Below are 55,771 nucleotides of genomic sequence, written 5' to 3' on the forward strand. Positions count from 1 at the left end.
GGGGGGGTCTGGCGCGGTACGCTCCTTCCGCGACGGGCTCTGTGCTACTATGTGCAGATCACCCCACTCTTTGCAGTTCAGAGTTGAGATAGAGTTATGTCTTCGCGAATTTTAACCTCCCATTTTAGCGGCCTGGAAGAGTTCCTCCAGCAGCACGCGGCGCTGCTGGCGAAATCGACTGACGGCACCGTCGCCGTTTTTGCCAACAACGCCCCGGCGTTCTATGCGCTGACCCCAGCCCGGCTGGCGCAGCTGCTGGAGCTGGAAGCCAGGCTGGCGCGCCCCGGCAGCGACATCGCGCTTGACCCGCAGTTTTTCGACGAGCCCGCCGCGGCGCCGGTTGCGGTGCCGATGGGCAAATTTGCCATGTATGCGGCCTGGCAGCCGGACGCCGACTTTCAGCGTCTGGCCGCGCTGTGGGGCATCGCGCTGAGCCAGCCGGTCACCCCGGAAGAGCTGGCCGCTTTCGTCGCTTACTGGCAGGCGGAAGGTAAAGTGTTTCACCACGTGCAGTGGCAGCAGAAACTGGCTCGCAGCGTGCAAATCAGCCGCGCCAGCAACGGCGGGCAGCCGAAGCGCGATGTGAACAGCGTTAGCGAACCCGACAGTCATATTCCGCGAGGTTTCCGAGGATGAGCATGAAAAACGTTGGCGATCTGATGAAGCGCCTGCAGAAAATGATGCCGGCTCATATCGAACCGGCGTTTAAAACCGGCGAAGAGCTGCTGGCCTGGCAAAAAGAGCAAGGCAAGCTGCGTTCCGAAGCGCTGGAGCGGGAGAACCGCGCGATGAAAATGCAGCGCACCTTTAACCGCTCGGGGATCCGCCCCCTTCATCAGAACTGCTCCTTTGATAACTATCGCGTCGAGTGCGAGGGGCAGATGAACGCCCTCGCCCGCGCGCGTCAGTACGTGGAGGAGTTCGATGGCAATATCGCCAGCTTTATCTTCTCCGGCAAACCGGGCACCGGCAAAAACCACCTCGCTGCGGCTATCTGCAACGAACTGCTGCTGCGCGGGAAGTCGGTCTTAATCATCACCGTGGCCGATATTATGTCGGCGATGAAAGATACTTTCGGCAACCGGGAGACGAGCGAAGAGCAGTTACTGAGCGACCTCAGCAAGGTCGATCTTCTGGTCATTGATGAAATTGGTATGCAGACAGAGTCTCGCTATGAAAAGGTCATTATCAATCAGATCGTTGACCGCCGATCTTCATCCAAACGGCCCACCGGTATGCTGACCAACAGTAATATGGAAGAGATGAATAAGCTGCTCGGCGAACGGGTGATGGACCGTATGCGCTTGGGCAACAGCCTGTGGGTTATCTTCAACTGGGAAAGTTACCGGCACCGCGTCACCGGCAAGGAGTATTAAGAGATATCCGGACGACGACGGCGTTATACTAAAGCGATTCTTCAGTCACGCTTATGAGTCCGTCTATGAAATCGTTAAAAAATGGCTTACTTGCCGCGCTTACCCTCAGCGCATTTACCCTCTCCGGCGCCCACGCCGCCTCCTGGCAGGATTCTCTCAACAGCGCCGCCAGCCAGCTCAGCGGCAGCAGCACCCAGGCCAGCGGCGGCGGAATGTCCATCTCCTCTCTGACCAGCCTGCTCAACGGCAGCAGCCAGTCGCTGACCGCCAGCAGCATGAATAACGCCGCCGGGATCATGTCATATTGCGCCAAACAGAAGCTCGCCTCGGCGACCAGCGCTGATAACGTCAAAAACCAGGTGCTGGATAAGCTGGGGCTCAGCACGCCGGAAAAACAAAAAAAGGACACCAGCTATCTTGATGGCCTACAGGGGCTGCTCAACAGCAATAATGGCCAGCAGCTTGACCTGAATACCCTCGGCAACAGTTCGCTGGCGAAACAGGTGAAAACCAAAGCCTGCGATCTGGTCTTAAAACAGGGCGTTAACTTTCTCTCTTGACGCAGAGGGCCAATGCCGCGTTTGTCGCCTTCGCGACGGCAGCGCGGCCTGAAACGGCTTTTTTCGCCTTTTTCTCCTTGCGCTTCCCCGCCCCGCCCGTTGCGACGCCGATCAAAAAAGGCAACTTCTAAACCAATTCTGAATAACTGCACACTTTCATGACGCTAGAATTGCAGCAAGATGGCGCTGCAATTACAGTGTGGCTTGAAAAGTAATCTGTTCTGCCAGCCGATAACTGGCGTTAATGAGGATGAGCTGTGTCAGAGTTGTTATCCATCGCCTTATTTTTAGCTTCGGTGGTGCTTTATGCCTGGAAAGCGGGTCGTAACACCTGGTGGTTTGCCGCCACGCTCACGGTGTTAGGTCTGTTCGTGGTGCTGAATATCACCCTCTACGCCAGCGACTACTTTACCGGCGACGGCATCAACGACGCGGTACTCTACACTCTGACCAACAGCCTGACCGGCGCCGGGATCGGCAAATACATTCTGCCGGGCGTCGGCGTGGCCGTCGCGCTGGTTGCCGTCTTTGGCGCCCTGGGGTGGGTGCTGCGCCGTCGTCGGCATCATCCTCATCACGTCGGCTACAGCCTGGCGGCGCTGCTGCTGGCGCTGGCCTCGGTCGACGCCAGCCCGGCCTTCCATCAAATCAGCGAGCTGGTGAAATCGCAGTCGCGGGAAGGAGACCCGGACTTTGCCGCGTACTACAAAGAACCGTCGAAGCGTATCGACAATCCGCAGCTGAATCTGGTCTATATCTATGGCGAAAGCCTTGAGCGCACCTATTTTGATAACGATGCTTTCCCCAACCTCACCCCTGAGCTTGGCAGAATAAAAGATGAGGGCATTGATTTCAGCAATACTATGCAGCTGCCGGGGACCGATTACACCATCGCCGGCATGGTCGCATCACAGTGTGGCATTCCGCTGTTTGCCCCGTTTGAAGGCAACGCTTCGGCCTCGGTCTCCAGCTTCTTTCCGCAGAATATCTGCCTTGGCGATATCCTGAAAAACTCCGGTTACGAAAACTATTTTGTGCAGGGAGCTAACCTGCGCTTTGCCGGCAAAGACGTGTTTCTCAAATCCCACGGCTTCGATCACCTGTTCGGGGCGGAAGAGCTCAAAACCACGGTAGCCGATCCAACCTACCGCAACGACTGGGGCTTCTATGACGACACGGTACTCGACGAGACGTGGAAAAAATTCGAAGAACTGTCGCAGTCCGGAAAACGCTTTTCACTGTTCGCCCTGACGGTGGACACTCACCATCCCGACGGTTTTATCTCGCGTACCTGCGAGCGTAAACGCTATGACGTGGACGGCAAGAAAAACCTCTCCTTCAGCGCCGTTAGCTGCAGCCAGGAACATATCGCCGCGCTGATCGAGAAGATCAAAGCCTCTCCCTATTTCAAAAACACGGTCATCGTGGTCTCTTCCGATCACCTGGCCATGAAGAACAGCGCCTGGGATTACCTCAACAAGCACGATCGCAGCAATTTGTTCTTTGTCCTGCGCGGCGATCGGCCGCAGCAGGAGACCCTGGCGGTGAAACGCAACACCATGGATAACGGCGCGACGGTGCTGGATATTCTCGGTGGCGATAACTATATCGGCCTCGGGCGCAGCAGTCTCTCTGGCCAGTCGCTCTCCGGTATTTTCATGAATATGAAAGAGAAGGTCCTGGCCTGGAAACCCGACGTGATCCGCCTGTGGAACTTCCCGAAAGAGATGAAAAACTTCACCATCGACTCGCAGAAGAACATGATCGCCTTCTCCGGCAGCCATTTCCGTCTGCCGCTGCTGCTCCGGGTGTCGAACCAGCGCGTTGAACCGCTGCCGGAGAGCGAATACTCGGCGCCGCTGCGCTTCCAGCTGGCCGATTTCGCGCCGCGGGATAATTTCGTGTGGGTCGATCGCTGCTATAAAATGGGCCAGCTGTGGTCTCCTGAGCTGGCGCTCTCCACCGACTGGTGCGTCTCGCAGGGACAACTGGGGGGTGAGCAGAAGGTCCAGCACGTTGATAAGCCACAGTGGCAAGGTAAGACCGCCTTCAGGGACACCCTTATCGATATGGAGCGCTATAAGGGCAACGTCGATACGCTGAAAGTTGTCGACAACGATATTCGCTATAAGGCCGACAGCTTCGTGTTTAACGTTGCCGGCGCGCCGGAAGAGGTGAAACAGTTTAGCGGCATTTCGCGGCCCGAGTCCTGGGGTCGGTGGTCCAATGCCCAGCTGGGCAGCGACGTGAAGATTGAATATAAAGAGCCGCTGCCGGAGAAATTTGATCTGGTGATCACCGCCAAAGCCTACGGTCCCAATGCCAATAAGCCGATCCCGGTGCGGGTTGGTCAAAGTGAGCAAGTGCTTACACTGGTCAATGATGTGACCACCACGACGCTGCATTTCGACAACCCAACGCGCAGCAATACGCTGACCATCACTCCGCCGGACCCGCAGTCCACCAACGAGGGCAATATCCTCGGCCACTCCCCGCGTCAGCTGGGGATCGGTATGGTGGAGATCAAAGTGGTGAAAAGCGAAGGTTAAAGCCACCTTGCCCGGCGGATATTGGCGCCGGGCAACAGTTTCCGTGGCAGGGTGTTAACAAAACAGCGGCTTGAGGTCGTCAGCCGACAGTCCGGTAATTTTCTGTACCGTCTCTTTGTCGAGGCCATTCTGTAACATGCTGCCGGCAATGCGCAGCGCCTCACGCCGGCTCCCTTCCTGTAAGCCCTCAAGGCGCCCTTCCAGGCGCCCCTCCTGTCGGCCCTCATGCCGACCTTCCTGTCGACCTTCCTGCTTAAGCTTTTGCGCGATAGACATCAATGTCTCCTCATACTGTGGCAGACGGCGGGCCAGCCGGCGGAGAAACACGCCCGGCTCGGCCGTGTTACCGTACTGCAGCATATAGTGAAACAGCATTCTCAACTGCCGGGGATTAGTGTATCCCAGCATCACCACGGCCGCCAACGACTCCGTTATGCCGCTGAGATCGCGCTGGCGAATATGCTTTTGCATCAGCTCCAGCAGGGCGACCCGCCGATGCTGCACGATTTCATCGTCCGGCATGACCGTGACGTCGATCAATGGAAACTGACTGCCGTACAGCCTCTTCGCCAGCTGCGGGTCGGCAAATTCATCCAGCCAGTTGAGGGAAAAAGGATACGGACTGGTTGCGCCATGATAAAAAAGCATCGGCACCACCAGCGGCAGCGTTTTGTGCCCGGCGTCGAGGTGTCGCTGCATCGCGGCAATCGAATAGCGCATTAGACGAAAAGCCATATGATTATCCGGCGAGCTCTGATGCTCTATCACCACGTAAATATATCCCGCCCCGCAGGTGGTTTGCACCGACCACAGCACGTCCGAATACCAGGCGCGTAGATCCTCATCGATAAAGCTCGCCGGTTGCAGCCTCAGAGTAGCGAAATCGCACCGCTGGCGGATCGCTTCGGGAAGATAGAGCATGAGAAAATCATTCGCCGTCTCCGGGTGGCGAAGAAATCGTTTAAACACCGCATCATGCGGCGTGGCGGTTATTCGTTTTTTCATGGCCATCCGCTTGCCTGAAAGAGAAGGAAAGCCGGACTCTACCACCGGTTTTTAACCGGTTGGTTTTGACGATGATTTTCTGGGAAGCGCCTCGGAGAATAGCGGAGCGGCCAGTCTGACTGGCCGCCATAGGCAAGATTTAGTAATCAAACTGCCGATAATAACGGCGGATATTCAGGTCGTGGCCGGTATGGTGCTCAAAGTGGGCCGCCAGCCGGTCCACCAGCAGAGTAGACACCACGCACGGCGCCATAATCCAGCGGAACGCATCATCAATGCCGTTCAGCGGATAGTCGCGCGGGTCGATCACCACCAGATGGTCAGTTATCTTTTCGGCAAAGCGTTCGACGCGCTCGTCCAGCGCCCGGCATTTCCCCTCGCCCTTCACCAGAAACAGCGGGACCTCTTTTTCCAGCAGCTCCAGAGTGCCGTGGAAAAATTCAGCCGAGCTTACCGACTTGGTCCGCTTCCACTGCATCTCTTCGAGAATACACATCGAGAACAGGTAGACCTCACCCCACATTTCCGCGCCGCCAATCCACATCATATAGTCGCTGTCATGGTATTGCGCGGCAATGCTGTCCGCCTGGGGATCGAACTGGCGTTTGGCCTGCAGAAGATTTTCCGGCAGCAACTCGAGCTGGCTGGCAAAACGCGCATAATCCGCAAACTCGCCGTGACGATAAATGACGCGGAAGAATAACCAGTACAGCAGCATATATTCATATTCCACGCCATTTTTGTGGCACATCGGAATATGCCAGCTGGCGGCGGCAGCCAATGGCGAATCGGCATGACGGGTAATGGCTACCACGCGTATCCCCTGCGCCTTGCACCATTCGGCAATGGCCACCGACTCTTTGGTATCGCCGGATTTGGATAACGTCACCACCACTGCATCTTTATTTAATTTTTTATGCCCGCGATGAATTAATTCCGCCGCCTGCTCAAGATAAACCGGCACGCTGGTTAATTCTTTGGCAAACTCATTAATTGCCATCATCGGAGCTAAAGAACCGCCTACCGAGGCGAAAAATAACGCGCTGCAGCCGCTGTCATAAATAGCGTCGGCCACGGTTTCAGCCTGTTTACGCGCAGCGATGATCTCGCGAGCACTGGTCAGGTACTCGTCCTGATTAAAACCCAACATAGTTTTCTCCTGAATAATCAGATTTTACTTTTTAATACGCGGTCAAAATCGTCGAAAATACGTATCGCCAGATCGATGCCTTTTAGCCCGGCGGTATGCCAGGCGAGCATCTGCACGGGGACAATCAGCAGCAGCGGCGCCAGGTGATGCTCGCACGGGCAGTTAAGCGCCAGCGTTTGTTCATCCTCTTCGTCCCCCAGCGTCAGCGTAAAGGCGCGGGCAATCGACGGCGCCATATAGTCGCGCAGCGCCCGGGTTCGCGCGTCCGACGAGTCCTCCATAAACAGCATCACATGGCGGGCATTGGCTTCCAGATAGGGGCCGTGCATATAGGCTTCCAGCTCAAAGCCGCTGGAAGGTACCCGCACCGTCTCGGTAAATTTGGTTTCGAACTCTTTCGCCACGCCAACCAGCGCGCCATAGCCGGTGGCGACAAAGCGCTCGCCGCTCCGCAGCGTTTCGCTATGCCGGTCGATAAAGCGCGAAGTGCGGGCGATGACCTCCGGGATCGCCGCCGCCAGTCGCTGGAATTCGGCAAGATAGTGCTGCTCCTCGGCTTCACTGGCCTTCCCCTGGCTGCGAGCAATCATCAGCGCTATCAGCAGCAGATTGAGCACTGTCGCGCTAAAGCCGCGGGTGACAAACCCTACGCTCTCGATCCCGGTATTGATATCCAGAACGCCATCGCAGGCCCGCCCGGTCGGGCTTTGCGGGTCGGAGGTCAGGGCAAATACCGGCAGTCCTGAGGCCTGTACCTTACGCATCGCCTCCAGCGTCGACGCGCTTTTTCCGCTCTGTGAAATCGCCACCACCAGATCGGTATGCGGGTCGATAGTTTCGTAATGGGTAAAGTTGTACGGCTCTTTAATGTCCACCAGCACGCCAAAGCGTTGTTCAAAGAAATAGCGCGCGCAAAGCGCGGCATTCAGCGACGATCCGGTCGCCAGCAGCAAAATACGCCGCACCGGCTGCTGGCGGGCGAAGGTCTCAATCGCCGCCAGCTTGTGCCGGTAGTCGCGCAGGATCTGCGCCAGACAGGCCGGCTCTTCGCTGATATAGGTCATCATTGTTGGTCGCATAGCTCACTCCCGTTAAAACAATCCGATCCACGAACCCAGAATGCCCACCAGCGCCATTCCGCCGATAATAGAGAGCGGTTTAACCTTCCGCCCCAGCAGCCAGTAGACGATGCCGAAACTCACCAGCGGCAGCATGCAGGGCAGAATGTCGTTGATGATGTCCTGCACCTGAGTTTTGGCCTCCCCGGCCCCGAAGGAGACAGGGATGGTGATATCGATCATTGAGGCGGTCATCGCCCCGACCACCATCAGGCCGATAATCGACGCCCCGTAGGTCAGGCTCTCCATCATTCCGCTCTTCTGGATCCGCTGCAGCACCCCGGTGCCCAGCACGTAGCCCCAGCGGGTAAAGCACCAGCGCACCAGAATGTGCGGCACGTTAAACACCAGCAGAAACAGGATCGGCCCGAGAATATTGCCCTTTAGCGCCAGGCTGGTGCCGATGCCGGTGGCGATCAGGCGCAGCGTTCCCCAGAAGAAGGAGTCTCCCAGCCCGGCCAGCGGCCCCATCAGCGAGGCTTTGACGTTATCAATCGCGTTGGCATCCATATTTTTCTGCTGGCTGTTTTTCTCCTCCATCGCCGTCGTGATCCCCAGCAGCAGGGTGACGATATGCGGCGTGGTATTGAAGAACACCAGATGGCGTTTCAGCGCCCCGGCCAGCTCCTCTTTGCGCGGATAGAGCTTCTTCAGCACCGGGATCAGCGCGTAAACAAAGGCGAGATTCATCTGTCGCTCATAGTTCCACGAGAACTCCATCTGGAAGGAGCGCCAGAACACCCGGCGTAAATCTCGCGGCGTAATTCGCGCTTCTTCCTGCTCCTGCGGCTGCAGGGTCTCTTCAGAAATCATCTTCGTCGTCATCGCTGACTCCTTGTTCTGTCGTGGTACGAGGTGCGCTCAATGCGGTGACGTTAACCATCACCACCGCCACGATGGCGCCGAGAATGGCGATACCGGTAACCGGGATTTTCAAATAGGCCATCAGTACAAAGCCGAGGAAAAAGTACGGCGCCACCTTCTTGTTAATCAGCAACCTGGCGAGCATCGCGAAGCCGAGAGCCGGAATGATCCCGGTGGCCACGCTGAGTCCGTGTTTAATAAATTCCGGGATCGTATCGAGCAGGGATTTCACCGCGTTGCTGCCCACCAGGAATGAGACGGTCACCACCGTGGCAAGCATCAGCGACAGGCCGAATCCGGCAATCAGATGCATCCGCTCAATGCCGCGCGTATCCGCCCGTTCCGCATAGCCGTCCGCTTTCTGGCTGAGCAGCGGTATAAACATCCCCAGATAAACGTTTTTCAGGATCAGGGTCAGGGTGGCGATAGGCAGGCCGAGTAACAGCGCCGTTTCCGTGCCCGCGCCGGAGGTGATGGCGAACGCCACGCCGAGAATACCGCCGGTCACCACGTCGGGCGGGATCGAGGCGCCAACGGAGAACGAACCGATAAACGCCAGCTCCAGCGTCGCGCCCATAATGACGCCGGTCTGCACATCCCCCAGCACCAGACCGGTCAGTAGCCCGGTGACGATAGGCCGGGAAATCAGCGACGTCCCTAAGGCATATTCCGATTGCGCGATAAACGCCACCAGACCCAGTAAGAGAGCCTCTACCATAATCTGTCCTCCGGAATCACACGCATTCCGTAAAAAGCTGTTTGCGATCGTTCGGGACCTGGCGAATCTCCACCTCGACGCCTTTGCCCACCAGTTGTTGCAACTGCTCTATTTCCTCCGGCAATAAATTAATCGCCTTAGAGATATTTTTACTGCCCTCTTTGGCTTTAATCCCGCCGAGATTAATACTTTTTATGTCCCCAACGGCGCTGGCAATACGCCAGGCGTCATTGACCGATTCCACAACAATAAATAAATTATATTTATCGGTAACCCCGCTTTTTATCGCCTCAATAGAATCATTTATATTTTTAATCACCAGCTTCACCGAGGGTGGTTTAGCTAGCTTAATGGTGGTTTTCCGCAGTTCATCCTCAGGGACACTGTCGTTGGCGATTAAAATACAATCGGCGCCGACATATTGGGTCCAGGAAAAGGCTACCTGGCCGTGAAGTAATCGATGGTCAACCCTTAATAACGTAATCATCATGCATCCTCATTTCAGAAGTCTTTATCCATAGTCATCGCCCCGGCAATAGTCTGATTGCAGTACTGAATGCTCTCTTTGGCGTTGATTAATGCTTCAGAAATTAATTTTTCGGTATTATCTTCCGCTGCAGAAATAAGCAGATCAATAATTAATGGTAGATTTAACCCGGACAATAAATGGAAGTGCGGGCGCGATAAAAAACGCACAAACTCATTATTCACGCTACCGGCGAAAATATCCGTAATCACTATCAGCTCATCCTGCGCCGGGAAACGCGCCAGCAGCGCCTCCACCTGCTGCGTCAGATCGACCTCCTCTTCTACATAGGCGCACAGAGTATGAATATCCGGCTGTTTACCGAGGATCAGCTCCACAGAGTTCAACAAACCGTTAGCAAAGGTGCCGTGGCTGGCAAAAATATAGTGTCGTTTCATCCTTACCTCGAAAGCGCATTCCACTGCTTTCTTAATTGCAACCGACGTGCCAGAAACAGTGGCGCGTCGGCTAACGTAAGGACAAAAGGGAGAGAAGCGTTAAAACTCTTGATCTTCCTGAATAAATTCCGTTTCGCGCGTCAGAATATCGTGAATGTAGTACAGTTCTACGGCGGGGATTTTGACACTATATCCGCTCTCTATGACACTAAAGGCCTCGCGCAGCGTCGCCAGCTCGCGCTCCGGACACTGCCTTCCCGCATAATGGGTTGGGGAAGCGTGGCGAATTAACCGCTCTATCAGACAGCTGATATGCACATACAGCGCCACCTTACGTTCGTTGGGCACCTCGTACCCGGCCAAATGCTCATAGCGCAGCAAAAACTGCTCAACCTGGTTGATCACCTTCGCGGTATCGAGGATCGTCACCGACTCGATCACCCGCCGCAGCGAGAAGTTTTTCAGGATCAGGTTGTTGATCTCGCTGACCTGCTCCGCTGTCGCCAGTTCGCCGAAGATACGCATTAGCGGGCGACTTCCCTCCCCCGAGATCAGCGAATCCAGCGAGATCCACGGGAGATCGGCAAGATGCGGATCGAGGGTGCCGACGATCGCCAGCACGTCGTAGCGGCTGAGCATCGGCTCCCGCCGCGCGGGGTCGGCCAGGGTCTCCACATCGCAGGCCACAATATCAACGCCGAGCGCTTCAGGGATGCTGGCTTTTAACAGCGCCGACAGGTTCGCCGCAGCGCCCAGGCCGGTGGCGCAGGTGGTCAAAATCGCCCGCGGTTTATCGGTCTGCGGGTAATAGAGCTGGTGCTCAACTGCCAGATCGTCGCCGATCTCGCGGACGATATCTTCCAGCATATCGCCGTGCAAAATCCGCTCCCCGACGTACATCGCCATGCCGGTGGAGACATTGTTAATAATCGCCACCGGCGTATTCAGGCGACGATTAAAATGGCTGTGAATAGCGTTCAGCGATCCCATATCGACCAGAATGATCAGCCCTGAAGCCAGCGCGTGGCGCTCAATATACGCCATCACCTGATTAGCGATAGCCTCCGGCGTCACGTCGAGCGGCATGTCGAATGACTCAAACAGCGGGCTTTTCAGCAAGCGGTTCGCCACGCTGGCGATGCTGCTGGCGGTGGCGTAACCGTGAGCGAGAATAATCGCGCGGGTCACCTGCTGCTGGCTGGTAGCGCCGTTTTTCTGGAACCACAGCACCAGCAACAGCAGGTCAATACGCTGGGGCTCAATATCCAGCTTCAGCGCCAGCGCGTCGAGGATCGCTTCGCAAAAGCGATACAGCAGCGGGAATTTGTTTGCCAGAAAATCCGCCAGCAGACGGATTTTCTCATTGCTCATCGTGGACGCCGCCTGACGGGAGCGATGGATCAGGTAGTGGCTCAGGGCGTAGAGACAGTTGCCGTTAAACTGGATATTGAAGCGTTTTTCCAGGCGATAATACTCCTCCCGCACCTGATGGGCGATCAGCAGCAACATCTGCGAGCTACTGGCATCCTGGTTATCAAAGATCAGCCGATCGAAGAGGGTTTCAATCTCCTCCCCCATGCTTCTTTGCGCCTCTTCCCAGACCGTTTTTTTATTTAGCACTGCTTCATACAGCGCCAGAATCCGACACTGAACGTCATGGATCAGCCCCTGAACCGGATCGCGCGCCCGCAGCAGCCAGACCAGGCTGGTCTGCGGCTCGATAAGCAGCGGCTCCTTCTGGCCCATGGCTTCACTGAGCGCCGGCGTCGCCGCCATGATATTTTCCGGCAGATCGTGCAGCGTCACGGTCAGCATCTCGCTGCCCGGAGACCTGGCCCAGGCCGATGCAACGGCGTACTTCACCACATTCTTCAGCTCGCCGACGTTGCCTCGATAAACGTACTGCGTCAGAACCTGCAAAAGCCGCGGCGTGAGCTGCAGCCTGGCGGCAAGCGTCCGCGCCTCCTGCCAGAAAAACTGCAGCGTTAGCGCCTCCTTCTCCTCGCGGCTGCGGTGTTGAAGATCGGGCAAGCTGACCAGGATCGGAATACGACGAAGAAAGGTGGTCAGAAACGTGCTGTGAATATCTTCGGTGGTGGCAAACACCAGCCGCAGGGAAATCGGCAGGCCATGGGCGGTCTCTCCCACCCGGTAGATCTCCTTGCGGTCCAGCCAGGTGAAGAGCTTCTCCTGCCCCTGAGCATCCAGTCGATGGACCTCGTCGAGAAACAGCATCCCGCCGTTTGCCGCCTCGAACGCCCCGGCTTTATCGCTCTGCGCGCCGGTAAACGCGCCTTTGACATAGCCAAACAGGTTGGCGGCCAGCAGCTCCGGGTTACTGGCATATTGCGCGCAGTTGAAGCTGACAAAGGGCGCATCGGGCGCCAGCAGGCCCTGGGCGATCGCGAACTCGTGCATCAGCTCCGCCATATAGCTTTTGCCGGTTCCGCTGTCGCCGACGATCAGTAGCGGCAGGCCGCCGTTGGGATAAAACAGCGCGGTTTTCATCTGCTCGATCGGTTTACGCAGGCTGCCGTCATGCCCGGTCAGCAACGAAAAATGGTCCGCCTGTTCCGGCTGGCGGTCACTCTCCGCGAGCAGCTCCGCCATGCTGGCGTACTCGCTGCGGGAAAGGGGGAAGAACTGCTGGCAGAAGGCTTTTTTATGCAGAAAATAGACCGGCCGGGTGTTGATCTTCACCAGCACGTCCTGGGCGACCAGCTGATTGAGATAGTGGCTGGCGGTATTTCTTTGCATCGCGAAACGCTGAGCCAGCCAGCTGGCGGTAAAAACGTCGCTCAGGTTATCCGGATCGAAAAAATCGGTCTGATTTTGCAAAAAAGCCAACAGTTCCGTTTTACGCATTACATCCCCCTCGTCGCCATTACGAAGAGATATGATGCGGCAAAAGAGAGGCTTATCGACGCCCCGTGCTGTTTTTTGCGGCCCAGCGCACACTCCCGCCTAAGCGGACTTCGCTGCGGCACACTCCATCGTCATTTCATACTGCTGCAGCGATAGCGGCGCATACCCCGCCGCGGCAAACAGCGGCGTAAAGGTTTCCGGGACCGTCACCGACGTGCCGATCCCCGGGAACTGCTGCGCCAGCGCCATCAGCAGCGCTTGCGCCAGCCCCTGGCGACGGGCGGCGGGTTCCACCCATAAAAACTGCAGTACAGGCCGTGAGCCCGAGGTGCTCAGTACCGCGAAGGCGCGCTGTTCCAGGGTCACGACGCGGCATGGCAGGGTGGCGAAGGTAAGCGGATCCATCAGCCAGGGGAGCTGACTGTTACTCTCCTCAACGGCGCGTCGAAGCAGTGCCAGGATCGGATAAGGCTGTAACACGCCAGGCGCCGCAGCCAGAGGCTCTGCGCTCAGGTAGCCGCAGAGCCCATAGCGCCGCGTAAAGCCTAACGACTGATACAGCGCGACGGCCGCGTGGTTATCGCGGATCACCTCCAGGGAAACCGTCTCGATCTCCTGCTGCTGCAGAAACGTCAGCAGCTCCTGCATCAATTTCCGCCCAAGACCTTTGCCGCGCCAGGCCGGGCGCAGGGCAAAGGCCGCCAGGCGAGCCATATTCCCCCGACGCGCGACGATCGCGATCGCCGCCGGTTCATCTCCGGCCAGCCAGACGCGGGAATCGATCAGGCTCATCCCCTCGGCGCTAAAGCGCTGAACAAATCCCTCCACCGACTGGGTCACCGGTACCATATAGGCTTCAAAACAGGCGTTAAGAATATCCGTTAACTGCACGCTGCTGAACTGCGTGGCGGGAACGGCGGTCAGCTCCATATTTTTCTCCCGAAGACTGCTATGCTCAGGTGATGAAAACTAACACTATAACTGCCGGCGCCGGATTACGCCTGACCGAGGAGAGTGATATCGCCCTTCTGCCGGCCATTGAACGTTCCGCCGCTCAGGCATTTCGTCAGATCCCCGCTCTCGCCTGGCTGGCGGACAGCGAGGTGATTAGCGTTGCGCGCCATCATGATTATCTGGAAACGGAACATAGTCTGCTGGCGGTAGCCGCCGGGCAGCCGGTTGGTTTTATTCTTACCGAACCGCTCGACGATGCCTTATTTATCGCCGAAATCGCCGTCCACCAGGCCTGGCAGCATAAGGGCATCGGGCGGATGCTGCTGGAGCAGGTTATCGAGCGCGCCCGGCAAATGGCTTACCCGGCGGTGACCCTCACCACCTTCCGCGAAGTGCCGTGGAATGCGCCGTTTTATACCCGCCTGGGATTCGCCATACTCGATGAGCTGACCCTGCCCGCCGGGCTGGCGGCGAAAAGAGAACAGGAGACCCGGCACGGACTGCCGCCGGAGACGCGCTGCGCCATGCGCCTGGCGTTGTAGACGCCAGCGCTGAATTTAGCGGCGATATATGGTACAAAGTACCAATCAAAACTTACCTGTTGCTACCCGTATGTCCTGGTCAATTGATATTATTTCCTGTATTACCGATCGCTTTGTGGAGCTCACGGCGACCGAAAAGCGCATCGCGCAGTTTATTCTCGATGATGTCGCGGCGGCGGCGGAGCTACCCATCGCCGAGATAGCGCGTCTGACTCAGACCAGCCAGGCGTCGGTCACCCGTTTTGCCCGGGCGCTCGGCTGTAAAGACGTCCGTGAGCTGAAGATGAAGCTTGCGCAATCCCTTGCGGTCGGCCAGCGGTTTATCCTCGATGTTCCGGACCTCGAAGGCGTACAGGGGATCTATGAGTCAATCATCAGCGTGCTGGAGACCAATCGCCGGGCGCTGGATATCGAGGCGTTGAAGCGTGCGGTGAGCTGGTTGAGTGCAGCGCGGCAGATCCTCGCCCTTGGAATGGGCGGCGGGTCAACCATCTGCGCTCAGGAGATTCAATATCGCCTGTTTCGTCTTGGTCTTCCGGTCGTCAGTCAGAGCGACGGTCTGCTGGTACGCATGATGAGCTCGGCGGTGACGCCGCAGGATGTGGTGATTGTGCTGTCTCTGGGCGGCTATACCCCGGAGATTATCGAGAGCGCGGCGATTGCCAGCCAGTACGGCGCGAAGGTCATTGCGATTACCCCCGCCGGGACGCCGCTGGCTGAGCAGGCGGATCTGGTGCTGCCGCTGCTGGTGCGGGAAAACGACTATATCTTCAAGCCCAGCACTTCGCGTTATGCGATGCTGGCGATGGTCGATGTGCTGGCCACCGAACTGGCGATGGCCAACAAAACTCAGGCAAAAGGCAAATTACGTCGTATTAAGCTGGCCCTCGACAGCCACCGCGGCGGCGTCGATCGACAGCCTCTTGGCGACTAGCCACCGGCAGCGGCGATAAACCTCTCCGCCTGCAGGCGGGTACGTTCCACGGCCTGTCCGGCGCGATACAGATCGCTGCCCAGACCGGCTCCGGCGCACCCAGCCCGCATCCAGGTTGCCAGATTTTCCGGCGTCACGCCGCCCACCGCCAGCACCGGCACCTCCGACGGCAGCACCGCTTTCAACGCCCGAATGTAGTCCGGACCGAAAGCAGAAGACGGAAATATCTTCAGCCACTGCGCCCCGGCATCCAGCGCGTTAAACGCCTCAGTCGCGGTGGCGCATCCGGCACAAACCTGCATTCCGTGCGCCACGGCCTGACGGATCACCGCAGGCTGGGTATTCGGCGTCACAATAAGCTTCGCCCCGGCCTCAGCGAGAAAATCGACCTGTTCCACGCGCAGTACCGTTCCCGCGCCTATCATCGCCTGCTCGCCAAACCGCGCAACCATCTGCGGAATACTCTGCTGCCAGTCTGGCGAATTGAGCGGGATTTCGATATAGCGAAAGCCTGCATTGATTAGCGTCTCAATATGATCTGCCGCCTCAGCGGGTTGAATGCCGCGTAAAATCGCCACCAGCTTAATCTTGTTCATGCATTATCCTCGCCATGCCAGCCAGCAATGCCTCATCGCCACTGCAGCTGTTAACCGTCATTCCGCGCGCCTTCATCGCCCGACCGTAGCGGGCATTCAGCGCCGGGTCGCCAACCAGCGTGACGGCAGAAGCACGGAAACGCTGCCCCAGGGTCGCCACCTCCGCGCCAATCAGCAGCCCGGAGAGATAATCGCTGACCGAGCTCGCCGCCAGACCGCCCAGCACCCGGGCGGCCCTGGCGACAAACAGTTCGCTAATCAGCGACGGCTGCGCCAGCCCTTTTTCCAGCCCCCGTTCAAACGCCGCCTCGTCCGGCTGCTGGGCAGGCAGCCCTTTGCCGATCAGCGATTGCGACATCAGCAGATGATGCAGTTCGCCGGTCATCGCCGTGGCAAAATAACGCACCGCGCCGCCCGCCACCTGGACCCATTTGCAGTGGGTGCCCGGCAGCACGTAACACTCCGCCGGCGCCAGCTGGCAGGCCCCCAGCAGCTGCGTCTCTTCGCCGCGCATCACGTTGAAATCCCGGTCCTGTTCAATCTTGAGGCCGGGAATAATCCACACGCCTTCAGCAACGGCGCATAACTGCCGCCCAGGCGCGTCGATCGCCGCCGGACAGTCCAGATACGGCACCGCCTGCCAGCCCGCGTCGCTGCCGATCATCCCGGCCATCAGCACCGGCAGCGCCTGTGCGCCGCGCCAGGGGGCCAAATGCTCCGCGAATACATCGGCAGGCGATCGTCCGTTCAGGCGGGTAATACCCAGCGGCAGCTGCTTCGTTTCGACGCACTTGCCGTTGCGAATCAGCCAGCCGCGCAGCTGGGTAGAGCCCCAGTCGACGGCAATATAATCCTTCATTGTGCTTCTCCTGAGATCTGCACCGCCGTCTTCGCCGGGATCGCCTCCCCTTCCCGCTCCTGGGTAATCATTTCCAGCGCCTGCTGACGGCTGATTTTGCTGGCTGGCGTCATGACGGTGACAAAAATAGCGGAAACAAAGCTGCCAACGACCGACGGAATGCACGGATTGCCCCAGTAAGCCAGCCAGTCGGCCTTAACCAGAACCACAATAGACACCAGCATGCCGCTCAGCAGCGCGGTGAGCGCCCCCTGCCAGTTAAAGCGCAGCCAGAAGCGGCCGAGAATGGAACAGACGAAGAGCCCGGACATCAGCATGGAGATCATTTTGGTGATATAGCTGATGATATCGTTCGAGGTCAGGGCGAAGATCATCGCCAGGCCGATGACGAACGCCAGCATCCAGCGAGAGAGCGTTATCGCCTTATGCGCCGGCGGCATTTTTCCGGTAACGAGGGTATAGACATCCCGCATCATGATGGCCACGGCGGCTATCGCATCGGAGCTGGCCGAAGACATGGTGGCGGAAAGTCCGGCAATCAGGACCACCAGCCCGAGGATCGCCGGTAAGAAGCTGGTGGCGAACAGGAAGGCGTAGTTACTGTTCTCAAGATTGGGGTTCATCGTCCAGGCCGCCATGCCGATGATCGCCGGCAGCACCGAGAAAAACAGATACAGCACGCCGGTATAGACAAACGAGCGCCGCACCGAAGAGACGTCTTTTCCCGAGTAAATACGCTGGCGATAGGAAGGGGTCGCCAGCACGCCGACGCCGATGACCATCGCCAGCGATAGCGCCGGAATGGTCCCCAACTTATCGACCGCAAACAGGCTCATCGCCTTGGGATCCATTGCCTGAACGATGGCATCCCATCCCCCGACGTGAACCACCGCCAGAATCGCCATCAGGATAAAACCGAAAAACAGAATTAATGCCTGAATGGTGTCTGTCCACACCACAGCAGAATAACCGCCGATAATGACGTAAATCGCAAACGCCATGGCAATAATAATTTTTGCCACCGTCAGATTAATTCCTGTCGCCCAGGCTAAATACATACTCCCGCCAAGAATATGCGCCCCCAGCCAGCCAATTGAGGCAATAAATATCATTATCCCGACGAGGTTTTTAATTAAATGGCTGCCCCCTGTGTAATAAGAAAGCTCTTCGCTCATGGTCATAAAGCGCAGCTTGCGCACTGGCGCAAACAGCCAGGCCACCAGTAAAATACCAATGGCGCCGCCCACGCCGTAGAGCATCCCGGCCCATCCATTGCTGTAGCCGAAGCCGACAGCGCCCATACTTGAACCGGTTCCCACCATGGTCGCCACGGTAGACCCCAGCGTCAGGAACAGCGGCAAAGAACGGCCGCCGAGTAAAAAATCCTCACCGCTTTTTTGATGACGGGACACGTACCAGCCAAGCCAAATCATGGCCAACGCGTAAATAATAAAGCCGACTAAAAAGACATGACTATTCATAATTCACATCCTGCCAGTTAATTTTGTAAAGGTAAAAGGCTACGAAGCGCTGAATTATTTCAGCGCTCAAAATGACTGTTTATATTTCTGGTTACTAACTTTTTATGCGCGAGAAGCGTTATAACAGGTCACATCCACTTCGACTTTACAATCCACCACCAGGTCCGCTACGCAGCAGATGCGGGCAGGCGGGTTGTCGCCAAAGAACTCGCGGAAGACTTTATTGAAAGACTGAAAATAGCGCGCATCGGTGAGGATCACTTTAACATGCACCACGTCGGCCAGGGTGTAGCCCGCTTCGGTCATGATATCTACGCAGTTCTGAATCGCCAGACGCGACTGGTCGACAATCCCGCCTTCCACCACTTCCCCGTCCTTCATCGGCGTCTGGCCGGAGACGTACAGCCAGCCTCCCGCTTCCACCGCCCGCGCGAACGGCAGGTGCTGCCCGCCGGTACCGGTACCGCCCTCTACGCCATAACGTTTAATACTCATTTTTCACTCCTCAGTTCATTCGGCGGCGCAGGAAACGCCCCGCGCGCCCGATAATCTTTTTGTCGCTGCCGTAGCTCATCACGCCGTTAACCATCACCGCCTCAATACCGTCCGCCGGACGTTTCGGGTCGGAGAAACTGGCGACATCGCGCACCGTCAGCGGGTCAAACAGCACCAGGTCGGCGTAGTAGCCCACTTTTACCAGCCCACGATCCGCCAGCTGGAAGCGCGCCGACGACAGCCCGGTCATTTTGTGGATCGCGGTAGTCAGCGGAAACAGGCGTTCATCGCGGCAGTAGTGGCCCAGGACCCGCGGAAACGCGCCCCACAGCCGCGGATGCGGCATCGGGTCGTTCGGCAGCCCGTCGGAGCCAATCATGGTCACCGGATAACCCAGCACCCGCCGTACGTCCTGCTCGTCCATGTTGTAATAAATAGCGCCTGCCGGCATCAGCCGCGCCGCGGCGTCGTGCAGGCTCACCTGCCATTCATCGGCGATCTGCTGCAGCGTTTTTCCGGCCTGCTCGGGCTGTGCTTCCGACCAGGTGATGACGATATCGAACTCATCGGTGACCTGCTTCATATCCAGCGTCGACGAGCTGGCGGAATAGGGGTAACAGTCACAGGCGATCTCCTGGCGCTGGCGCATCTCATCGAAGAAAGCCAGCGTCTCCTTCGTGCGACCCCAGTTTTTCGCGCCGGCGCACTTATGGTGCGAGACCACCACCGGCACGTTGCCGTGGCGACCAATGCGGAACGCCTCGTCGAGCGCCTCCAGAATCGGCTCGAACTCCGAACGCAGGTGGGTGGTGTAAATTCCCCCCTCTGCCGTCAACTCCTCAGCGAGCGCCATCACTTCTTCGGTGGTCGACTGGAAGGCGCTGGCGTAGGCAAGTCCCGTGCTCAATCCTAAAGCGCCCTGCCGTAGCGCATCGCGCAACTGTATGCGCATGCCGGCGATTTCCGTCTCGCTCGCCGGGCGGAACAGGTCATCCATATGGTTATTGCGCAGCGCGGTGTGCCCAATCAGCGTCCCGACGTTAAGCGAGGGTCGCGCGGCCTCTACCGCATGGGCATAGGCTTCGACGGTGGGATAGATAAAGTGCTGTCGTTCGCCGAGAAGATTCATCGGGTCTGGCACCTCGCCGCGCATGGTGGCGGTTGCCGCGCTGATCCCACAGTTGCCGACGATCACGGTTGTCACCCCCTGGCTGAGCTTAGGCAGATACTCCGGCATGCGGATGACGTTGATATCGTCATGGGTGTGAACATCGATAAAGCCAGGCGCCAGTACCCGCCCCTGGCCATCAATCACCTGCTCCGCCGCGACGTCAAGCGCCGGGGCGATAGCCATTATTCGGTCGCCCTTCACCGCCACATCAGCACGGTATTGCGGCCCGCCGCTCCCGTCGATCACCGTGACGTTTTTGAAAAGCCAGTCAACTTTCATAGCAATTACTCCCTTTCGACATACCGACAAGTTAACCATTTACAAGTGCAAAAAACAGTGGAAAACTACGCAAAACCCAGATCATTTTGTGATACTTTTATTCAAAATGAATAACATTTTTATATTAAAACTATATTTATCAAATAGTTATAAATGATACCAAGAGACTAACCGATTATAACCCCTGAAAGGATAGTGTTATGAAATACCATTCAGCACCGCTCATTCCGCATAAATCCGCCCTCATGTCCGCGCCGGCTAATCTGCTGGCGGAAGAGGGCTGTCTGCCTGCCGCGCTGCTAAAAAAGTCGGCGCTGGAAAATAATATTTCATGGATGCAGCGCTACGCCGATGCCCGCGGCGTATCGCTGGCGCCGCATGGTAAAACGACAATGACGCCATGGATATTTCAGGCGCAGCAGCGAGCGGGAGCGTGGGGGATCGGCGTGGGCAGCGCCTGGCAGGCCAGCGCGGCGATGGCCAGCGGCATCCAGCGCGTCCTGATGGTCAATCAGCTGGTCGGTAAGGCCAATATGCAGGTGGTCGCGCAGCTAAAAGCCCACTACCGGGCAGTGGATTTTATCTGCTGTGTCGATAGCGAGGCCAACGTGCGCGCCCTCTCCGCGTTCTTCGCCGCCCAGGGGCAAACGCTGGATGTGCTGATTGAACTTGGCGTGCCGGGCGGGCGCTGCGGCTGTCGTAGCGTGGATGACGCGCTGGCATTGGCGCAGCGGGTCAGCGACCTGCCGGGGCTACGGCTACGCGGTCTGGAATTGTATGAAGGGGTCCTGCACGGCGACGATCCGCAACCGCAGGTGGAAGCGCTATTACAACAGGCTGCAGCGCTAGCCTGCCGCATGGAGCCGCTGGTTGACGGCGAATTTATTCTCACCGGCGCGGGCACCGTCTGGTATGACGTGGTGTGCAACATCTGGCTGGCGGCGGCAAAACCGCGCCGCTGCCGTATCGTCATTCGCCCTGGCTGTTATATCACCCACGATCGCGGGATCTACGATCTCGCCCAACAAGCGCTGATCGCCCGCGATCCGATTGCCTGCGATCTCGCCGGCGATCTCACTTCAGCGCTGGAGCTGATGGCAATGGTGCAATCGGTGCCGGAGGCAGATCGTGCGGTGGTGAATTTCGGCAAGCGCGACTGCGCCTTCGACGCCGGGCTGCCGCAGCCGATCGCCCATTATCGTCACGGCAGGGAGTTAGCGCTGCGCGCTGAGTCGATCGTCAGCATCGGCATCATGGATCAGCACTGTATGCTGCGCCTGGCGCCGGGCAGCGATGTGCAGGTCGGCGATATTCTGCTGTTCGGCACCTCGCACCCGTGTCTGACCTTTGATAAGTGGAAGACGTTGCTGCTGGTCGATGACGACTACAACGTGCTGGACGAGCTCGAGACGCTGTTTTGACAGGCATCCCGGGTGACGGCGCTCCGCGCCTTACCCGGGCTACACAACCCGCGACGTTCAGTAGCCCGGCTAAACGTAGCGCAAGCCGGGGGATGCCCCGGTGGCGGCGCTTCGCGCCTTGCCCGGGCTACACAACCCGCGACGTTCGGTAGCCCGGCTAAGCGTAGCGCAAGCCGGGGGATGTCCCGGGGGACGGCGATTTGCGCCTTACCCGCCCTGGCGCAAGGCGCAAATCTCATCATGCAGTGAACCACTGATGACGACCCCCTGCTGCTCACTCTGCTGGCGACAGGCGAACCGCCGCTCTCCCGGTAACCGTGCCCCTTGCTCCTGCATCCCTCTGAACAGGGTTTCGGCGCGCGCCAGCTGCTCCTGTGCCTGCGCGCCGAGAAAGCGCTGCGGATCCAGCGCCAGGATAAGCTCGCCGCCGTAGGGGAGACCTCCCGCGCCGTTATCCCACGCCAGCGATTCGGCGCTGGTCATATCGCCAATAAGCGGCCCGGCCAGCAGCTCAACCATTGCCGCCAGCGCCGAGCCCTTATGGCCGCCGAAGGTTAACATCGCGCCGTTCAGTACCTCTGTGGCATCGGTAGTCGGCTGCCCCTGGCTGTCGATTCCCCACCCTTCCGGTAGCGCTTTGCCGGCGCGCTGATGCAGCTGGATCTCGCCGCGCGCCGCGGCGCTGGTCGCCATATCAACAATAAACGGCGGCTCCTCCCGCCGCGGCCAGCCAAAGGCGATAGGGTTGGTGCCGAACAGCGGACGGGTGCCGCCCGCCGGGGCGACCCAGGCATGGCTTGGCGTACAGGCCAGCCCCACCAGCCCTGCCTCAGTCAACGGCTCAATATCGGCAAACAACGCGGAAAAATGGACGCAGCGGTTAATCGCCAGCGCCGCAATACCGCTGTGCCGCGCTTTCTCCAGCAGCAGCGGCAGCGCGCGTTCGTAGGCCAGCAGCGAAAAGGCGCCCCCGGCATCCGCCCGCACAATCGCCGGCGCCTGGTCGTGGATCTGCGGCTCGGCATCAGGCGAAACCTTACCTTTACGCAAGGTATCGACAATGCCCAACAGCCGCCACAGGCCGTGGGAAGCGCAGCCGTCGCGCTCCCCGGCAGCCACGTTACGGGCGATGGCCGCCGCGTGGTCGGCGCTGAATCCATTGGCGCTGAGCACCGCCAGCGCCAGATCATAAGCTTCTGGTAACGATAGGGTTACCGACCCCATACTGTTCTCCTTTACTCTTCTTCGTCTCCGCTAAAATTAGCCTGCGGCAGACAGCTGCGCGCGCCCCAGTAATAAATCCCCAGCGACATCGCCGCCACCAGCACCGTATCCCAGGGGTGACCAATAACATTAAGCCCGCCGAAGCTGCCCAGCCAGGAAAAGAGGATAATCAACGCATAAAAAGCGATCAGCCACAGCGAAGACTTCACCTGCTGCGCCAGGCTCACGGTATGTTCCGGCACCTTGCCTTTGCACATCACATACACCACAAACATCACGATCTGCAGCCCCAGCAGCCACGAGAGCGTATTCCAGCCGGACCAGTAGACGATCAGCGCCGAGACCATAAACGACACCGGGCCGATGATGCCGAAGGCGCGCACGCGGAACGGCCGCGGCAGATCCGGGGCGTTGCGGCGCAGCCCGGCGGCGGTCACCGGGGCGATGGCGTAGCTCAGCACCAGGGCCGCCGACACCACGCTTATCAGCTGTTCCCAGGAGGGGAACGGCAGCGTCCAGAAAATCGACAGCCCAAAGGTCAGCCACAGCGCCGGGCGCGGAATACCGGACGCTTTATCAATATGGGTAAAGGCTTTAAAGAAAGTACCCGCCTTCGCCCAGCCGTAGATCACCCGCGGCGTCGCGTTCATATAGATATTGCCGGTGCCGCTCGGGGAGATGATCGCATCGCTTATCACCATAAAGGCCAGCCAGCCCATGCCGAGGGTAATGGCGATATCGCGATACGGCAGCGAGAACTGTTTGCTCACTTCGGCCCAACCGCCGTTCAGCATCTCGGTGGGGATACTGCCAAGGAACGCCAGCTGCAGCAGCACGTAGATAATCGTCGACAGCACCACTGATAAAATCAACGCGATAGGGATAGTCCGCTGTGGCTTTTGTACTTCGCTGGCCACCGAGATAATCGGCGTCAGTCCCAGATAGGCGAAGATAATTCCCCCGGCGCTGATCGCCGCTTCCACCCCGGACATACCAAACGGCGCAATGCCCTGAGCATGCAGGTTCTCAGGTTTAAAGAAGGCGAACAGCGTGACCACCACCAGCAGCGGCACCAGAAACTTGAGCACGCTGATGAAGTTGTTCGAGCGGGCGAAGGTCTTGACGCTGTAGTAGTTCAGCGCGAAGAAGAAACAGAGCAGCAGGAACTGCACCCCCCACCCCAGCAGCGTCGGCGAGCTGGAGCCCGGCTGGGTCAGCGCCGGAAACCAGGCCGCGGCATATTGCCGGGCGGCGACAATTTCTATCGAGATCAGGCTGGAGAAGGCGATCAGGGTGATGAACCCCAGCAGATAACCCATCAGCTCGCCGTGGGAAAAGACCGGGTAACGAATAATGCCGCCGGCGCGCGGCAGCGCCGCCCCCAGCTCGCAGTAGACAATCCCCAGCAGTAGCACCGCAAAGCCGCCGATCACCCACGACGCGATACCAGCCGGACCGGCAATGGATGCCACATGGCTGGCGGCGAATAACCATCCGGAGCCGAAGATCGCCCCCAGGCCGATAAAGGTGAGGTCGGTCAGGGTCAGCTGTTTTTTAAACTTACCCGACTCCGCAACGCGGGTTTGACTGTTATGCGTAGTGTGAATGGTCATGGTGATGCCCTTGCGTCAATGAGAGGAGGAAATCGCTTCCCGGGTCCACTGGCCGTTGACCAGGCGCAGCAGGTTTAAAGGGTTCGCATCCTGCAGCGCCGGCGGTAACAGGGCGGCCGGCGCATTCTGCAGGCAGACCGGGCGCAGAAAACGCTCAATCGCCCGGCTGCCGACCGACGTCCCGCGCGCATCGGTCGTCGCCGGCCATGGGCCGCCGTGGACCATCGCATCGCACACTTCCACGCCGGTGGGATAACCGTTAAACAGCACCCGTCCGGCCTTCTCGCACAGCAGCGGTAGCAGACTCGCCGCCAGCGGGCCGTCGTCCGCTTCCGCGTGCAGCGTCGCGGTGAGCTGTCCTTGCAGCGCTTTCACCACCGCCTGCAGTTGGGCCGCGTCGTCCACTTCCACCAGCAACGATAGCGGGCCGAAAACTTCGGTCTGGAGCAGCGTATCCTGCGCCAGCAGATCCTCGACCTGAGCCTGCCACAGCTGGGTTTGCGCCTGCCCGGCGCCGGCGGCGAGGCCGCTCGCCAGCCTCTCGATACGCGGATGCGCCGCCAGCGCCGCCACGCCCTGGCGGTAGTGCTGAAGGGTCGGCGCATTGAGCAACACCTGCGGCGCGCAGCCCGCTACCGCCGCGCACAGCGCCGACTTAAAGCGTTCCAGTCCGGCGCCGCGCAGCGCCAGAATCAGTCCCGGACGGGTACAGAACTGGCCGCCGCCGAGGGTAAATGACGCCACCAGCGCGTTCGCCAGCGCCTCGGCCCGCGTCTGCAGCGCCTGCGGCAGAATAATCAGCGGGTTAATCGCCGACATTTCAGCAAACAGCGGGATTGGCTGCGGGCGCTGCTGCGCCAGCTGATATAGCGCCTTACCGCCGGCCAGCGAGCCGGTAAAGCCAACGGCCTGAATCGCTGGATGGCGAACTAATTCGGCGCCGATATCCGTCCCGAAAATCATATTGAATACGCCGCCGGGTAACCCACACCGCGCGACCGCCCGGACGATCGCGTCAGCGGTCAGCTCGGCGGTGGCCATATGGCCCGCATGGGCTTTCACCACCACCGGGCAGCCAGCCGCCAGCGCCGAGGCGGTATCGCCGCCAGCGGTGGAAAAGGCCAACGGAAAGTTGCTGGCGCCAAACACCGCCACCGGCCCTAACGCCTGCTGATATTGACGCAGGTCCGGGCGCGGCAGCGGCTGACGGTCGGCTAAGGCGGTATCAATACGGGCGGCGAAGGTATCCCCGCGCAGGATCACGCCAGCAAACATCCGCAGCTGGCCGCTGGTTCGCGCCCGCTCGCCCTGCAGCCGCGCCAGCGGCAGCGCGGTCTCCTGTTCGGCGATAGCAAAAAACGCCTCCCCCAGCGCGTCCAGTTCATCGGCAATGGCGCAGAGAAAGTGCGCCCGCTGCTGCGGCGCGGTCTGTGAATAAACGGCAAACGCCTGCTGCGCCGCCTCCGCGGCCTGGGCAGCCTCCGCGCGGGAAGCCGGATAAAAGCGATGGCCGGTGGACTCGCCATCCACCGCCCGCAGGCTCAATAGCGTCGCTTCGCCGCTGGCAACGCGGCGTCCGGCGATAAACTGCCGTCCCGCCGTGGTTTGAGATGCATTCATACTGACTCCTGTGCTCAGAGGCCAACGTCCGGCAGGGCAGGACGAGTCGCCAGCGCCTGTTCCACGATCGCCACCACCTGCTGGCGCGTTTCGCCTTCCAGCGCCAGACGCGGCGGACGGGTCACAGCGCTGCCGCGTCCGAGTAGCTCTTCGCACAGTTTGATGCACTGCACCAAATCCGGACGTGCATCGAGATGCAGCAGCGGCATGAACCAGCGGTACAGCGCCATCGCTTCTTCGTAACGCTGTTGGCGGGCGAGACGGAATAACGTTTCCCCTTCGCGCGGGAAGGCGTTGGACATTCCGGAGATCCACCCTTCCGCGCCGACGGCGATGCTTTCCACCACCACGTCATCCAGCCCGGCAAACAGCACGAAGCGGTCGCCAACGGTGTTACGCAGGTCGATAAAGCGGCGGGTATCGCCGGAGGAGTCTTTAAAGCAGACGATGTTGTCGCAATCGGTCAGGGTGGCGAGAATGTCCGGCGTCACGTCGTTTTTGTAAATCGGCGGGTTGTTGTAGACCATGATCGGCAGGTCGGTGGCAGTGGCCACGCTGCGGAAGTGAGCGGCGGTTTCATGCGGTTTTGAGGAGTAGACCAGCGCCGGCATCACCATGATCCCGTCGACGCCGACGCGCTCCGCCTCTTTCGCCATCTTCTGGGCAAAGGCGGTGGTGAACTCGGCCACCCCGGCGATCACCGGAATTTTGCCGCCGGCGGCATCTTTCGCCACCTCGATAATCTGCAATTTTTCATCAGTGCTCAGGGAGGTGTTCTCCCCTACGCTGCCGCACACCACCAGCCCGGAAACGCCATCTTTGACCAGGTTTTTCATCACCGCGTGGGTGGCGTCTAAATCGAGGGAGTAATCGCTACGAAACTGCGTGCTCACCGCCGGGAATACGCCGCTCCAGTGAATCGCTTTATTGCTCATGCTCGGTTCCTTGTCGTCATTTTGTTAAGTCGATGTGAATGATTGGTGAATATTCACTGACAGATTGACGCGTCGCGGAACCGGCGGCTTGTCGGTTTTCCCTTAATCCGATGACGAAATTAGCACAGTCGACAAAAGTGTGAGCCAGCCGTTATCCCTGCAGCGTCAGGCGAAAATCGCGCGGCGTCGAACCGGTCATCGCTTTGAACTGGCGGCTGAAGGCGCTGTGATCGGTATAGCCGCACTGCAAGGCGATATCGGTAATCGGCGTGTCGCCGGCCAGCAATTCGGTGGCTTTTTCCAGACGCACTTTGTGGATCATCTGCCGCGGCGTGAGATGAAAGATCCGTTTGCAGTAGCGCTCGATCTGCGCAATCGACATCCCGCTCAAGGCGGTCAGCTCTTCCATGGCGATCGGCCGGTGATAGTGGCGGCGGATATGATCGTCGACGATCGCCAGCCGCTGCCACGCCGGATGGCGGGCGTGGGCCTCCTGCAGATCGTGAGAGATCCCGGCCATGCCGATCACCTGTCCGCGGACATCGCGCAGCGCCAGCTTCTGCGTCAGGCACCAGCCGCGTTCCCGGCCATTGTAGAGATGCATTTCCAGCTGGTCGCGCAGGGTCACGCCCTCCCGCAATACCCGAAGATCCTGTTCGGTGTAACCCTGACCCAGCGCGGAAGGAAAGACGTCGGCGGAGGTTTTCCCCAGCAGCGAGGAGACGGTTTTGAAACCGCAGCGGCGGGCCAGCGTCAGATTCGCCAGCAGATAACGCGCTTCGCTGTCTTTGATAAAAAAGACCACGTTGGGGATGGCATTGAGCAGAGGGGCGATCAGCGCCAGGGCATTGAGCAGCGCCGCCATATTCTCCGGCCGCTGGCGCGCCAGCCCTTCGCAGATCTGGCTCAGCTCATCGACCGCCAGCTCCGGTTGATTAACAGCGCGCGGCGGCGCCGCTTCAGACACACCGAACATAGGGCTTCCTCATGGTAAGTGACCGAAGGATATTTATTCACTTCCTGTTAACACCTCAAGCGGCAACCGCCGGTTTTGCGATCCTGGATCCGCTTTACGCCTTCCCCTGGTTTATCCACTGGCGCAATCGCCACTTTCGGTTTACCACGCCATTAACAGAATGATTAATAAGAAATAATTATGCACAAAATGAACATCCCCCCGGCGCTATTATGCCGATTTCGTCATTATCTCTGCCGAAAGCGTTCAAGCCGCCCGTCACGGGTTGCGCCAGCATGATGAAACATATTGTTAACTTCCGGAGAGCAGAATGACCGCGCCACGCCCCCCTGTTACGCTGAGAGCCATTGATTCACACACCGGCGGCGAACCCACCCGCCTGATCGTTGACGGCTTCCCCGACCTCGGCGGCGGCAGCATGGCGGAGCGTCGCGACCGTTTCGCCCGTGACTTCGATCGCTGGCGTCAGGCGGTGATTCTCGAACCGCGTGGCAGCGATGTGCTGGTCGGCGCGCTGCTTTGCAAACCGGTCTCGGCGGCGGCCACCGCTGGCGTCATTTTCTTCAACAACGCCGGTTTTCTGAATATGTGCGGCCACGGCACCATCGGGCTTATCGCCTCGCTGGCGTGGCTTGGCCGTATCCAGCCAGGCGTTCATCTGATTGAAACCCCGGTCGGCGACGTAAGCGCCACGTTGCACGACGATGGCAGCGTATCGGTGCAAAACGTCCCGGCCCGCCGCTGGAAAAAGCAGGTCCGCGTGGAGACCGCGCGGGGTCCCGTCATCGGCGATATTGCCTGGGGCGGCAACTGGTTTTTCCTGATTAACGATCACCCGTTCGCCATTACCCCGGCGCACATTCCACAGCTCACCGACTACGCCTGGGCGGTGCGCGAGGGGCTGGAGGCCGCGGGGATCCGCGGCGACGACGACGGCGTTATCGACCATATCGAGCTGTTCGCCGATGACGATGCCGCCGACAGCCGTAGCTTTGTACTCTGTCCGGGAAAGGCCTGGGATCGTTCGCCGTGCGGCACCGGCACCAGCGCCAAGCTGGCCTGCCTGGCGCAGGATGGCAAACTCCAGCCGGGAGCGATCTGGCGCCAGGCCAGCATCATCGGCAGCCAGTTTACCGCCAGCTACCAGCGCGCCGCCGCAGGCATCATTCCAACGATCCGCGGCGAAGCCTGGGTGTGCGGCGATAACCAGTTGATCCTCAACCCGGACGATCCCTTCTGCTGGGGGATCGCGCCGTGAAGCCGTGCGATGTCATCGTGATCGGCGCCGGGATCATCGGCGCCGCCTGCGCGTGGCAGCTGGCGAAGCGGGGGCAGAAAGTGACGCTTATCGATGACGGTCAACCCGGCGCCACGGCGGCGGGTATGGGCCATCTGGTGTGCATGGATGACGACCCCGCCGAACTGGCGCTGTCGGCGTGGTCGCTGGCGCGCTGGCGCGCCATCACCCCGCGGATGCCCGCCACTTGCGCCTGGCGCGGCTGCGGCACGCTGTGGCTGGCGGAAAGCGAAGAAGAGATGGCAGTCGCGGGTGAAAAACAGCGGCGGCTGGCTGGCTATCAGGTCCACAGCGAACTACAGACCCCACAGCAGATCGCCGGGCGCGAGCCGCTGCTGCGCAGCGGGCTGGCCGGCGGGCTATGGGTACCAGGCGACAGCATCGTCTACGCGCCAAACGTCGCCCGCTGGCTGATGGCCGATGCCGGAGACCATCTCACCTGCCTGCACGACAGCGCGCAGGCGATTACCGAACCGGAGGTGCTGCTCGCCAGCGGCAAACGGCTACAGGCGCGGGCCATCGTGGTGGCCTGCGGCCTGGAGGCCAATACGCTGTTGGCGGAAAACTGGCTGCGGCCCAGGAAGGGTCAGCTGGCAATTACCGATCGCTACGGGCCGCGGGTGCATCACCAGCTGGTTGAGCTGGGCTACGGCGCCAGCGCCCACGGCGGCGGTACCTCGGTAGCGTTTAACCTGCAGCCGCGGCCCACTGGCCAGCTGCTGATTGGCTCTTCGCGCCAGTTCGATAATCGCGAGCGCCAGCTGGATCTCCCCTTGCTGGGGCAGATGCTCGACCGCGCCCGCCATTTTGTGCCGGCGCTGGCGACGCTGAATATCATCCGCTGCTGGAGCGGCCTGCGCGCCGCCTCGCAGGATGGCAATCCGCTGATCGGCCCGCACCCCACGCGCCGCGGTGTATGGCTGGCGCTGGGCCATGAAGGACTGGGGGTCACCACCGCCCCGGCGACGGCTGAGCTGCTGGCGGCGCAGATCCTCGGCGAACGCTGCCCGCTGGCGCCTGAGGCCTGGCTCCCGGCCCGTCTGTACCATCAGGAGGCGATCGCATGAATAGCACGCTCAATATCACTGTCGATGGCGAAGCGCTGACGGTGCCGGAAGGTATCAGCGTGGCGGCAGCGCTGGCGTTGACCGGCGATCCCACCACCCGCCAGGCGGTTAACGGCGAGCCCCGCGCGCCGTTTTGCGGCATGGGGGTCTGCCAGGAGTGCCGGATCACCGTCGACGGCCGGCGGGTGCTGGCCTGCCAGACCCTGTGCCGGGCCGGTATGCAAATAGAAAGGAGCCGCTATGTACACGCTGCGCTGTGACATTTTAATACTCGGCGCCGGCCCCGCCGGCATGGCGGCAGCCCTCGCTGCCGCCGCCTGCGATAAACAGGTCATTATTCTCGACGATAACCCCGCCCCCGGAGGGCAAATCTGGCGCGCCGGCCCGCAGGCGACGCTGCCCGCCCTGGCCCGGCGCTACCGCGACGCCATCGCCGCGTCTGCCGCCATCCGGGTGGTGAACGGCGCGCGGCTGATTGCCCGCCCCTCCGCGCGCAGCGTGCTGTTTGAAACCGCCGACGGCGGTGGCGTGGTTTACTGGCAGAAACTGATCCTCTGCTGCGGCGCGCGCGAGCTGTCGCTGCCCTTTCCCGGCTGGACCTTACCCGGCGTGACCAGCGCGGGCGGCCTGCAGGCACAGATCAAACATGGCCTGTCGCTGAAAGGCGAAAAAGTGGTGATTGCCGGCAGCGGCCCGCTGCTGCTGGCGGTGGCGGATACGGTGAACAAGGCCGGAGGCCAGGTAACGAATATCGTTGAGCAAGCGCCGCTCCCGGCGCTGCTGCGCTTCGCCAGCGGGCTGTGGCGCTGGCCGCAGAAGCTGCGCCAGTTAGCGACGCTGGCTCCGAAAGGCTATCTTAGCGGCTCCCAGGCGATCCGCGCCCACGGCGCAACGCGGCTGGAAGCCGTGACGCTGCGCCAGCGCGGCGTCGAGCGGACTGTCGCCTGCGATCGGCTGGCTATCGGCTACGGGCTGGTGCCCAATATCGAGACGGGGCTGCTGTTCGGTTGCGCCACGGCGCAGGAGGCGATCCAGGTTAACCGCTGGCAGCAGACCAGCCTCGCGGATATTTACGCCGCCGGGGAGTGCACCGGTTTCGGCGGGAGCGAGCTGGCGCTGGCGGAGGGCGAAATCGCCGGGTATGCCGCCGCCGGGGCCAGCCAGCAGGCCCAGGCGTTATTTGCCCGTCGCGCCCGCTGGCAGCGCTTCGCCACGGCCATCAACCGCACCTTCCGGCTGGCGGAGTCGTTGAAAAACGCGGCGACGCCGGAGAGCCTGCTGTGCCGTTGCGAAGATGTGCGCTGCGGCGATGTGGCAGCCGCCGACGACTGGCTACAGGCCAAGCTTACCCAGCGCTGCGGAATGGGCGCCTGTCAGGGGCGCACCTGCGCCGCCAGCGCCCGCTGGTTGTACGGCTGGCCGCTGCCGCAGCCGAGAGAGCCGCTGTCCCCCGCCCGTGCGGAAACGCTTATTGCCCTCGCCAGGCTGAGCGCCGAGCCGTAACCGCTACTCTTCTTCATCACCGCGCCCGGCAGGGACGCCAAGCGCAATAAACTCCTCCAGCAGCGAGGTCAGTTGCTGCAGCTTTTCCGTAGTGAACTGAGCCTCCAGCAGGCGATAGGTTTCTTCCACCTCCGCCTGGGCGCTTTCGTACAGCGCGGTTCCGGCAGGCGTCAGCGAGACGTACAGCTTGCGCTGATCGTTAACCGGCTTCAGCCGCAGCACCAGTCCATCCCGCTCCATGCGCGTCAAAATCCCGGTCAGACTGGGGCGCAGAATACAGGCGCGAAAAGCCAGATCGTGAAAGTCCATTGACGGACGTTCGGCGAGGATACGCACGATCCGCCACTGCTGTTCGGTGAGATTGTGTCGTTTGACGATCGGTCGAAAGTAGGCCATCGCCGCTTCACGCGCCTGCAACAAGGCAATGGTTAATGAATCATGCATAGTATCCCCTCAACGGCCTCATCTAAAACTTATTAACAACTTAATAATTAGCTTTAATCCTGCCATGTACAACCGGTTTCTGCACCTGAAAAGTACCAGCCTTTCCCAGAAAAATATTCAACCATTTGATTAATAACGAATAAGTTATTGAAGTGTAAATATTGTGTTAATCCGATCACAAAACATTCACTTCCAGTTGCTAAACCTCATCGCAAAGCATAAAAGATGATCATTAATATATTAACGAAATCCCTTTGAACCGAAATCAGTCCCAGAGGAGTGGTGAATGAAAGGTACCATCTTCGCCGTTGCGCTCAATCATCGCAGCCAGCTCGACGCCTGGCGCGAGGCGTTTCAACAGGCCCCCTACAAAACGCCGCCGAAAACCGCGGTCTGGTTTATCAAGCCGCGCAATACCGTGATTGGCGATGGCGAGGCGATCCCCCATCCGCAGGGCGAAACCGTGCAAAGCGGCGCCACCGTGGCGCTGATTGTCGGCAAAACCGCGCGCAAGGTGGCGGCGGAAGAGGCAGCGAACTATATCGCCGGCTACGCGCTGGCGAACGACGTCAGCCTGCCGGAAGAGAGTTTTTATCGCCCGGCGATCAAGGCCAAGTGCCGCGATGGTTTCTGCCCCGTCGGCGCGCTGTCGCCGGTGCGCAACGTCGATAACCTGACCATCATCACCGAAATCAACGGCCGCGAAGCGGACAGCTGGCATACCGGCGATCTGCAGCGTAACGCCGCGCAGCTGCTGAGCGCCTTGAGCGAGTTCGCCACCCTCAATCCCGGCGACGCGATCCTCATCGGTACGCCCCACTCCCGCGTTACGCTGCGTCCCGGCGATCGCGTACGCATTCTCGCCGAGGGCTTCCCGGCGCTGGAAAACCCGGTTGTCGCAGAAGGAGAGCTGGCATGAAACAGGCACGTATTGAATGGCAGGGACAGGTACGCGATGCGGTGGTCGATGAACGTGACCAGGTGCGCCTGGACGATGGCACGGTATTGAAAGAAGGTGAATTCCGCTGGCTACCGCCCGCCGACGGCACGCTGTTCGCGCTGGGGCTGAACTACGCCGACCACGCCAGCGAGCTGGCGTTTAAGCCGCCAACCGAGCCGCTGGTATTTATCAAAGCGCCAAACACCTTTACTGGCCACCAGCAGCAGTCGGTACGCCCGGATAACGTGGAATACATGCACTACGAAGCTGAACTGGTGGTGGTGATCGGTAAAACCGCCCGCCGCGTCAGCGAAGCCGAGGCCATGGACTATGTCGCCGGCTATACCGTCTGCAACGACTACGCGATCCGCGACTATCTGGAAAACTACTACCGGCCAAACCTGCGGGTGAAAAGCCGCGACACCCTGACGCCGATCGGCCCGTGGATCGTCGGCAAAGAGGCGATCCCGGATCCGCATAATCTGGCCCTGCGCACCTGGGTCAACGGCGAGCTGCGCCAGCAGGGCACCACCGCCGATCTGATCTTCAGCATCCCGTTTCTCATCGCTTACTTAAGCGAATTTATGACCCTGCAACCGGGCGACATGATCGCCACCGGCACGCCGAAAGGGCTGTCCGACGTGGTGCCAGGCGACGAGGTGATCGTTGAAGTCGAGGGCGTGGGCCGCCTGGTCAACCATATCATCAGCCAGCAAGCGTATGAGGAGACACTGTCATGAAAAAGATTAACCATTGGATCAACGGTAAAAACGTTGCCGGCGCAGACTATTTTCATACCACCAACCCGGCCACCGGCGAAGTGCTGGCGGAAGTCGCCGCCGGCGGTGAAGCCGAAGTCCATCAGGCGGTAGCGGCGGCGAAAGAGGCCTTCCCGAAGTGGGCTAACCTGCCGATGAAAGAGCGCGCGCGTCTGATGCGCCGCCTCGGGGATCTGATCGACCAGAACGTCCCGGAGATCGCGGCGATGGAAACCGCCGATACCGGTCTGCCTATCCACCAGACCAAAAACGTGCTGATCCCGCGCGCCTCCCACAATTTCGAGTTTTTCGCCGAAGTGTGCCAGCAGATGAACGGTAAGACCTATCCGGTCGACGACAAGATGCTGAACTACACCCTGGTGCAGCCGGTGGGCGTCTGCGCGCTGGTGTCGCCGTGGAACGTGCCGTTTATGACCGCCACCTGGAAGGTGGCGCCGTGCCTGGCCTTGGGGAATACCGCGGTGCTGAAGATGTCCGAGCTGTCGCCGCTGACCGCCGACCGTCTGGGCGAACTGGCGCTGGAAGCGGGTATTCCGGCGGGGGTACTGAACGTGGTGCAGGGCTACGGCGCGACGGCGGGCGATGCGCTGGTACGCCACCATGACGTGCGCGCGGTATCGTTTACCGGCGGTACCGCCACCGGGCGCAACATCATGAAAAATGCCGGGCTGAAAAAGTACTCCATGGAGCTGGGCGGCAAATCGCCGGTGCTGATTTTCGAAGACGCCGATATTGAGCGCGCCCTCGACGCCGCGCTGTTCACCATCTTCTCGATCAACGGCGAACGCTGCACCGCCGGCTCGCGCATTTTCATTCAGCAGAGCATCTACCCCGAGTTCGTTAAACGCTTCGCCGAGCGCGCTAACCGCCTGCGCGTCGGCGATCCAACCGACCCGAACACCCAGGTCGGCGCGCTGATTAACCAGCAACATTGGGAGAAAGTCTCCGGCTATATCCGCCTCGGCATTGAAGAAGGAGCGACCCTGCTGGCCGGCGGCGCGGATAAACCGTCCGACCTGCCGGCGCATCTGAAAGCCGGCAATTTCCTGCGCCCGACGGTGCTGGCGGATGTCGACAACCGCATGCGCGTCGCGCAGGAAGAGATTTTTGGCCCGGTCGCCTGCCTGCTGCCGTTCAAAGACGAGGCGGAAGGGCTGCGCCTGGCGAACGATGTGGAATACGGCCTGGCGTCGTATATCTGGACCCAGGACGTCAGCAAAGTGCTGCGTCTGGCGCGCGGTATTGAAGCCGGGATGGTGTTCGTCAACACCCAGAACGTCCGCGACCTGCGTCAGCCGTTCGGCGGCGTGAAGGCCTCCGGCACCGGCCGCGAAGGCGGCGAGTACAGCTTTGAAGTGTTCGCCGAAATGAAAAACGTCTGCATCTCGATGGGCGACCATCCGATCCCGAAATGGGGAGTCTGATATGGGTAAGTTAGCGTTAGCAGCAAAAATCACTCACGTGCCGTCGATGTACCTGTCTGAGCTGCCGGGGAAAAACCACGGCTGCCGCCAGGGCGCTATCGACGGGCATAAAGAAATTGGCAAGCGCTGCCGGGAAATGGGCGTCGATACCATCATCGTGTTCGATACCCACTGGCTGGTCAACAGCGCCTACCACATCAACTGCGCCGACCATTTCCAGGGCGTCTACACCAGTAACGAACTGCCGCACTTTATTCGCGACATGACCTACGACTATGACGGCAACCCGGAGCTGGGTCAGCTCATCGCCGACGAGGCGGTGAAGCTCGGGGTACGCGCCAAAGCGCACAATATTCCGAGCCTGAAGCTGGAGTACGGCACCCTGGTGCCGATGCGCTACATGAACAGCGATAAGCACTTCAAGGTGGTGTCCATTTCCGCCTTCTGTACCGTTCACGACTTTGCCGACAGCCGCAGGCTGGGCGAAGCGATCCTCAAAGCCATTGAGAAATATGACGGCACCGTGGCGGTGCTGGCCAGCGGCTCGCTGTCGCACCGCTTTATCGACGATCAGCGTGCCGAAGAAGGCATGAACAGCTACACCCGCGAGTTCGATCATCAGATGGATGAGCGGGTGGTGAAGCTGTGGCGCGAGGGCAAATTTAAAGAGTTCTGCACCATGCTGCCGGAGTACGCCGACTACTGCTACGGCGAAGGCAACATGCACGACACGGTGATGCTGCTCGGTCTGCTGGGCTGGGATAAATACGACGGCAAGGTGGAGTTTATCACCGAGCTGTTCGCCAGCTCCGGCACCGGCCAGGTTAACGCCGTGTTCCCGCTGCCGGCGCAGGCGTAAGGAGGCCCTATGCCGCATTTTATCGCCGAATGTACCGACAACATCCGCGAGCAGGCCGATCTGCCTGGGCTGTTCGCCAAAGTCAACGAGGCGCTGGCCGCTACCGGCATCTTTCCGATCGGCGGGATCCGCAGCCGTGCCCACTGGCTGGATACCTGGCAGATGGCCGACGGCAGGCAGGATTACGCCTTTGTCCATATGACGCTGAAGATCGGTGCCGGGCGAAGCCTGGAGAGCCGTCAGGACGTGGGAGATATGCTGTTCGCGCTGATCAAATCCCACTTCGCGGCGCTGATGGAGAGCCGCTACCTGGCGCTGTCGTTCGCCATGGAAGAGCTCGATCCGACGCTGAACTACAAACAGAACAACGTGCACGCCTTATTTAAATAACGTGCAAATTGCCCGGTGGCGCTGCGCTTACCGGGCCTACAGCGGCCATGAATTGTAGGCCGGATAAGCGAAGCGCCATCCGGCAATACAATGCCACAGGAATCACTATGCTCGATAAACAGACCCGAACCCTGATTGCCCAGCGGCTGAATCAGGCCGAAAAACAGCGTGAACAGATCCGCGCGATCTCGCTGGATTATCCGTCGATCACCATTGAGGACGCCTACGCCGTACAGCGCGAGTGGGTCGAGATGAAGATCGCCGAAGGCCGCGTACTCAAAGGCCACAAGATCGGCCTGACCTCAAAAGCCATGCAGGCCAGCTCGCAGATCAGCGAGCCGGACTACGGCGCGCTGCTTGACGATATGTTCTTCCACGACGGCAGCGATATCCCCACCGACCGCTTTATCGTTCCGCGTATCGAAGTCGAGCTGGCGTTCGTGCTGGCCAAACCGCTGCGCGGCCCGAACTGCACTCTGTTTGATGTCTACAACGCCACCGACTACGTGATCCCGGCGCTGGAGCTGATTGACGCCCGCTGCCACAACATCGACCCGGAAACCCAGCGCCCGCGTAAAGTGTTCGACACCATTTCCGATAACGCCGCCAACGCCGGGGTGATCCTCGGCGGCCGCCCGATCAAGCCCGACGAGCTGGATCTGCGCTGGATCTCCGCCCTGCTGTATCGCAACGGCGTGATTGAAGAGACCGGCGTCGCCGCAGGGGTGCTGAATCACCCGGCCAACGGCGTGGCCTGGCTGGCGAACAAGCTGGCGCCTTACGACGTCCAGCTGGAAGCCGGGCAGATTATTCTCGGCGGCTCCTTTACGCGTCCGGTACCGGCGCGCAAAGGCGACACCTTCCACGTTGATTACGGCACCATGGGCGCGATTAGCTGCCGGTTCGTCTAGGAGGAATATGATGAATAACGCCTTTAAAGACGCCATAAAAGCGGGTCGACCGCAGATTGGCCTGTGGCTGGGACTGACCAGCAGCTACAGCGCTGAGCTGCTGGCCGGGGCCGGGTTCGACTGGCTGCTGATCGACGGCGAGCACGCGCCAAACAGCGTGCAGACGATACTGACCCAGCTGCAGGCGATCGCCCCTTATCCCAGCCAGCCGGTGGTGCGCCCCTCGTGGAACGACCCGGTGCAGATTAAACAGCTGCTGGATATCGGCGCGCAAACCCTGCTGGTACCCATGGTGCAGAACGCCGACGAAGCGCGGCTGGCGGTGAAAGCCACCCGCTATCCGCCCGCGGGTATTCGCGGCGTCGGCAGCGCCCTCGCCCGGGCCTCGCGCTGGAACCGCGTCCCGGATTATCTCCATCAGGCTAACGACGCGATGTGCGTGCTGGTGCAAATCGAAACTCGCGAAGCGCTCAACAATCTGCCACAGATCCTCGATGTCGAGGGCGTGGACGGCGTGTTTATCGGCCCGGCGGATCTGAGCGCCGACATGGGCTTCAGCGGCAACCCGCAGCACCCGGAAGTACAGGCCGCCATTGAACAGGCCATCCAGCAAATCCGTCAGGCCGGTAAGGCGCCGGGGATCCTGATGGCCAATGAAGCGCTGGCGAAGCGCTATCTCGAACTGGGCGCGCTGTTCGTCGCCGTCGGCGTCGATACCACCCTGCTGGCGCGCGGCGCAGAAGCGCTGGCGGCCCGTTTTACCCACACCGCAACGACCACAACCGATAACAATAAATCCGTCTATTGAACGGATAATGTGGAGCGCAACATGACTACCTCTACCCTGCAACACAATGATAATAAAGCCGTTGAAGTAGAAAACCGGGTGATCAAAAAGCTGTTCCGCCGCCTGATTACCTTCCTGTTTGTTCTCTTTGTTTTCTCATTTTTGGACCGCATTAATATCGGCTTCGCCGGCCTGACGATGGGCAAAGACCTCGGTCTGACCTCCACCATGTTCGGCCTGGCGGCGACGCTGTTCTACGTCACCTACGTGCTGTGCGGGATCCCCAGCAATATCATGCTGGCGAAAGTCGGCGCACGCCGTTGGATCGCCGGAATTATGGTGGTCTGGGGGATCGCCTCGACCTGCACCATGTTCGCCACCAGCCCGCATACGCTGTACATCCTGCGCATGCTGGTCGGCATCGCCGAGGCTGGTTTTCTACCGGGGATCCTCGTCTATCTGACCTGGTGGTTCCCGGCCTACCATCGCGCCCGCGCCAACGCCCTGTTTATGATCGCCATGCCGGTGACCATGATGCTCGGCTCGATACTTTCCGGCTATATTCTGGCGCTCGACGGCCTGTGGAACCTGAAGGGCTGGCAGTGGCTGTTTCTGCTGGAAGGCCTGCCGTCGGTGGTGCTCGGCGTCGTCACCTGGTTCTTCCTCAACGACACGCCGGATAAAGCCAACTGGCTCGATAGCGAAGAAAAACAGGCGCTGAAGGCGATGATCGATCGTGAACGGGAAAATGCGGCGGTCGTTCCGGCTTCGCCGCGTTCCACGCTGCGCGAAGTCCTGACGCCAGCGGTGCTGATGTATACCCTGGCCTACTTCTGCCTGACCAATACCCTGAGCGCCATTAATATCTGGACGCCGCAGATCCTGCAGAGCTTCAACACCGGCAGTAGCAACATCATGATTGGCCTGCTGGCGGCGATCCCGCAGTTCTGCACTATTTTCGGCATGATCTGGTGGAGCCGCCGCTCCGACCGGCGCAAAGAGCGCAAAATGCATACCATCCTGCCCTACCTGTTCGCCGCGGCGGGTTGGCTGCTGGCTTCGGCAACTCACCACAGCCTGATCCAGCTGATCGGCATTATTATGGCTTCGGTGGGATCCTTTACCGCGATGGCCATTTTCTGGACCACCCCGGATCGGGTGATCAGCCTGCAGTCGCGCGCGGTGGCGCTGGCGGTAATCAACGCCATCGGCAACGTCGGCTCTGCCGTCAGCCCGCTGTTGATCGGCATTTTGCGCGATACCACCGGCAGCTTTAGCTCCGGGCTATGGTTTGTCGCCGGGCTGCTGATTGTCGGCGCGCTGGTGCTCACCCGCATTCCAATGAGCCAGCGTGAGGACGCCGCCGCCGCGCCGGGCTTAGCGGCGCAAAAAGGCCACTAAGGAGCGGGTATGTGCCAGCATTCCATCGCCAATATCGATATCAATAAAGATTACGACGAGAGCCTGGGCACCGAGGAGGTGCACTATCAGTCGTTTTCCCGCATGGCGGCCTTTTTTGGCCGCGACATGCAGGCGCATCGCCACGACCGCTATTTCCAGATGCACTATCTTGATACCGGGCAGATTGAGCTGCAGCTTGATGACCATCGCTATTCGGTGCAGGCGCCATTGTTTGTGTTAACGCCGCCCTCGGTGCCGCACGCCTTTATTACCGAGTCCGATAGCGATGGCCATGTGCTGACGGTGCACGAAGAACTCATCTGGCCGCTGCTGGAGGTGCTCTATCCCGGCACGCGGGAGACCTTCGGCCTGCCGGGGATCTGCCTGTCGCTGGCGGATAAACCCGACGAGCTGGCGGCGCTGGCCCACTACTGGCAGCTGATCCGCCGGGAATCCACCGCCCAGTTGCCGGGGCGCGAGCACACCCTGGCGCTGCTGGCGCAGGCGGTCTTTACCCTGCTATTGCGTAACGCAAAGCTCGACGATCACGCCGCCAGCGGCATGCGCGGCGAGCTGAAGCTATTCCAGCGCTTTAACCAGATGATCGACAGCCACTACCATCAGCACTGGACGGTACCGGATTACGCCAGGGAGCTGCACCTGACCGAATCGCGGCTGACCGATATCTGTCGCCGCTTTGCCAACCGTTCGCCTAAACGGCTGATATTCGACCGCCAGCTGCGCGAGGCGAAGCGCCTGCTGCTGTTCTCCGATAGCGCCGTCAATGAGATAGCCTGGCAGCTGGGGTTTAAAGACCCCGCTTATTTTGCGCGCTTTTTTAGCCGCCAGGTCGGCTGCTCGCCCAGCAGCTACCGGGCGCAAAAAGTACCGGTATCGTAATTCCCCGCTGGCGCTGCGCCTGCCGGGCGATGGTCCACAGGTCGGTTCAGCGCCGCGCCAGCCGGCAAACGCTGCAGAGATCACAAAATTCACTCCCGCCTGAAAAGTACCCGTCGTTGTCGCAAACGTCCCTTCACGACAAGCGCAATAACCGCTTCAATTGAACAACAAAAACAAAACATATATTTAACATCATTTCCGATAAATACTGAAGAGGCCCCCTATGAAACCTGAAGATTTCCGCGCCGACGCGAAACGCCCGTTAACTGGCGAAGAGTATTTAAAAAGCCTGCAGGATGGCCGCGAAATTTATATCTACGGCGAGCGCGTGAAGGATGTCACCACCCACCCAGCCTTCCGTAACGCCGCGGCCTCCGTCGCTCAACTGTACGATGCGCTGCACAAACCGGAGATGCAGGATTCCCTGTGCTGGGGCACCGATACCGGCAGCGGCGGCTACACCCATAAATTCTTCCGCGTGGCGAAAAGCGCCGACGATCTGCGCCAGCAGCGCGACGCCATCGCCGAGTGGTCGCGCTTAAGCTACGGCTGGATGGGCCGCACCCCGGACTATAAAGCCGCCTTCGGCTGCGCGCTGGGCGCCAACCCGGCGTTTTACGGCCAGTTCGAGCAGAACGCCCGCAACTGGTACACCCGCATTCAGGAAACCGGCCTGTACTTTAACCATGCGATCGTCAACCCGCCGATCGACCGCCACAAGCCGGCCGATGAAGTGAAGGACGTCTACATCAAGCTGGAAAAAGAGACCGATGCCGGGATCATCGTCAGCGGCGCGAAAGTGGTCGCCACCAACTCGGCGCTGACCCACTACAACATGATCGGCTTCGGCTCCGCGCAGGTGATGGGCGAAAACCCGGACTTCGCGCTGATGTTCGTCGCGCCGATGGACGCCGAAGGCGTCAAGCTGATCTCCCGCGCCTCCTATGAGATGGTCGCCGGCGCGACCGGCTCCCCGTACGACTATCCGCTCTCCAGCCGTTTCGACGAGAACGACGCGATTCTGGTAATGGATAAGGTGCTGATCCCATGGGAGAACGTGCTGATTTATCGCGACTTCGACCGCTGCCGCCGCTGGACCATGGAAGGGGGTTTCGCCCGCATGTACCCGCTGCAGGCCTGCGTGCGTCTGGCGGTAAAACTGGACTTTATCACCGCCCTGCTGAAGCGCTCGCTGGAATGTACCGGCACCCTCGAGTTCCGCGGCGTGCAGGCCGACCTCGGCGAAGTGGTGGCGTGGCGCAACATGTTCTGGGCGCTGAGCGATTCCATGTGCTCGGAAGCGACGCCGTGGGTCAACGGCGCATGGCTGCCGGATCACGCCGCTCTGCAGACCTATCGCGTGATGGCCCCGATGGCCTACGCCAAGATCAAGAACATCATCGAGCGCAACGTCACCAGCGGCCTGATTTATCTGCCGTCCAGCGCCCGCGATCTGAACAACCCGCAGATTGACCAGTATCTGGCGAAGTATGTGCGCGGCTCCAACGGTATGGATCACGTTGAACGTATCAAGATCCTCAAACTGATGTGGGACGCCATCGGCAGCGAGTTCGGCGGCCGCCACGAGCTGTATGAAATCAACTACTCCGGTAGCCAGGATGAGATTCGCCTGCAGTGTCTGCGCCAGGCGCAGAGCTCCGGCAATATGGACAAGATGATGGCGATGGTCGACCGCTGCCTGTCCGAGTACGACCAGAACGGCTGGACGGTGCCGCATCTGCACAATAACGCTGATATCAACATGTTGGATAAGCTGCTGAAGTAATTCGCAGCGGGAGGTCATAATGCAATTAGATGAACAACGCCTGCGTTTTCGCGATGCCATGGCCAGCCTGTCGGCGGCGGTTAACGTGGTCACCACCGCAGGCGAAGCCGGCCGCTGCGGGATTACCGCCACGGCGGTGTGCTCGGTGACGGATACGCCGCCCTCGGTGATGGTGTGTATCAACGCCAACAGCGCGATGAACCCGGTGTTTCAGGGCAACGGCAAGTTGTGCATCAACGTGCTGAACCATGAACAGGAAATCATGGCCCGTCATTTCGCCGGGATGACCGGGGTGACGATGGAAGAGCGTTTTGCCCTCAGCGGCTGGCAGCAGGGCGCGCTCGGGCAGCCGGTGCTGAAGGGGTCGCTGGCCAGTCTCGAAGGGGAGATTAGCCAGGTACAAACCATCGGCACCCACCTGGTCTATCTGGTTGAAATCAGGAACATAACCCTGAGCCAGCAGGGCCACGGGCTGATCTACTTTAAGCGCCGCTTCCACCCGGTAATGATGGAAATGGAAGTCGCAGTGTAATCGCCTTGTCTGCTCCTCCCCGGTTGGGGAGGAGCGTTAACCCACAGCGTCGCAGGCCACAATCTCCTGTGATCACAATCACATAATCCCGCCCTGTTCACTTCGTAGCCAACCGCTTACCCCTTCCAGTAACCGCTTAACCTCCTATACAACCACTCACCCATTTACTCATCTTTACGCGCGCGCCGGTCTGGCAAGATCGGAGGCAGCCTAGCTAATCAATACCTCCATCAACTCTTACTTAAAACCAGACGGCTTCGGCCAATTATTCATCTCATTAACGCCAGGTTTTACTATGGATACCAAAAAACTATTCAAGCACATACCCTGGGTGATTCTCGGGATCATCGGGGCATTTTGCCTCTCAGTCGTCGCCCTGCGCCGCGGTGAGCACGTCAGTGCCCTGTGGATCGTGGTGGCGTCGGTTTCCGTGTACCTCGTCGCTTACCGGTATTACAGCCTGTATATCGCGCAGAAGGTGATGAAGCTAGACCCGACGCGCTCCACGCCGGCGGTCATTAATAACGATGGCCTGAACTATGTGCCGACCAACCGCTACGTGCTGTTTGGCCACCACTTTGCCGCGATTGCCGGCGCCGGTCCGCTGGTGGGCCCGGTGCTCGCCGCGCAGATGGGCTACCTGCCGGGTACCCTGTGGCTGCTGGCGGGCGTCGTGCTGGCAGGCGCGGTACAGGACTTTATGGTGCTGTTTATCTCCTCACGGCGTAACGGCGCCTCGCTGGGCGAGATGATCAAACAGGAGATGGGTCCCGTACCAGGCTCCATCGCGCTGTTCGGCTGCTTCCTGATAATGATCATCATCCTCGCGGTGCTGGCGCTGATCGTGGTGAAAGCGCTGGCGGAAAGCCCGTGGGGCGTCTTCACCGTCTGCTCGACGGTGCCAATTGCCCTGTTTATGGGGATCTACATGCGCTTCCTGCGCCCGGGCCGCGTAGGCGAAGTATCGGTCATCGGTATCGTCCTACTGGTGGCGTCTATTTACTTCGGCGGCGTGATTGCCCACGACCCGTACTGGGGCCCGGCGCTGACCTTTAAAGACACCACCATCACCTTTACCCTGATTGGCTACGCGTTTATCTCGGCTCTGCTGCCGGTATGGCTGATTCTGGCGCCGCGCGACTACCTGGCGACCTTCCTGAAAATCGGCGTCATCGTTGGCCTGGCGCTGGGTATCGTGATCCTTAACCCGGACCTGAAAATGCCGGCGGTGACCCAGTACATTGACGGTACCGGTCCGCTGTGGAAAGGCGCCCTGTTCCCGTTCCTGTTTATCACTATTGCCTGCGGCGCGGTCTCCGGCTTCCACGCCCTGATCGCCTCCGGCACCACGCCGAAGCTGCTGGCCAACGAAACCGACGCCCGCTTTATCGGCTACGGCGCAATGCTGATGGAGTCCTTCGTGGCGGTGATGGCGCTGGTGGCGGCATCGATTATCGAACCGGGCCTCTACTTCGCGATGAACACCCCGCCGGCGGGTCTGGGCATCACCATGCCGAACCTGCACGAAATGGGCGGTGAAAACGCGGCGCTGATTGCCGCCCAGCTGAGGGATGTCACCGCTCACGCGGCAGCGACCGTCAGCTCCTGGGGCTTCGTGATCTCACCTGAGCAAATCCTGCAAACCGCGAAAGATATCGGCGAACCTTCCGTACTGAACCGCGCAGGCGGCGCGCCGACGCTGGCCGTGGGTATCGCTCATGTGTTCCACAAAATCATCCCGATGGCGGATATGGGCTTCTGGTACCACTTCGGTATCCTGTTTGAAGCGCTGTTTATCCTCACCGCGCTGGATGCGGGGACCCGCGCAGGCCGCTTTATGCTGCAGGATCTGCTGGGTAACTTCGTGCCATTCCTGAAAAAAACCGACTCGCTGGTCGCCGGGATTATCGGTACCGCCGGCTGCGTCGGGCTGTGGGGCTACCTGCTGTATCAGGGCGTGGTCGACCCGCTGGGCGGCGTGAAGAGCCTGTGGCCGCTGTTCGGTATCTCTAACCAGATGCTGGCCGCGGTGGCGCTGGTGCTTGGCACCGTGGTGCTGGTCAAAATGCAGCGCACCAAATATATCTGGGTCACCGTGATCCCGGCTGCGTGGCTGCTACTGTGCACCACCTGGGCGCTGGGCCTGAAGCTGTTCAGCACCAACCCGCAGATGGAAGGCTTCTTCTTTATGGCTCAGCAGTATAAAGAGAAGATCGCCGCCGGTGGCGAACTGACCGCCCAGCAGGTGGCCAACATGAACCATATCGTGGTCAACAACTACACCAACGCCGGCCTGAGCATCCTGTTCCTGGTAGTGGTGTACAGCATCATCTTCTACGGCATCAAAACCTGGCTCACTGTCCGCAACAATAAAGTGCGTACCGACAAAGAGACCCCGTACGTGCCGGTACCGGAAGGCGGCGTGAAGACCTCGTCACATCATTAACCCCGATGCCGGATGGCGCTACGCTTATCCGGCCTACAAAAAAGCGCATCAATGTAGGCCGGAGAAGGCGCTAGCCGCCATCCGGCTTTATTCGTTATCTGGAACTTACAATGTTTGGTAACTTAGGTCAGGCAAAAAAATATCTCGGTCAGGCGGCGAAAATGCTGATTGGCATTCCGGATTACGACAACTACGTCACCCATATGCAAACCAACCATCCGGATCAGCCGTACATGACTTATGAAGAATTCTTCCGCGAACGCCAGCAGGCCCGCTACGGCGGCGACGGCAAAGGCGGCGTCCGCTGCTGTTAATGGAGGCAATAATGGCACCGATTGCAGTCACCCTACTCACCGGTTTTCTCGGCGCAGGTAAAACCACCCTGTTGCGCCATATTCTCAACGAACAGCACGGCTTTAAAATCGCCGTGATTGAAAATGAATTTGGCGAAGTCGCCGTTGACGATCAGCTGATCGGCGACCGCGCCACGCAGATTAAAACCCTGACCAACGGCTGCATCTGCTGTACGCGCTCCAACGAACTGGAAGACGCCCTGCTCGATCTACTCGACAGCCGCGACCGCGGTGAAATCGAGTTCGACCGGCTGGTGATTGAATGCACCGGCATGGCCGACCCGGGGCCGATTATCCAGACCTTTTTCTCCCACGAGGTGCTTTGCGAGCGCTATCTGCTGGATGGCGTGATCGCCCTGGTGGATGCGGTCCATGCCGACCAGCAGATGGATCAGTTCACCATCGCCCAGTCGCAGGTAGGCTACGCAGACCGCATTTTGCTGACCAAAACTGATGTTGCCGGCGACACCGAAAAATTGCGCGAACGGCTGGCGCGCATTAATGCCCGGGCGCCGATTTATACCGTCATTCACGGCGATATCGATCTTAGCCAGTTGTTTAACACCAGCGGCTTTATGCTGGAAGAGAACGTCGTAAACAGCAAACCGCGTTTCCACTTTATGGCAGAGAAGCAAAACGACGTGTCATCAATCGTGGTTGAGATGGATTACCCGGTGGATATCAGCGAAGTGTCGCGTGTAATGGAAAATCTGCTGCTCTCCTTCGCCGAGCAATTGATGCGCTATAAAGGGATGCTGTGGATCGACGGCGAGCCAAATCGCCTGCTGTTCCAGGGCGTGCAGCGCCTCTACAGCGCCGACTGGGATCGCCCGTGGGGCGATGAAACGCCGCACAGCACGCTGGTGTTTATCGGCATTCAGTTGCCGGAAGAGGAGATTCGCGCGGCATTTGCCGGGCTACGACGCTAATCTGCCCGCCTGCGCGCTAAGGCGCAGGCCCCCTTCTCTCCCCGTACATCGTCAAAGACAGGGTTAAAACGTCGTCATCGCGTCGAAAAATGTAAATCAACGTTTTTATAAGTAACAGCAGAAACACTTTTGGAAATAATAAGAAATTCAATGAATAGGACGCTTAATAATTAATGCCCGCCCTGTTCAGTTTCTGTTTAGCCCCCCCATTAAACTGTGGCTAAACAGACCAAATTTGATGATTGACCTCGCCATAACCCAACGTCATTACAACATTTTCAAAACACTTCCCTGACAAACACAGCATAAAAAATCGACGTAAGTCACATTTGCAGAGGTAAACATCGATTGTTAAGGTGCCCTCAGACAAATTTAATGACGAGGAGCAAACCATGAAAAAGCTTAACATCCTGATTGTTGCTGCCCTGACCGCGGTCTCTGGTTCCGCCATGGCAATGGGGTTTACCGTTGAACAAGGTAAGAATTTTACCAACCTGAATATGGAAATGGGTAAATCCTCTTCCGGCCTGTATGCCGAAAGCCACTGGCTGAAGAATACCGATGATGGTAGCCAGACCGGCGGCGTTGGCGCGGGTTACAATCTGGAAGTTGGCCCGGTGATGCTCAACGCTGGCGCGAAAGCTATCTACCTCGGGCCGAAAAAAGGCGATAACGGCGTCGCGTTTCCGGTCGGCGGCGGAGTGAACGTGGCCCTGACCGACAGCATCCACGTGTTTGGCGAAGGGTATGTGGCCCCCGACGGCCTGAACAACAGCGTGAAAAACTATGTTGAGGCGAACGGCGGCGTGAGCTGGTCCCCGGTTGGTCCACTGACCCTGAAGGTCGGTTACCGTCACGTGAGCGTTGACGGCAAAGAGGGCCGCCCAAACCACACCCTGATTGATGGCGCCTACGTAGGCGGCGGGATTACCTTCTGATGAAATCACGTCTCGCCGCGCTCTCTGCGCTGAGCCTGGCGTTGCTGCTCACCGGCTGCACTCAGTATACCTGGGTGAAGCCGGGTTTAAGCGATGCCGACATGCATAAAAAGCTCACCGAATGTGAAGCGCAGGCCCTGGTCGATCTCCCTCCGGATAACGTGGTGACCGGGTCCAGTTCAGAAAAAAGCGACAAAAAGCATAAGAAACAGGATGTTGAAACAAGTTATACGGTAGAAGACGCGAATGAATATCAGCGGGAGACCTTAGTCGACAGCTGTATGTTCAAAAGCGGCTGGGATAAAGTCGAAGTGCAATAAATCTATTATAAAAAAACCTGCCGGATGGCAGGTTTTTTTATGGTCGGGCTTAGCGGCGAATCACCACCAGCTTTTGGTTCACAAACTCTTTGATGCCGAGATCGGAGAGCTCCCGGCCATAACCGGAACGCTTCACGCCGCCAAACGGCAGTTCAGGCGCGGTATCGGTCAGCCAGTTGATATAGACCATCCCGGTTTCAATGGCGGATGCCATCCGTTTAGCGCGTTCGATATCCTGACTGAACACCGCGCCGCCCAGGCCATAGTGAGAATCGTTGGCAAGCGCAATCGCCTCCTCATCGTTTTTCACCACGTAGATCTGCGCCACCGGGCCAAAGAACTCTTCGAAGTACGCCGGGTTGTCGCGGGTGATACCGGTCAGGATAGTGGGTTCAAAGAAGTTACCGTCTCGCGCCACGGGTTTGCCGCCCAGATGCAGCGTGGCGCCGTTTTTGACCGCCTCGTCAACCTGCTTGCTTAAGGTTTCCAGCGCATCTTTAGAGGAGAGCGGCCCCAGCGTGGTGCTTTCATCCAGCGGATCGCCTATTTTTACCTGGCGAAACGCCTCGCTAAATTTCGTCAGAAACGACTCAGCGATGTTCTCATGCAGGATAAACCGCTTGGCGGCAGTACACACCTGGCCGGCGTTGTTCAGCCGCGCCTGGACGCCGATTTTCACCGCGCGATCGAGGTCGGCATCGTCGAGCACCACAAACACATCGTTGCCGCCGAGTTCCAGGGTCGATTTTTTAATATGCTTCGCCGCCTGCGCCGCCACCACGCTGCCAGCTTTTTCCGACCCGGTCAGCGCCGCGCCCTGCACACGATCGTCGGCGATAATCTTCGCCACCTGATCCTGGGAGATAAACAGATTGGTCCACGCCCCATCTGGTGCGCCGGCCTCGCGCACCAGATGAGCGAAGGTCTCCGCGCAGTGCGGCACAATGCTGGCGTGTTTGGCGATAACCGGGTTCCCGGCCGCCAGGTTTGGCGCCAGGACGCGCATCAGCTGGTAATAGGGGAAGTTCCACGGTTCCACCGCCACTAATACGCCGATGGGATGGTGTTCAACCCAGGCGTCGCCGAGTTCGGTGGGATATTTCACCGGCGCCAGCATCGATTTGGCGTTATCGGCGTAATAGCGGGCGATTTGCGCGCACAGTTTCACTTCGCCGCGGCTCTGCTTAATGAGTTTCCCCATCTCCTCGCTGGCGATTTTCGCCAGATCTTCCGCCCGGCTGTCGATCAGATCCGCCAGCTTATGCAGCACCGCCAGACGCGGTTCAATATCGCCTTTCGCCCAGGCAGAATGATAGAGCGCATCCGCCTGCCGCAGCGCCGCCTCCACGTCCGCATCGCTGTGCGCCGGGTACGTTTTAATAAGCTGATTGTTCGCAGGATTCACCGTCTGATAGGCCATATCGCATGTCTCCTTGTTATCGCTATTAAGGCAGTCAAAAATGCCGTTAAGGATATTAAGGGTAGTCGAGATGGCTGGCGATGCGGGTAAAGTTAGGTATATCCGGAATATTCCATAACGGTGGCTAACCGGGGCGACCGTCAGGCCGCCCGGCGTTATCAATGCGCCAGCGCGGCGATCTCATCGGCGGTCAGGCCGGTGATTTTCACCACCGTCTCGCGGGCAATGCCGTCGGCCAGCATCCTCTGGGCAATGCGCAGCGCCTCGGCATGCTGTCCCTCCTGCCGGCCTTCCCGTTTGCCTTTTCTGCGGCCCACTTCCTGTATTCGTTCGGCGATGGTCATCAATCTCTCCCTGTGCTGAGGAACCCGTTGCGCCACTTCCTGGATAAACCGGCCAAAGCGACGCGCGTTGCCAGTCTGCAGTAGATAATTAAACAGCGTTTTTATCTGCCTGTCATTAGCGTCACCGCTAAGTAAAATCGTCGTCAGCTGCTCAACAATCGCCATTAAATCGCGCTGGCGAATATGCTTCTGTATCAGCTCGAGTAATGCCACCCGCCGGTGACGAACGATCTCATCGTCGGGGATCACCGTGATATCCACCAGCGGAAAGGGCGAGGCATAAAGCTCCCTCGCCAGCTGTGGATCGGCAAAGCAGTCCAGCCAGCTGAGCGACCACGGGTATGGCGTGGTCGCTCCGTGATAGAACAGCATCGGCACCACCAGCCGCAGTCTGGTATGACCGCTATCCAGATGGCGCTGCATCGCGGCGATGGCGTAGCGCATCAGGCGAAAAGCCATTTGCACGTCCGGTGAGCTCTGATGTTCGATAACCACATAAATGTATCCCTTGCCAGACGCGGTTTTGAGTGACCACAGCACATCGGAGTACCAGGCCCGCAGGCTCTCCTCGATAAAGCTTGCCGACTCCAGCTGTAAGGTATCGAGGTCGCAGCGCTGACGCAGCGCAGGCGGTAGATGGATCGCCAGGAAATCACGCGCGATGTCGGCCTGAGTGAGAAACTGTTTAAACACCGCATCATGCGGCGTCGAGGTGGTGCCCTTTGCCATCGACTCATCCCTGCCTGCTTATCCTGCAGGGACTCTACCTCCCATAAATGTCGCTGACACCCCGGAAACCGGGATTTTACATTCCGCGACGAAAACATATTTCCCCGGACTGCAAGCGTGACATCCTTTTTCGACGCGGTACGCAAATCCCGGCGGGCGACAGCCTCGGCGCAGCATGCTATAAACGATTTATCCCCTCAGCAAAGGTCGATGCGGTGAACCATACCCGAGATATTCCCCAAACCTTCTGGCGAGACGATCGCCTGCCGTGGCTGGAGCTGCGCAGCACCTGGCGCAGCCGTCAGGCCTATAAGCGCCACAGCCACCCGCAGCTCTCGGTGGGGGCGATTATCGACGGTGAAACGCGCTGCCTGTGCAATGGTCAGGAATATCTCCTGCAGCCCGGGGATCTGATCGTGATCCCGCCGCACGCGCCGCATAGCTGTAATCCGCTGCGTGACCGGCCGCGCAGCTATCATATGCTGTACCTGGAGGCGGCATGGTGCCATGCGCAGCGTCCAGATATTCCCCCTGGCGCCAGTATCACCTCGCCGCAGCCGCTGCTGCGCGACAGCCCTCTCTTTGCCTGTTTCCAGCAGATTGTCGCCCTGATGAGCCGCGGCCGCATTGAGCAACTGCCCGCCCGGCTGGCGCAGCTCCTGCACGCGCTGCCGCTGTGCGCCGCCGCGCCGCAGGCGCCACATCACGCCAGCGCCCTGCTGTTTCAGCGCCTGGCGACAGATCTGCCGGCGCCGCCATCGCTGGATAAGCTGGCCCACGACAGCGCGCTACGTAAAGAGACCGTTATCCGCGCCGTGAAACAGGATACCGGCCTGACGCCCGCCAGTTTGATCAATATGGCGCGCATTGAATATGCGAAAACGCGCTTACGTGCCGGGGACCCTATTGCCGACGTCGGCTATCAGGCCGGCTTTGCCGATCAGAGCCATTTCCATAAAACCTTCGTCAGCTATACCGCCGCCACGCCGCGGCAGTATGCGCAAAGCCGATCAATTTCCGACAATAAGTAATTTTCCACCTGGCGTAGGGTGGCCTCAGCACCATTATCGAGGCCACTATGAATACCTTATCGACTCTCTTCCCCGCCGCCTTTCCGGCGTTAGCCCTGTCCCACTTTGTCGCTCTGCTCAGCCCTGGCCCCGATTTTTTTCTGTTGGTCGGTTACGCTGTACGCTACCGGATCCGCGGCAGCCTCGGACTGTGTCTCGGCATCGCCGCCGGGAATGCGTTGTATATTGTCCTGGCCATCGTTGGCTGGGGGCTTCTGCGCCAGGCGCCGCTGCTGTTTTTACTCATCGAGCTGTTGGGCGCGGGCTACTTACTGTGGATTGGCAGCCTGCTGATTCGCAGCCGTCCCGCGGCGATGGCGGTAGAGAGCGTTCGCGCATCGCGTCCGGGGTTCGGCAAGCAGCTGCTGCTGGGGCTGGGGTCATCGCTGCTCAACCCCAAGAATGCGCTGTTTTATCTGGCGCTGATGACCTCCCTGCTGGGGCCGGCGGTCACCCTGCTGCAGCAAACGGTGAGCGGGCTGTGGATGGTCAGCGTGGTGTTCTTCTGGGATTTACTGCTGGTGAGCGCGATTGCGCTGCCGCAGGTGCAGCACCGCCTGAGCGCCATCGTCTGGCGGGTCGAGCGGGCGGCGGGGGCGATCCTGATGATGTTCGGTCTGTGGATTATCTGGCGATTTTTGCACGACCTCGCCGTCAGGTTATATGCTTAAGTTTATGGAAAAACTCGCTGAACTGAAACGCGCCAAACTGCTGGCGCTGTCGCTGCTGCTGATCGCCGCCGCGCTATTTATCACCACCCTGCTGCTGCCGCCGACGCCATGGGTCAGCGCGCTGAAGGCCATTTCCGAAGCGGCGATGGTCGGGGCGCTGGCCGACTGGTTTGCGGTGGTGGCCCTGTTTCGTCGTATTCCGCTGCCCTTTGTCGCCCGCCATACCGCGATTATCCCGCGCAACAAAGATCGCATCGCCGACAACCTCGGCCGCTTTGTGGAAGAGAAGTTCCTCGATACCCCGTCGCTGGTGGCGCTGATCCGCCGCTATCAACCAGCTCTGATGCTCGGCAACTGGTTCAGCCAGCCGGAGAACGCCCGGCGGGTCGGCCAGCACCTGCTGCAGGTGATGAGCGGTTTTCTCGAACTGACCGATGACGCCCGCATTCAGCGCCTGCTGCGGCGCGCGGTGCATAAGGCGATCGATAAGGTCGACCTGACGCAGACCAGCGCCATGATGCTGGAGGGGCTGACCCGCGACAACCGCCATCAAAAGCTGCTGGATTCGCTGATAAATCAGCTGATCGCCCTGCTGCAGCGCGACAGCTCCCGCGCCTTTATCGCCCGCGGCATCGTGCGCTGGCTGGAGACCGAACACCCGCTGAAGGCCAGGCTATTACCCACCGAGTGGCTCGGCGAGCACAGCGCCGAGATGGTCACCGACGCCGTGAATACCCTGCTGGACGAGGTCACTCACGATCGCACCCACCAGATCCGCCAGACCTTTGACCGCGCGACGCAAAAGCTAATCGATAACCTGAAATCCGACCCGGAACTGGCGCAGAAGGCCGATAACATCAAAGCGTGGCTGAAAAATGATGAGACCTTCAACCGCTATCTTGGCGAAGTGTGGGGCGACCTGCGCGGTTGGGTAAAAAACGATATCAGCAGCGACGACTCGCGTATCAAGCAGCGCATCGCCGAGGCTGGCCAGTGGTTCGGTGAAACCTTACTCCGCGACGAAGCGCTGCGCGAATCGCTTAACGAACACCTGGAGCAGGCGGCGCACCGGGTGGCGCCGGAGTTCGCCGCCTTCCTCACTAGGCATATCAGCGACACGGTGAAGAGCTGGGACGCCCGCGATATGTCGCGGCAGATCGAGCTTAATATCGGTAAAGATCTGCAGTTCATCCGCATCAACGGCACCCTGGTCGGGGGAACCATCGGCCTGTTGTTGTGGCTGCTCTCGCAGATCCCGTCGCTGCTGCATCTGCATATTGGTTAGCAATGATACTATCTGAACAATCGCGCTGAAAAATATTCCACAGGGAGGGCGAGATGATGCACCGGATGACCCGCTGGCTAACCCGGCACGCCGCCGCGCTGTTCTTCCCGGCGGCGCTCATTCTGTATGATTTTTCCGCCTATCTCACCACCGACCTGATCCAGCCGGGGATCCTGCACGTGGTGCGGGATTTCAACGCCGATGTGGCGCTGGCTCCAGCCTCGGTGAGCCTGTACATGGCCGGCGGCATGGCGCTGCAGTGGCTGCTGGGGCCGCTCTCTGACCGGATCGGACGGCGTCCGGTACTGCTCACCGGCGCGCTGATTTTCACCCTCGCCTGCCTGGCGACGCTGTTCACCACCTCCATGACCCAGTTCCTGATCGCCCGCTTCGTGCAGGGCACCAGCATCTGCTTTATCGCCACCGTCGGCTACGTCACCGTACAGGAAGCCTTTGAGGAAAAAAGGTCGATCAGGCTGATGGCGGTGATCACCTCCGTCGTGCTGGTGGCGCCGATCGTCGGCCCGCTCTCCGGCGCGGCGCTGATGCATTTTATCCACTGGAAAGCGCTGTTCGGCATTATCGCCGCCATGGGGCTGGTGGCCTGGCTGGGGCTGCTGTTGACCATGCCGGAGACGGTGCGCCGCGGCGATGTGCCGTTCAGCCCCCTGGGCGTGCTGCGCGATTTTCGCAACGTCTTTCGCAACCGCATCTTTTTGCTCGGCGCCGCCACGCTGTCGCTGAGCTATATTCCGCTGATGAGCTGGGTGGCGGTATCGCCGGTGATTTTAATGGACGCCGGCGGGCTGACCACCAGCGAGTTCGCCTGGAGCCAGGTGCCGGTCTTCAGCGCCGTCATCATTGCCAACCTGTCGGTGGCGCGCTGGGTAAAAGATCCCACTCGTCCGCGCTTTGTGCTGAGCGCGGTGCCGGTACAGATGCTCGGCCTGGCCATCCTGATCGTGGGGAATCTGGCCTGGCCGCACGTCTGGCTGTGGTCGGTGCTCGGCACCTGCTTCTACGCCTTTGGCATCGGGCTGATTTTCCCGACGCTGTTCCGCTTTACCCTCTTTTCCAACGACCTGCCGAAAGGCACGGTCTCCGCCTCGCTGAATATCGTGATCCTCAGCGTCAGCGCCTTATCGATTGAAGGCGCGCGCTGGCTGTGGTTCCATGGCGGGAGACTGCCCTTCCACCTGTTGGCGGTGGTCGCGGGGCTCGCCGCCGCCTGCTGCCTCGCCGGACTGTTACGCCACCAGCGTCAGTGTGCGCAAGCGGTCATTGAAGCCCGGCAGTCGTGACCCCTTTTACGGAGAAAGCCCCATCATGAGTGAGATTGAACTCAGCCCGGCGCAGCGCGACCTGCTGCGCGACAGGCTCAGCAAGTACTGCGAAGAGACGTTTAACCTCGAACTGGAGCAGTTTGACGCTGAATTTTTTGTCGACTTTATCGCCCAGGAGCTGGGGCCGCTGTTTTACAACGCCGGTATCGAAGAGGCCATCCGCACCCACCTGGCATGGAGCGAGCGGATCCAGGAAGAGATGGATTTAAAGAAGGTCTATTAACGCCGCGCGCAGACGCAGGAGATCAATAAAAGCATACAAACAACAGGGTTATAATGGCGACTCTTTCAGCATCTCCCGTGTACGGGGAAGGAAAACCATGTCGCTTATCACCGATCTACCCGCCATTTTTGACCAGTTCTCGGAAGCTCGCCAGAAGGGCTTTCTCACCGTCATGGATCTTAAAGAGCAGAACGTGCCGCTGGTGGGCACCTACTGCACCTTTATGCCTCAGGAGATCGCCATGGCGGCGGGGGCCGTGGTGGTCTCGCTGTGCTCCACCTCTGATGAAACCATCGAGGAAGCGGAAAAAGATCTGCCGCGCAACCTCTGTCCGTTAATCAAAAGCAGCTACGGCTTCGGCAAAACCGATAAATGCCCCTACTTCTATTTCTCTGACCTGGTGGTTGGGGAAACCACCTGCGACGGTAAAAAGAAAATGTACGAGTACATG

At 59.6% G+C, this 55,771-nt stretch carries 56 protein-coding genes and 1 pseudogene (1 of these 57 cut by a window edge); 35 read left to right on the forward strand and 22 right to left on the reverse strand.

The window, feature by feature from the left end; all coding sequences use genetic code 11:
- Positions 1–96 precede the first annotated feature (96 nt).
- The 4 genes from dnaT to opgB all read left to right on the forward strand — a co-directional run bounded on the left by dnaT (position 97) and on the right by opgB (position 4,485).
- Positions 97–636, forward strand: coding sequence for a primosomal protein DnaT (dnaT, locus tag QLG03_RS15240; RefSeq protein ID WP_032454787.1), 540 nt, complete (start codon positions 97–99; stop codon positions 634–636).
- A 2-nt stretch (positions 637–638) separates the two neighbouring features.
- Complete coding sequence (gene dnaC / locus QLG03_RS15245) at positions 639–1,376, forward strand: DNA replication protein DnaC (RefSeq protein ID WP_025999144.1); 738 nt, start codon at positions 639–641, stop codon at positions 1,374–1,376.
- 65 nt (positions 1,377–1,441) lie between these two features.
- Positions 1,442–1,936 (forward strand): DUF2501 domain-containing protein, encoded by a 495-nt coding sequence (locus tag QLG03_RS15250; RefSeq protein WP_255989585.1) that lies wholly within the window; start codon positions 1,442–1,444, stop codon positions 1,934–1,936.
- A gap of 257 nt (positions 1,937–2,193) precedes the next feature.
- On the forward strand, positions 2,194–4,485 hold the full coding sequence (gene opgB / locus QLG03_RS15255) for a phosphatidylglycerol--membrane-oligosaccharide glycerophosphotransferase (RefSeq protein ID WP_023291873.1): 2,292 nt from the start codon (positions 2,194–2,196) through the stop codon (positions 4,483–4,485).
- A gap of 54 nt (positions 4,486–4,539) precedes the next feature.
- On the opposite strand, the gene QLG03_RS15260 is transcribed toward opgB, so the two are convergent.
- The 9 genes from QLG03_RS15260 to QLG03_RS15300 all read right to left on the reverse strand — a co-directional run bounded on the left by QLG03_RS15260 (position 4,540) and on the right by QLG03_RS15300 (position 14,059).
- Positions 4,540–5,496, reverse strand: coding sequence for an Rpn family recombination-promoting nuclease/putative transposase (locus QLG03_RS15260; protein WP_255989588.1), 957 nt, complete (start codon positions 5,494–5,496; stop codon positions 4,540–4,542).
- Positions 5,497–5,629: 133 nt separating this feature from the next.
- On the reverse strand, positions 5,630–6,640 hold the full coding sequence (locus QLG03_RS15265; protein WP_032454785.1) for an SIS domain-containing protein: 1,011 nt from the start codon (positions 6,638–6,640) through the stop codon (positions 5,630–5,632).
- Positions 6,641–6,657: 17 nt separating this feature from the next.
- Complete coding sequence (locus QLG03_RS15270; RefSeq protein WP_110238192.1) at positions 6,658–7,719, reverse strand: SIS domain-containing protein; 1,062 nt, start codon at positions 7,717–7,719, stop codon at positions 6,658–6,660.
- Positions 7,720–7,731: 12 nt separating this feature from the next.
- Complete coding sequence (locus tag QLG03_RS15275) at positions 7,732–8,583, reverse strand: PTS system mannose/fructose/sorbose family transporter subunit IID (RefSeq protein ID WP_023291869.1); 852 nt, start codon at positions 8,581–8,583, stop codon at positions 7,732–7,734.
- Positions 8,561–9,340 carry a PTS mannose/fructose/sorbose/N-acetylgalactosamine transporter subunit IIC gene (locus tag QLG03_RS15280; protein WP_023291868.1) on the reverse strand — a complete coding sequence of 260 codons (780 nt, stop codon included), beginning with the start codon at positions 9,338–9,340 and terminating at the stop codon, positions 8,561–8,563. Before QLG03_RS15280 ends, QLG03_RS15275 begins: the two co-directional genes overlap by 23 nt.
- Before the next feature lie 16 nt (positions 9,341–9,356).
- The gene (locus QLG03_RS15285; protein ID WP_065883323.1) at positions 9,357–9,827 is read right to left on the reverse strand and encodes a PTS sugar transporter subunit IIB; all 471 of its coding nucleotides are present in this window, start codon (positions 9,825–9,827) and stop codon (positions 9,357–9,359) included.
- A gap of 14 nt (positions 9,828–9,841) precedes the next feature.
- Positions 9,842–10,264 (reverse strand): PTS sugar transporter subunit IIA, encoded by a 423-nt coding sequence (locus QLG03_RS15290; protein ID WP_023291866.1) that lies wholly within the window; start codon positions 10,262–10,264, stop codon positions 9,842–9,844.
- A 99-nt stretch (positions 10,265–10,363) separates the two neighbouring features.
- Positions 10,364–13,129 (reverse strand): sigma-54-dependent transcriptional regulator, encoded by a 2,766-nt coding sequence (locus QLG03_RS15295; RefSeq protein WP_282473654.1) that lies wholly within the window; start codon positions 13,127–13,129, stop codon positions 10,364–10,366.
- A 99-nt stretch (positions 13,130–13,228) separates the two neighbouring features.
- Entirely contained in the window at positions 13,229–14,059 is an 831-nt protein-coding gene (locus QLG03_RS15300; RefSeq protein WP_050534041.1) for a GNAT family N-acetyltransferase, read from the reverse strand.
- A 32-nt stretch (positions 14,060–14,091) separates the two neighbouring features.
- On the opposite strand from QLG03_RS15300, the gene QLG03_RS15305 reads away from it, so the two are divergent.
- Entirely contained in the window at positions 14,092–14,625 is a 534-nt protein-coding gene (locus QLG03_RS15305) for a GNAT family N-acetyltransferase (RefSeq protein ID WP_050534042.1), read from the forward strand.
- 70 nt (positions 14,626–14,695) lie between these two features.
- Entirely contained in the window at positions 14,696–15,559 is an 864-nt protein-coding gene (locus QLG03_RS15310; RefSeq protein WP_032429092.1) for a MurR/RpiR family transcriptional regulator, read from the forward strand.
- Here QLG03_RS15310 and QLG03_RS15315 read toward each other — a convergent pair.
- The 5 genes from QLG03_RS15315 to QLG03_RS15335 all read right to left on the reverse strand — a co-directional run bounded on the left by QLG03_RS15315 (position 15,556) and on the right by QLG03_RS15335 (position 20,440).
- On the reverse strand, positions 15,556–16,155 hold the full coding sequence (locus QLG03_RS15315; protein ID WP_023291861.1) for a 2-dehydro-3-deoxy-6-phosphogalactonate aldolase: 600 nt from the start codon (positions 16,153–16,155) through the stop codon (positions 15,556–15,558). The genes QLG03_RS15310 and QLG03_RS15315 overlap by 4 nt on opposite strands.
- Positions 16,142–17,014 (reverse strand): 2-dehydro-3-deoxygalactonokinase, encoded by an 873-nt coding sequence (locus QLG03_RS15320; RefSeq protein WP_274578650.1) that lies wholly within the window; start codon positions 17,012–17,014, stop codon positions 16,142–16,144. The genes QLG03_RS15315 and QLG03_RS15320 overlap by 14 nt, the downstream gene beginning before the upstream one ends.
- The gene (locus QLG03_RS15325; RefSeq protein ID WP_023291859.1) at positions 17,011–18,495 is read right to left on the reverse strand and encodes a sodium:solute symporter family protein; all 1,485 of its coding nucleotides are present in this window, start codon (positions 18,493–18,495) and stop codon (positions 17,011–17,013) included. Before QLG03_RS15325 ends, QLG03_RS15320 begins: the two co-directional genes overlap by 4 nt.
- Before the next feature lie 102 nt (positions 18,496–18,597).
- Positions 18,598–18,990, reverse strand: a complete 393-nt coding sequence (locus QLG03_RS15330; RefSeq protein ID WP_004204205.1) for a RidA family protein — start codon at positions 18,988–18,990, stop codon at positions 18,598–18,600.
- 10 nt (positions 18,991–19,000) lie between these two features.
- Complete coding sequence (locus tag QLG03_RS15335) at positions 19,001–20,440, reverse strand: D-aminoacylase (RefSeq protein ID WP_072421109.1); 1,440 nt, start codon at positions 20,438–20,440, stop codon at positions 19,001–19,003.
- On the opposite strand from QLG03_RS15335, the gene QLG03_RS15340 reads away from it, so the two are divergent.
- Both QLG03_RS15340 and QLG03_RS15345 read left to right on the forward strand, forming a co-directional pair.
- Complete coding sequence (locus QLG03_RS15340; RefSeq protein ID WP_255989591.1) at positions 20,418–20,597, forward strand: hypothetical protein; 180 nt, start codon at positions 20,418–20,420, stop codon at positions 20,595–20,597. The two genes, QLG03_RS15335 and QLG03_RS15340, sit on opposite strands and share 23 nt — an antisense overlap.
- A 43-nt stretch (positions 20,598–20,640) precedes the next feature.
- Positions 20,641–21,861 carry an amino acid deaminase gene (locus QLG03_RS15345; protein WP_032454775.1) on the forward strand — a complete coding sequence of 407 codons (1,221 nt, stop codon included), beginning with the start codon at positions 20,641–20,643 and terminating at the stop codon, positions 21,859–21,861.
- 207 nt (positions 21,862–22,068) lie between these two features.
- Here the strand turns inward: QLG03_RS15345 and QLG03_RS15350 are convergent, their stop codons facing one another.
- The 5 genes from QLG03_RS15350 to QLG03_RS15370 all read right to left on the reverse strand — a co-directional run bounded on the left by QLG03_RS15350 (position 22,069) and on the right by QLG03_RS15370 (position 28,229).
- Positions 22,069–23,085, reverse strand: a complete 1,017-nt coding sequence (locus tag QLG03_RS15350) for an Ldh family oxidoreductase (protein WP_087827565.1) — start codon at positions 23,083–23,085, stop codon at positions 22,069–22,071.
- Between the two features lie 11 nt (positions 23,086–23,096).
- Positions 23,097–24,698 (reverse strand): APC family permease, encoded by a 1,602-nt coding sequence (locus QLG03_RS15355; RefSeq protein ID WP_044525289.1) that lies wholly within the window; start codon positions 24,696–24,698, stop codon positions 23,097–23,099.
- A gap of 15 nt (positions 24,699–24,713) precedes the next feature.
- Entirely contained in the window at positions 24,714–26,318 is a 1,605-nt protein-coding gene (locus QLG03_RS15360; RefSeq protein WP_255989595.1) for an aldehyde dehydrogenase (NADP(+)), read from the reverse strand.
- 14 nt (positions 26,319–26,332) lie between these two features.
- Entirely contained in the window at positions 26,333–27,253 is a 921-nt protein-coding gene (locus QLG03_RS15365) for a dihydrodipicolinate synthase family protein (protein ID WP_004204197.1), read from the reverse strand.
- A gap of 151 nt (positions 27,254–27,404) precedes the next feature.
- Positions 27,405–28,229, reverse strand: a complete 825-nt coding sequence (locus tag QLG03_RS15370; RefSeq protein WP_255989597.1) for an AraC family transcriptional regulator — start codon at positions 28,227–28,229, stop codon at positions 27,405–27,407.
- A gap of 310 nt (positions 28,230–28,539) precedes the next feature.
- On the opposite strand from QLG03_RS15370, the gene QLG03_RS15375 reads away from it, so the two are divergent.
- The 4 genes from QLG03_RS15375 to QLG03_RS15390 are packed head-to-tail and all read left to right on the forward strand — an operon-like array spanning position 28,540 to position 32,096.
- Positions 28,540–29,487: a 4-hydroxyproline epimerase gene (locus QLG03_RS15375; protein WP_255989599.1), complete on the forward strand. Its 948-nt coding sequence runs from the start codon at positions 28,540–28,542 to the stop codon at positions 29,485–29,487.
- The gene (locus QLG03_RS15380) at positions 29,484–30,593 is read left to right on the forward strand and encodes an FAD-dependent oxidoreductase (RefSeq protein WP_072414072.1); all 1,110 of its coding nucleotides are present in this window, start codon (positions 29,484–29,486) and stop codon (positions 30,591–30,593) included. The genes QLG03_RS15375 and QLG03_RS15380 overlap by 4 nt, the downstream gene beginning before the upstream one ends.
- Positions 30,590–30,853, forward strand: coding sequence for a (2Fe-2S)-binding protein (locus QLG03_RS15385; protein WP_255989602.1), 264 nt, complete (start codon positions 30,590–30,592; stop codon positions 30,851–30,853). Before QLG03_RS15380 ends, QLG03_RS15385 begins: the two co-directional genes overlap by 4 nt.
- On the forward strand, positions 30,834–32,096 hold the full coding sequence (locus QLG03_RS15390) for an FAD-dependent oxidoreductase (RefSeq protein WP_255989604.1): 1,263 nt from the start codon (positions 30,834–30,836) through the stop codon (positions 32,094–32,096). The genes QLG03_RS15385 and QLG03_RS15390 overlap by 20 nt, the downstream gene beginning before the upstream one ends.
- A gap of 3 nt (positions 32,097–32,099) precedes the next feature.
- Here the strand turns inward: QLG03_RS15390 and hpaR are convergent, their stop codons facing one another.
- A complete protein-coding gene (hpaR, locus tag QLG03_RS15395) occupies positions 32,100–32,540 on the reverse strand; it encodes a homoprotocatechuate degradation operon regulator HpaR (protein ID WP_002887503.1) in 441 nt (146 codons plus the stop codon).
- Positions 32,541–32,604: 64 nt separating this feature from the next.
- On the opposite strand from hpaR, the pseudogene QLG03_RS15400 reads away from it, so the two are divergent.
- From QLG03_RS15400 to QLG03_RS15480, 17 genes and pseudogenes are all read left to right on the forward strand, one after another.
- A pseudogene (locus tag QLG03_RS15400) lies at positions 32,605–32,769 on the forward strand (hypothetical protein).
- A 57-nt stretch (positions 32,770–32,826) separates the two neighbouring features.
- On the forward strand, positions 32,827–33,459 hold the full coding sequence (locus QLG03_RS15405; RefSeq protein WP_023291853.1) for a fumarylacetoacetate hydrolase family protein: 633 nt from the start codon (positions 32,827–32,829) through the stop codon (positions 33,457–33,459).
- Positions 33,456–34,220, forward strand: coding sequence for a fumarylacetoacetate hydrolase family protein (locus QLG03_RS15410; protein ID WP_044525284.1), 765 nt, complete (start codon positions 33,456–33,458; stop codon positions 34,218–34,220). The genes QLG03_RS15405 and QLG03_RS15410 overlap by 4 nt, the downstream gene beginning before the upstream one ends.
- The gene (hpaE, locus tag QLG03_RS15415; RefSeq protein ID WP_255989607.1) at positions 34,217–35,683 is read left to right on the forward strand and encodes a 5-carboxymethyl-2-hydroxymuconate semialdehyde dehydrogenase; all 1,467 of its coding nucleotides are present in this window, start codon (positions 34,217–34,219) and stop codon (positions 35,681–35,683) included. The genes QLG03_RS15410 and hpaE overlap by 4 nt, the downstream gene beginning before the upstream one ends.
- Before the next feature lies 1 nt (position 35,684).
- On the forward strand, positions 35,685–36,542 hold the full coding sequence (gene hpaD, locus QLG03_RS15420) for a 3,4-dihydroxyphenylacetate 2,3-dioxygenase (protein WP_002887492.1): 858 nt from the start codon (positions 35,685–35,687) through the stop codon (positions 36,540–36,542).
- Between the two features lie 9 nt (positions 36,543–36,551).
- A complete protein-coding gene (locus QLG03_RS15425; protein ID WP_023291850.1) occupies positions 36,552–36,932 on the forward strand; it encodes a 5-carboxymethyl-2-hydroxymuconate Delta-isomerase in 381 nt (126 codons plus the stop codon).
- Between the two features lie 107 nt (positions 36,933–37,039).
- Positions 37,040–37,843: a 2-oxo-hept-4-ene-1,7-dioate hydratase gene (gene hpaH, locus QLG03_RS15430; protein ID WP_087849132.1), complete on the forward strand. Its 804-nt coding sequence runs from the start codon at positions 37,040–37,042 to the stop codon at positions 37,841–37,843.
- A 10-nt stretch (positions 37,844–37,853) separates the two neighbouring features.
- Positions 37,854–38,651: a 4-hydroxy-2-oxoheptanedioate aldolase gene (gene hpaI, locus QLG03_RS15435; RefSeq protein WP_117136493.1), complete on the forward strand. Its 798-nt coding sequence runs from the start codon at positions 37,854–37,856 to the stop codon at positions 38,649–38,651.
- A 21-nt stretch (positions 38,652–38,672) separates the two neighbouring features.
- Positions 38,673–40,031: a 4-hydroxyphenylacetate permease gene (gene hpaX, locus QLG03_RS15440; RefSeq protein WP_023291848.1), complete on the forward strand. Its 1,359-nt coding sequence runs from the start codon at positions 38,673–38,675 to the stop codon at positions 40,029–40,031.
- 9 nt (positions 40,032–40,040) lie between these two features.
- The gene (gene hpaA, locus QLG03_RS15445; RefSeq protein WP_023291847.1) at positions 40,041–40,931 is read left to right on the forward strand and encodes a 4-hydroxyphenylacetate catabolism regulatory protein HpaA; all 891 of its coding nucleotides are present in this window, start codon (positions 40,041–40,043) and stop codon (positions 40,929–40,931) included.
- A 223-nt stretch (positions 40,932–41,154) separates the two neighbouring features.
- The gene (gene hpaB, locus QLG03_RS15450) at positions 41,155–42,717 is read left to right on the forward strand and encodes a 4-hydroxyphenylacetate 3-monooxygenase, oxygenase component (RefSeq protein WP_002887473.1); all 1,563 of its coding nucleotides are present in this window, start codon (positions 41,155–41,157) and stop codon (positions 42,715–42,717) included.
- 19 nt (positions 42,718–42,736) lie between these two features.
- Positions 42,737–43,249, forward strand: a complete 513-nt coding sequence (locus QLG03_RS15455) for a 4-hydroxyphenylacetate 3-monooxygenase reductase subunit (protein WP_023291846.1) — start codon at positions 42,737–42,739, stop codon at positions 43,247–43,249.
- A gap of 295 nt (positions 43,250–43,544) precedes the next feature.
- Entirely contained in the window at positions 43,545–45,695 is a 2,151-nt protein-coding gene (gene btsT / locus QLG03_RS15460) for a pyruvate/proton symporter BtsT (protein WP_064155471.1), read from the forward strand.
- 110 nt (positions 45,696–45,805) lie between these two features.
- The gene (locus tag QLG03_RS15465) at positions 45,806–46,009 is read left to right on the forward strand and encodes a YbdD/YjiX family protein (protein WP_002887451.1); all 204 of its coding nucleotides are present in this window, start codon (positions 45,806–45,808) and stop codon (positions 46,007–46,009) included.
- Between the two features lie 11 nt (positions 46,010–46,020).
- Positions 46,021–46,977: a GTPase gene (yjiA, locus tag QLG03_RS15470; RefSeq protein ID WP_023291844.1), complete on the forward strand. Its 957-nt coding sequence runs from the start codon at positions 46,021–46,023 to the stop codon at positions 46,975–46,977.
- Between the two features lie 392 nt (positions 46,978–47,369).
- The gene (locus QLG03_RS15475) at positions 47,370–47,915 is read left to right on the forward strand and encodes a YfaZ family outer membrane protein (protein ID WP_023291843.1); all 546 of its coding nucleotides are present in this window, start codon (positions 47,370–47,372) and stop codon (positions 47,913–47,915) included.
- On the forward strand, positions 47,915–48,235 hold the full coding sequence (locus tag QLG03_RS15480; RefSeq protein ID WP_032454756.1) for a hypothetical protein: 321 nt from the start codon (positions 47,915–47,917) through the stop codon (positions 48,233–48,235). The genes QLG03_RS15475 and QLG03_RS15480 overlap by 1 nt, the downstream gene beginning before the upstream one ends.
- Before the next feature lie 49 nt (positions 48,236–48,284).
- Here QLG03_RS15480 and QLG03_RS15485 read toward each other — a convergent pair whose 3' ends face one another.
- Together QLG03_RS15485 and QLG03_RS15490 are read right to left on the reverse strand one after the other, a co-directional pair.
- The gene (locus QLG03_RS15485) at positions 48,285–49,655 is read right to left on the reverse strand and encodes an NAD-dependent succinate-semialdehyde dehydrogenase (RefSeq protein ID WP_255989614.1); all 1,371 of its coding nucleotides are present in this window, start codon (positions 49,653–49,655) and stop codon (positions 48,285–48,287) included.
- Positions 49,656–49,813: 158 nt separating this feature from the next.
- On the reverse strand, positions 49,814–50,728 hold the full coding sequence (locus tag QLG03_RS15490) for an Rpn family recombination-promoting nuclease/putative transposase (protein ID WP_255989615.1): 915 nt from the start codon (positions 50,726–50,728) through the stop codon (positions 49,814–49,816).
- Positions 50,729–50,943: 215 nt separating this feature from the next.
- Between QLG03_RS15490 and QLG03_RS15495 the strand changes: the two genes are divergently transcribed.
- The 6 genes from QLG03_RS15495 to QLG03_RS15520 all read left to right on the forward strand — a co-directional run.
- A complete protein-coding gene (locus QLG03_RS15495) occupies positions 50,944–51,759 on the forward strand; it encodes an AraC family transcriptional regulator (RefSeq protein ID WP_065883234.1) in 816 nt (271 codons plus the stop codon).
- Between the two features lie 47 nt (positions 51,760–51,806).
- Positions 51,807–52,469, forward strand: a complete 663-nt coding sequence (locus tag QLG03_RS15500) for a LysE family translocator (RefSeq protein ID WP_255989616.1) — start codon at positions 51,807–51,809, stop codon at positions 52,467–52,469.
- Positions 52,462–53,754, forward strand: a complete 1,293-nt coding sequence (locus QLG03_RS15505) for a DUF445 domain-containing protein (protein WP_255989617.1) — start codon at positions 52,462–52,464, stop codon at positions 53,752–53,754. Before QLG03_RS15500 ends, QLG03_RS15505 begins: the two co-directional genes overlap by 8 nt.
- Positions 53,755–53,807: 53 nt before the next feature.
- Positions 53,808–55,055 (forward strand): multidrug efflux MFS transporter MdtM, encoded by a 1,248-nt coding sequence (gene mdtM / locus QLG03_RS15510; RefSeq protein WP_023291836.1) that lies wholly within the window; start codon positions 53,808–53,810, stop codon positions 55,053–55,055.
- 25 nt (positions 55,056–55,080) lie between these two features.
- Positions 55,081–55,320: a DUF2164 domain-containing protein gene (locus QLG03_RS15515; RefSeq protein WP_004204157.1), complete on the forward strand. Its 240-nt coding sequence runs from the start codon at positions 55,081–55,083 to the stop codon at positions 55,318–55,320.
- Between the two features lie 97 nt (positions 55,321–55,417).
- Positions 55,418–55,771, forward strand: partial view of a double-cubane-cluster-containing anaerobic reductase gene (locus tag QLG03_RS15520; RefSeq protein WP_032454751.1) — the 5' end (the start) only. It continues 798 nt past the right edge of the window; only the first 354 of its 1,152 coding nucleotides appear in the window; the start codon lies at positions 55,418–55,420; its stop codon lies beyond the right edge, outside the window.

It is taken from the genome of Klebsiella sp. V115_8, assembly GCF_029967715.1.
GTDB lineage: Bacteria > Pseudomonadota > Gammaproteobacteria > Enterobacterales > Enterobacteriaceae > Klebsiella > Klebsiella quasipneumoniae.

Excerpts from the sequence above, each read along its gene's own strand:
- QLG03_RS15500 (WP_255989616.1), top strand. The coding sequence starts at position 51,807 with ATGAATACCTTATCGACTCTCTTCCCCGCCGCCTTTCCGGCGTTAGCC.
- QLG03_RS15260 (WP_255989588.1), bottom strand. The coding sequence starts at position 5,496 with ATGGCCATGAAAAAACGAATAACCGCCACGCCGCATGATGCGGTGTTT.
- QLG03_RS15250 (WP_255989585.1), top strand. The coding sequence starts at position 1,442 with ATGAAATCGTTAAAAAATGGCTTACTTGCCGCGCTTACCCTCAGCGCA.
- QLG03_RS15390 (WP_255989604.1), top strand. The coding sequence starts at position 30,834 with ATGTACACGCTGCGCTGTGACATTTTAATACTCGGCGCCGGCCCCGCC.
- QLG03_RS15490 (WP_255989615.1), bottom strand. The coding sequence starts at position 50,728 with ATGGCAAAGGGCACCACCTCGACGCCGCATGATGCGGTGTTTAAACAG.
- QLG03_RS15505 (WP_255989617.1), top strand. The coding sequence starts at position 52,462 with ATGCTTAAGTTTATGGAAAAACTCGCTGAACTGAAACGCGCCAAACTG.
- QLG03_RS15335 (WP_072421109.1), bottom strand. The coding sequence starts at position 20,440 with ATGAAAGTTGACTGGCTTTTCAAAAACGTCACGGTGATCGACGGGAGC.
- QLG03_RS15295 (WP_282473654.1), bottom strand. The coding sequence starts at position 13,129 with ATGCGTAAAACGGAACTGTTGGCTTTTTTGCAAAATCAGACCGATTTT.
- QLG03_RS15275 (WP_023291869.1), bottom strand. The coding sequence starts at position 8,583 with ATGACGACGAAGATGATTTCTGAAGAGACCCTGCAGCCGCAGGAGCAG.
- yjiA (WP_023291844.1), top strand. The coding sequence starts at position 46,021 with ATGGCACCGATTGCAGTCACCCTACTCACCGGTTTTCTCGGCGCAGGT.
- QLG03_RS15480 (WP_032454756.1), top strand. The coding sequence starts at position 47,915 with ATGAAATCACGTCTCGCCGCGCTCTCTGCGCTGAGCCTGGCGTTGCTG.
- QLG03_RS15360 (WP_255989595.1), bottom strand. The coding sequence starts at position 26,318 with ATGAATGCATCTCAAACCACGGCGGGACGGCAGTTTATCGCCGGACGC.
- QLG03_RS15280 (WP_023291868.1), bottom strand. The coding sequence starts at position 9,340 with ATGGTAGAGGCTCTCTTACTGGGTCTGGTGGCGTTTATCGCGCAATCG.
- QLG03_RS15265 (WP_032454785.1), bottom strand. The coding sequence starts at position 6,640 with ATGTTGGGTTTTAATCAGGACGAGTACCTGACCAGTGCTCGCGAGATC.
- QLG03_RS15290 (WP_023291866.1), bottom strand. The coding sequence starts at position 10,264 with ATGAAACGACACTATATTTTTGCCAGCCACGGCACCTTTGCTAACGGT.
- hpaR (WP_002887503.1), bottom strand. The coding sequence starts at position 32,540 with ATGCATGATTCATTAACCATTGCCTTGTTGCAGGCGCGTGAAGCGGCG.
- QLG03_RS15310 (WP_032429092.1), top strand. The coding sequence starts at position 14,696 with ATGTCCTGGTCAATTGATATTATTTCCTGTATTACCGATCGCTTTGTG.
- QLG03_RS15465 (WP_002887451.1), top strand. The coding sequence starts at position 45,806 with ATGTTTGGTAACTTAGGTCAGGCAAAAAAATATCTCGGTCAGGCGGCG.
- dnaC (WP_025999144.1), top strand. The coding sequence starts at position 639 with ATGAAAAACGTTGGCGATCTGATGAAGCGCCTGCAGAAAATGATGCCG.
- QLG03_RS15485 (WP_255989614.1), bottom strand. The coding sequence starts at position 49,655 with ATGGCCTATCAGACGGTGAATCCTGCGAACAATCAGCTTATTAAAACG.
- QLG03_RS15345 (WP_032454775.1), top strand. The coding sequence starts at position 20,641 with ATGAAATACCATTCAGCACCGCTCATTCCGCATAAATCCGCCCTCATG.
- hpaB (WP_002887473.1), top strand. The coding sequence starts at position 41,155 with ATGAAACCTGAAGATTTCCGCGCCGACGCGAAACGCCCGTTAACTGGC.
- QLG03_RS15515 (WP_004204157.1), top strand. The coding sequence starts at position 55,081 with ATGAGTGAGATTGAACTCAGCCCGGCGCAGCGCGACCTGCTGCGCGAC.
- QLG03_RS15425 (WP_023291850.1), top strand. The coding sequence starts at position 36,552 with ATGCCGCATTTTATCGCCGAATGTACCGACAACATCCGCGAGCAGGCC.
- QLG03_RS15300 (WP_050534041.1), bottom strand. The coding sequence starts at position 14,059 with ATGGAGCTGACCGCCGTTCCCGCCACGCAGTTCAGCAGCGTGCAGTTA.
- hpaX (WP_023291848.1), top strand. The coding sequence starts at position 38,673 with ATGACTACCTCTACCCTGCAACACAATGATAATAAAGCCGTTGAAGTA.
- QLG03_RS15365 (WP_004204197.1), bottom strand. The coding sequence starts at position 27,253 with ATGAGCAATAAAGCGATTCACTGGAGCGGCGTATTCCCGGCGGTGAGC.
- QLG03_RS15270 (WP_110238192.1), bottom strand. The coding sequence starts at position 7,719 with ATGCGACCAACAATGATGACCTATATCAGCGAAGAGCCGGCCTGTCTG.
- QLG03_RS15320 (WP_274578650.1), bottom strand. The coding sequence starts at position 17,014 with ATGAAGGATTATATTGCCGTCGACTGGGGCTCTACCCAGCTGCGCGGC.
- QLG03_RS15370 (WP_255989597.1), bottom strand. The coding sequence starts at position 28,229 with ATGTTCGGTGTGTCTGAAGCGGCGCCGCCGCGCGCTGTTAATCAACCG.
- QLG03_RS15285 (WP_065883323.1), bottom strand. The coding sequence starts at position 9,827 with ATGATTACGTTATTAAGGGTTGACCATCGATTACTTCACGGCCAGGTA.
- btsT (WP_064155471.1), top strand. The coding sequence starts at position 43,545 with ATGGATACCAAAAAACTATTCAAGCACATACCCTGGGTGATTCTCGGG.
- QLG03_RS15385 (WP_255989602.1), top strand. The coding sequence starts at position 30,590 with ATGAATAGCACGCTCAATATCACTGTCGATGGCGAAGCGCTGACGGTG.
- QLG03_RS15475 (WP_023291843.1), top strand. The coding sequence starts at position 47,370 with ATGAAAAAGCTTAACATCCTGATTGTTGCTGCCCTGACCGCGGTCTCT.
- QLG03_RS15325 (WP_023291859.1), bottom strand. The coding sequence starts at position 18,495 with ATGAATAGTCATGTCTTTTTAGTCGGCTTTATTATTTACGCGTTGGCC.
- hpaD (WP_002887492.1), top strand. The coding sequence starts at position 35,685 with ATGGGTAAGTTAGCGTTAGCAGCAAAAATCACTCACGTGCCGTCGATG.
- QLG03_RS15315 (WP_023291861.1), bottom strand. The coding sequence starts at position 16,155 with ATGAACAAGATTAAGCTGGTGGCGATTTTACGCGGCATTCAACCCGCT.
- hpaH (WP_087849132.1), top strand. The coding sequence starts at position 37,040 with ATGCTCGATAAACAGACCCGAACCCTGATTGCCCAGCGGCTGAATCAG.
- QLG03_RS15350 (WP_087827565.1), bottom strand. The coding sequence starts at position 23,085 with ATGGGGTCGGTAACCCTATCGTTACCAGAAGCTTATGATCTGGCGCTG.
- QLG03_RS15305 (WP_050534042.1), top strand. The coding sequence starts at position 14,092 with ATGAAAACTAACACTATAACTGCCGGCGCCGGATTACGCCTGACCGAG.
- QLG03_RS15330 (WP_004204205.1), bottom strand. The coding sequence starts at position 18,990 with ATGAGTATTAAACGTTATGGCGTAGAGGGCGGTACCGGTACCGGCGGG.
- QLG03_RS15355 (WP_044525289.1), bottom strand. The coding sequence starts at position 24,698 with ATGACCATTCACACTACGCATAACAGTCAAACCCGCGTTGCGGAGTCG.
- QLG03_RS15455 (WP_023291846.1), top strand. The coding sequence starts at position 42,737 with ATGCAATTAGATGAACAACGCCTGCGTTTTCGCGATGCCATGGCCAGC.
- hpaI (WP_117136493.1), top strand. The coding sequence starts at position 37,854 with ATGAATAACGCCTTTAAAGACGCCATAAAAGCGGGTCGACCGCAGATT.
- dnaT (WP_032454787.1), top strand. The coding sequence starts at position 97 with ATGTCTTCGCGAATTTTAACCTCCCATTTTAGCGGCCTGGAAGAGTTC.
- mdtM (WP_023291836.1), top strand. The coding sequence starts at position 53,808 with ATGATGCACCGGATGACCCGCTGGCTAACCCGGCACGCCGCCGCGCTG.
- QLG03_RS15410 (WP_044525284.1), top strand. The coding sequence starts at position 33,456 with ATGAAACAGGCACGTATTGAATGGCAGGGACAGGTACGCGATGCGGTG.
- QLG03_RS15375 (WP_255989599.1), top strand. The coding sequence starts at position 28,540 with ATGACCGCGCCACGCCCCCCTGTTACGCTGAGAGCCATTGATTCACAC.
- hpaA (WP_023291847.1), top strand. The coding sequence starts at position 40,041 with ATGTGCCAGCATTCCATCGCCAATATCGATATCAATAAAGATTACGAC.
- QLG03_RS15405 (WP_023291853.1), top strand. The coding sequence starts at position 32,827 with ATGAAAGGTACCATCTTCGCCGTTGCGCTCAATCATCGCAGCCAGCTC.
- hpaE (WP_255989607.1), top strand. The coding sequence starts at position 34,217 with ATGAAAAAGATTAACCATTGGATCAACGGTAAAAACGTTGCCGGCGCA.